The sequence below is a fragment of the Paenibacillus rubinfantis genome (genome assembly GCF_001486505.1).
GTDB classification, from domain to species: domain Bacteria; phylum Bacillota; class Bacilli; order Paenibacillales; family Paenibacillaceae; genus Fontibacillus; species Fontibacillus rubinfantis.
In genome coordinates this window covers 171,890-229,560 of record NZ_LN909062.1, presented here as the reverse complement: position 1 = coordinate 229,560, position 57,671 = coordinate 171,890, and the positions used below count along the sequence as shown (strand labels likewise).

General features: G+C 49.1%; 55 protein-coding genes, 1 pseudogene and 2 riboswitches (2 of these 58 running past the window's edge). Of the genes and pseudogenes, 41 read left to right on the top strand and 15 right to left on the bottom strand.

The features are described from left to right. Positions 1 to 563 carry the 5' portion of a signal peptidase I SipW gene (gene sipW / locus BN3277_RS04425; RefSeq protein ID WP_059041081.1) on the bottom strand. It extends 52 nt beyond the left edge of the window, so 563 of the gene's 615 nt are visible here — the first part of the coding sequence; its start codon is at positions 561 to 563; its stop codon lies off the left edge, out of view. A 2-nt stretch (positions 564 to 565) separates the two neighbouring features. Next, complete coding sequence (locus BN3277_RS04420; RefSeq protein ID WP_059041080.1) at positions 566 to 2,092, bottom strand: hypothetical protein; 1,527 nt, start codon at positions 2,090 to 2,092, stop codon at positions 566 to 568. Between the two features lie 480 nt (positions 2,093 to 2,572). Beyond that, positions 2,573 to 2,657: riboswitch (cyclic di-GMP riboswitch) on the top strand. 39 nt (positions 2,658 to 2,696) lie between these two features. Between BN3277_RS04420 and BN3277_RS25445 the strand changes: the two genes are divergently transcribed. The 3 genes from BN3277_RS25445 to dnaI all read left to right on the top strand — a co-directional run bounded on the left by BN3277_RS25445 (position 2,697) and on the right by dnaI (position 5,623). Then, positions 2,697 to 2,870, top strand: a complete 174-nt coding sequence (locus tag BN3277_RS25445) for an anti-repressor SinI family protein (protein WP_148500975.1) — start codon at positions 2,697 to 2,699, stop codon at positions 2,868 to 2,870. 207 nt (positions 2,871 to 3,077) lie between these two features. Beyond that, positions 3,078 to 4,631, top strand: a complete 1,554-nt coding sequence (locus BN3277_RS04415; protein WP_059041079.1) for a DnaD domain protein — start codon at positions 3,078 to 3,080, stop codon at positions 4,629 to 4,631. Between the two features lie 38 nt (positions 4,632 to 4,669). Continuing rightward, a complete protein-coding gene (gene dnaI / locus BN3277_RS04410) occupies positions 4,670 to 5,623 on the top strand; it encodes a primosomal protein DnaI (RefSeq protein ID WP_059041078.1) in 954 nt (317 codons plus the stop codon). A 525-nt stretch (positions 5,624 to 6,148) separates the two neighbouring features. Here the strand turns inward: dnaI and BN3277_RS25290 are convergent. Then, on the bottom strand, positions 6,149 to 6,304 hold the full coding sequence (locus BN3277_RS25290) for a YqzM family protein (protein ID WP_089153308.1): 156 nt from the start codon (positions 6,302 to 6,304) through the stop codon (positions 6,149 to 6,151). Positions 6,305 to 6,574: 270 nt separating this feature from the next. Between BN3277_RS25290 and trxA the strand changes: the two genes are divergently transcribed. Both trxA and uvrC read left to right on the top strand, forming a co-directional pair. Next, the gene (trxA, locus tag BN3277_RS04405; protein WP_059041077.1) at positions 6,575 to 6,892 is read left to right on the top strand and encodes a thioredoxin; all 318 of its coding nucleotides are present in this window, start codon (positions 6,575 to 6,577) and stop codon (positions 6,890 to 6,892) included. Positions 6,893 to 7,036: 144 nt separating this feature from the next. Further along, entirely contained in the window at positions 7,037 to 8,854 is a 1,818-nt protein-coding gene (gene uvrC / locus BN3277_RS04400) for an excinuclease ABC subunit UvrC (protein WP_059041197.1), read from the top strand. Here the strand turns inward: uvrC and BN3277_RS04395 are convergent. Then, positions 8,811 to 10,562, bottom strand: a complete 1,752-nt coding sequence (locus BN3277_RS04395) for a CPBP family intramembrane glutamic endopeptidase (protein WP_059041076.1) — start codon at positions 10,560 to 10,562, stop codon at positions 8,811 to 8,813. The two genes, uvrC and BN3277_RS04395, sit on opposite strands and share 44 nt — an antisense overlap. A gap of 314 nt (positions 10,563 to 10,876) precedes the next feature. Further along, a riboswitch (cyclic di-AMP (ydaO/yuaA leader) is annotated at positions 10,877 to 11,048 on the top strand. 76 nt (positions 11,049 to 11,124) lie between these two features. Here BN3277_RS04395 and BN3277_RS04390 point away from each other — a divergent pair. Next, on the top strand, positions 11,125 to 12,459 hold the full coding sequence (locus tag BN3277_RS04390; RefSeq protein WP_059041075.1) for a TrkH family potassium uptake protein: 1,335 nt from the start codon (positions 11,125 to 11,127) through the stop codon (positions 12,457 to 12,459). Positions 12,460 to 12,475: 16 nt separating this feature from the next. Next, on the top strand, positions 12,476 to 13,138 hold the full coding sequence (locus BN3277_RS04385; RefSeq protein WP_059041196.1) for a potassium channel family protein: 663 nt from the start codon (positions 12,476 to 12,478) through the stop codon (positions 13,136 to 13,138). Positions 13,139 to 13,204: 66 nt separating this feature from the next. Here the strand turns inward: BN3277_RS04385 and BN3277_RS04380 are convergent, their stop codons facing one another. After that, positions 13,205 to 14,116, bottom strand: coding sequence for a LysR family transcriptional regulator (locus BN3277_RS04380; RefSeq protein WP_059041074.1), 912 nt, complete (start codon positions 14,114 to 14,116; stop codon positions 13,205 to 13,207). A 283-nt stretch (positions 14,117 to 14,399) separates the two neighbouring features. Here BN3277_RS04380 and BN3277_RS04375 point away from each other — a divergent pair, with 283 nt between their 5' ends. The 8 genes from BN3277_RS04375 (at position 14,400) to BN3277_RS04345 (ending at position 20,431) form a co-directional block, all read left to right on the top strand. Further along, complete coding sequence (locus BN3277_RS04375) at positions 14,400 to 15,071, top strand: succinate dehydrogenase cytochrome b558 subunit (protein WP_059041073.1); 672 nt, start codon at positions 14,400 to 14,402, stop codon at positions 15,069 to 15,071. 162 nt (positions 15,072 to 15,233) lie between these two features. After that, positions 15,234 to 16,979, top strand: coding sequence for a succinate dehydrogenase flavoprotein subunit (sdhA, locus tag BN3277_RS04370; protein WP_059041072.1), 1,746 nt, complete (start codon positions 15,234 to 15,236; stop codon positions 16,977 to 16,979). 12 nt (positions 16,980 to 16,991) lie between these two features. Next, on the top strand, positions 16,992 to 17,777 hold the full coding sequence (gene sdhB, locus BN3277_RS04365; RefSeq protein ID WP_187380031.1) for a succinate dehydrogenase iron-sulfur subunit: 786 nt from the start codon (positions 16,992 to 16,994) through the stop codon (positions 17,775 to 17,777). Positions 17,778 to 18,007: 230 nt separating this feature from the next. Then, a complete protein-coding gene (locus tag BN3277_RS26385; protein WP_392396618.1) occupies positions 18,008 to 18,127 on the top strand; it encodes a DUF6678 family protein in 120 nt (39 codons plus the stop codon). An 84-nt stretch (positions 18,128 to 18,211) separates the two neighbouring features. Then, positions 18,212 to 18,586, top strand: a complete 375-nt coding sequence (locus BN3277_RS04360; protein ID WP_059041071.1) for a hypothetical protein — start codon at positions 18,212 to 18,214, stop codon at positions 18,584 to 18,586. A 126-nt stretch (positions 18,587 to 18,712) separates the two neighbouring features. After that, entirely contained in the window at positions 18,713 to 19,195 is a 483-nt protein-coding gene (locus BN3277_RS04355) for a hypothetical protein (protein ID WP_059041070.1), read from the top strand. A 228-nt stretch (positions 19,196 to 19,423) separates the two neighbouring features. Continuing rightward, positions 19,424 to 19,762, top strand: a complete 339-nt coding sequence (locus BN3277_RS04350) for a hypothetical protein (RefSeq protein WP_059041069.1) — start codon at positions 19,424 to 19,426, stop codon at positions 19,760 to 19,762. 216 nt (positions 19,763 to 19,978) lie between these two features. Further along, positions 19,979 to 20,431 (top strand): VOC family protein, encoded by a 453-nt coding sequence (locus tag BN3277_RS04345; RefSeq protein WP_059041068.1) that lies wholly within the window; start codon positions 19,979 to 19,981, stop codon positions 20,429 to 20,431. Between the two features lie 233 nt (positions 20,432 to 20,664). Here BN3277_RS04345 and BN3277_RS04340 read toward each other — a convergent pair whose 3' ends face one another. Continuing rightward, on the bottom strand, positions 20,665 to 21,051 hold the full coding sequence (locus BN3277_RS04340) for a pepsin/retropepsin-like aspartic protease family protein (protein WP_059041067.1): 387 nt from the start codon (positions 21,049 to 21,051) through the stop codon (positions 20,665 to 20,667). Next, positions 21,048 to 21,308, bottom strand: a complete 261-nt coding sequence (locus tag BN3277_RS04335; RefSeq protein WP_059041066.1) for a hypothetical protein — start codon at positions 21,306 to 21,308, stop codon at positions 21,048 to 21,050. The genes BN3277_RS04340 and BN3277_RS04335 overlap by 4 nt, the downstream gene beginning before the upstream one ends. 231 nt (positions 21,309 to 21,539) lie before the next feature. Between BN3277_RS04335 and BN3277_RS04330 the strand changes: the two genes are divergently transcribed. Then, positions 21,540 to 22,166 carry a LapA family protein gene (locus BN3277_RS04330; protein WP_148500973.1) on the top strand — a complete coding sequence of 209 codons (627 nt, stop codon included), beginning with the start codon at positions 21,540 to 21,542 and terminating at the stop codon, positions 22,164 to 22,166. A 264-nt stretch (positions 22,167 to 22,430) separates the two neighbouring features. Here the strand turns inward: BN3277_RS04330 and BN3277_RS25945 are convergent. The 4 genes and pseudogenes from BN3277_RS25945 to BN3277_RS04320 form a co-directional block, all read right to left on the bottom strand. Beyond that, positions 22,431 to 22,526: pseudogene (locus tag BN3277_RS25945) on the bottom strand (type II toxin-antitoxin system RelE family toxin); the annotation flags it as partial. A gap of 150 nt (positions 22,527 to 22,676) precedes the next feature. After that, the gene (locus BN3277_RS04325) at positions 22,677 to 22,913 is read right to left on the bottom strand and encodes a hypothetical protein (protein ID WP_059041064.1); all 237 of its coding nucleotides are present in this window, start codon (positions 22,911 to 22,913) and stop codon (positions 22,677 to 22,679) included. A 294-nt stretch (positions 22,914 to 23,207) separates the two neighbouring features. Further along, entirely contained in the window at positions 23,208 to 23,468 is a 261-nt protein-coding gene (locus BN3277_RS26380) for a type II toxin-antitoxin system RelE family toxin (protein ID WP_082691308.1), read from the bottom strand. After that, a complete protein-coding gene (locus BN3277_RS04320) occupies positions 23,464 to 23,700 on the bottom strand; it encodes a hypothetical protein (RefSeq protein ID WP_059041063.1) in 237 nt (78 codons plus the stop codon). The genes BN3277_RS26380 and BN3277_RS04320 overlap by 5 nt, the downstream gene beginning before the upstream one ends. Positions 23,701 to 24,099: 399 nt before the next feature. On the opposite strand from BN3277_RS04320, the gene comI reads away from it, so the two are divergent. The 6 genes from comI (at position 24,100) to BN3277_RS25700 (ending at position 35,071) form a co-directional block, all read left to right on the top strand. Beyond that, positions 24,100 to 24,195: a competence inhibitor ComI gene (gene comI / locus BN3277_RS25940; RefSeq protein WP_222860911.1), complete on the top strand. Its 96-nt coding sequence runs from the start codon at positions 24,100 to 24,102 to the stop codon at positions 24,193 to 24,195. 437 nt (positions 24,196 to 24,632) lie between these two features. Continuing rightward, positions 24,633 to 25,136, top strand: coding sequence for an RDD family protein (locus tag BN3277_RS04315; RefSeq protein ID WP_059041062.1), 504 nt, complete (start codon positions 24,633 to 24,635; stop codon positions 25,134 to 25,136). Positions 25,137 to 25,375: 239 nt separating this feature from the next. Then, a complete protein-coding gene (locus BN3277_RS04310) occupies positions 25,376 to 25,795 on the top strand; it encodes an HD domain-containing protein (protein WP_198342946.1) in 420 nt (139 codons plus the stop codon). A gap of 143 nt (positions 25,796 to 25,938) precedes the next feature. Continuing rightward, positions 25,939 to 26,436 (top strand): DinB family protein, encoded by a 498-nt coding sequence (locus BN3277_RS26285; protein WP_392396617.1) that lies wholly within the window; start codon positions 25,939 to 25,941, stop codon positions 26,434 to 26,436. A gap of 171 nt (positions 26,437 to 26,607) precedes the next feature. Continuing rightward, the gene (locus tag BN3277_RS04305) at positions 26,608 to 29,112 is read left to right on the top strand and encodes a winged helix-turn-helix domain-containing protein (protein ID WP_157688683.1); all 2,505 of its coding nucleotides are present in this window, start codon (positions 26,608 to 26,610) and stop codon (positions 29,110 to 29,112) included. Positions 29,113 to 29,275: 163 nt separating this feature from the next. Further along, entirely contained in the window at positions 29,276 to 35,071 is a 5,796-nt protein-coding gene (locus tag BN3277_RS25700) for an InlB B-repeat-containing protein (protein WP_187380030.1), read from the top strand. Between the two features lie 267 nt (positions 35,072 to 35,338). Here the strand turns inward: BN3277_RS25700 and BN3277_RS26205 are convergent, their stop codons facing one another. Continuing rightward, the gene (locus tag BN3277_RS26205) at positions 35,339 to 35,422 is read right to left on the bottom strand and encodes a putative holin-like toxin (RefSeq protein WP_222860912.1); all 84 of its coding nucleotides are present in this window, start codon (positions 35,420 to 35,422) and stop codon (positions 35,339 to 35,341) included. Between the two features lie 99 nt (positions 35,423 to 35,521). On the opposite strand from BN3277_RS26205, the gene BN3277_RS04295 reads away from it, so the two are divergent. The 7 genes from BN3277_RS04295 (at position 35,522) to BN3277_RS04265 (ending at position 42,705) form a co-directional block, all read left to right on the top strand. After that, positions 35,522 to 36,205 carry a hypothetical protein gene (locus BN3277_RS04295; RefSeq protein ID WP_059041058.1) on the top strand — a complete coding sequence of 228 codons (684 nt, stop codon included), beginning with the start codon at positions 35,522 to 35,524 and terminating at the stop codon, positions 36,203 to 36,205. Positions 36,206 to 36,265: 60 nt separating this feature from the next. Then, complete coding sequence (locus BN3277_RS04290; protein WP_059041057.1) at positions 36,266 to 36,739, top strand: hypothetical protein; 474 nt, start codon at positions 36,266 to 36,268, stop codon at positions 36,737 to 36,739. 429 nt (positions 36,740 to 37,168) lie between these two features. Further along, the gene (locus tag BN3277_RS04285) at positions 37,169 to 38,281 is read left to right on the top strand and encodes a Gfo/Idh/MocA family protein (RefSeq protein WP_059041056.1); all 1,113 of its coding nucleotides are present in this window, start codon (positions 37,169 to 37,171) and stop codon (positions 38,279 to 38,281) included. Then, complete coding sequence (locus BN3277_RS04280; protein ID WP_059041055.1) at positions 38,281 to 39,171, top strand: carbohydrate ABC transporter permease; 891 nt, start codon at positions 38,281 to 38,283, stop codon at positions 39,169 to 39,171. The genes BN3277_RS04285 and BN3277_RS04280 overlap by 1 nt, the downstream gene beginning before the upstream one ends. Positions 39,172 to 39,182: 11 nt before the next feature. Continuing rightward, positions 39,183 to 40,028 (top strand): carbohydrate ABC transporter permease, encoded by an 846-nt coding sequence (locus BN3277_RS04275; protein WP_059041054.1) that lies wholly within the window; start codon positions 39,183 to 39,185, stop codon positions 40,026 to 40,028. Between the two features lie 57 nt (positions 40,029 to 40,085). Further along, positions 40,086 to 41,447 (top strand): ABC transporter substrate-binding protein, encoded by a 1,362-nt coding sequence (locus BN3277_RS04270; protein ID WP_059041053.1) that lies wholly within the window; start codon positions 40,086 to 40,088, stop codon positions 41,445 to 41,447. A gap of 229 nt (positions 41,448 to 41,676) precedes the next feature. Then, a complete protein-coding gene (locus BN3277_RS04265) occupies positions 41,677 to 42,705 on the top strand; it encodes a LacI family DNA-binding transcriptional regulator (RefSeq protein WP_059041052.1) in 1,029 nt (342 codons plus the stop codon). A gap of 14 nt (positions 42,706 to 42,719) precedes the next feature. On the opposite strand, the gene BN3277_RS04260 is transcribed toward BN3277_RS04265, so the two are convergent. After that, entirely contained in the window at positions 42,720 to 43,631 is a 912-nt protein-coding gene (locus BN3277_RS04260) for an AraC family transcriptional regulator (protein WP_059041051.1), read from the bottom strand. A 258-nt stretch (positions 43,632 to 43,889) separates the two neighbouring features. On the opposite strand from BN3277_RS04260, the gene BN3277_RS04255 reads away from it, so the two are divergent. The 3 genes from BN3277_RS04255 to BN3277_RS04245 are packed head-to-tail and all read left to right on the top strand — an operon-like array spanning position 43,890 to position 46,358. Then, on the top strand, positions 43,890 to 44,450 hold the full coding sequence (locus BN3277_RS04255; protein ID WP_232436326.1) for a carbohydrate-binding family 9-like protein: 561 nt from the start codon (positions 43,890 to 43,892) through the stop codon (positions 44,448 to 44,450). A gap of 40 nt (positions 44,451 to 44,490) precedes the next feature. After that, positions 44,491 to 45,348, top strand: a complete 858-nt coding sequence (locus tag BN3277_RS04250; protein WP_059041050.1) for a sugar phosphate isomerase/epimerase family protein — start codon at positions 44,491 to 44,493, stop codon at positions 45,346 to 45,348. Further along, positions 45,342 to 46,358, top strand: a complete 1,017-nt coding sequence (locus tag BN3277_RS04245; protein WP_059041049.1) for a Gfo/Idh/MocA family protein — start codon at positions 45,342 to 45,344, stop codon at positions 46,356 to 46,358. Before BN3277_RS04250 ends, BN3277_RS04245 begins: the two co-directional genes overlap by 7 nt. 130 nt (positions 46,359 to 46,488) lie before the next feature. Here the strand turns inward: BN3277_RS04245 and BN3277_RS04240 are convergent, their stop codons facing one another. Beyond that, entirely contained in the window at positions 46,489 to 47,532 is a 1,044-nt protein-coding gene (locus tag BN3277_RS04240; RefSeq protein ID WP_059041048.1) for an SIS domain-containing protein, read from the bottom strand. A gap of 448 nt (positions 47,533 to 47,980) precedes the next feature. Here BN3277_RS04240 and fba point away from each other — a divergent pair, with 448 nt between their 5' ends. The 8 genes from fba (at position 47,981) to BN3277_RS04200 (ending at position 56,253) form a co-directional block, all read left to right on the top strand. After that, entirely contained in the window at positions 47,981 to 48,847 is an 867-nt protein-coding gene (gene fba, locus BN3277_RS04235) for a class II fructose-1,6-bisphosphate aldolase (protein ID WP_059041047.1), read from the top strand. Then, positions 48,844 to 49,773, top strand: coding sequence for a 1-phosphofructokinase family hexose kinase (locus tag BN3277_RS04230; protein ID WP_082691306.1), 930 nt, complete (start codon positions 48,844 to 48,846; stop codon positions 49,771 to 49,773). The genes fba and BN3277_RS04230 overlap by 4 nt, the downstream gene beginning before the upstream one ends. Before the next feature lie 247 nt (positions 49,774 to 50,020). Next, a complete protein-coding gene (locus BN3277_RS04225; RefSeq protein ID WP_059041046.1) occupies positions 50,021 to 50,821 on the top strand; it encodes a DeoR/GlpR family DNA-binding transcription regulator in 801 nt (266 codons plus the stop codon). 70 nt (positions 50,822 to 50,891) lie between these two features. Then, a complete protein-coding gene (locus tag BN3277_RS04220; RefSeq protein WP_059041045.1) occupies positions 50,892 to 52,187 on the top strand; it encodes an ABC transporter substrate-binding protein in 1,296 nt (431 codons plus the stop codon). Positions 52,188 to 52,199: 12 nt separating this feature from the next. Further along, positions 52,200 to 53,135 carry a carbohydrate ABC transporter permease gene (locus tag BN3277_RS04215; RefSeq protein WP_059041044.1) on the top strand — a complete coding sequence of 312 codons (936 nt, stop codon included), beginning with the start codon at positions 52,200 to 52,202 and terminating at the stop codon, positions 53,133 to 53,135. Between the two features lie 15 nt (positions 53,136 to 53,150). Then, a complete protein-coding gene (locus tag BN3277_RS04210) occupies positions 53,151 to 53,975 on the top strand; it encodes a carbohydrate ABC transporter permease (protein WP_187380029.1) in 825 nt (274 codons plus the stop codon). 14 nt (positions 53,976 to 53,989) lie between these two features. After that, on the top strand, positions 53,990 to 55,291 hold the full coding sequence (gene melA / locus BN3277_RS04205; RefSeq protein WP_059041043.1) for an alpha-galactosidase: 1,302 nt from the start codon (positions 53,990 to 53,992) through the stop codon (positions 55,289 to 55,291). Beyond that, the gene (locus BN3277_RS04200) at positions 55,291 to 56,253 is read left to right on the top strand and encodes a carbohydrate kinase family protein (protein ID WP_059041042.1); all 963 of its coding nucleotides are present in this window, start codon (positions 55,291 to 55,293) and stop codon (positions 56,251 to 56,253) included. The genes melA and BN3277_RS04200 overlap by 1 nt, the downstream gene beginning before the upstream one ends. Before the next feature lie 470 nt (positions 56,254 to 56,723). Here the strand turns inward: BN3277_RS04200 and BN3277_RS04195 are convergent, their stop codons facing one another. After that, the gene (locus tag BN3277_RS04195) at positions 56,724 to 57,419 is read right to left on the bottom strand and encodes an SDR family NAD(P)-dependent oxidoreductase (RefSeq protein WP_059041041.1); all 696 of its coding nucleotides are present in this window, start codon (positions 57,417 to 57,419) and stop codon (positions 56,724 to 56,726) included. A gap of 122 nt (positions 57,420 to 57,541) precedes the next feature. Between BN3277_RS04195 and BN3277_RS04190 the strand changes: the two genes are divergently transcribed. Then, positions 57,542 to 57,671 carry the beginning of a TetR/AcrR family transcriptional regulator gene (locus BN3277_RS04190; protein WP_059041040.1) on the top strand. Its footprint extends 497 nt past the window's final position, so 130 of the gene's 627 nt are visible here — the first part of the coding sequence; the start codon lies at positions 57,542 to 57,544; its stop codon lies beyond the right edge, outside the window.

Sequence of the window (57,671 nt, the reverse complement as noted above, 5' to 3'; positions counted from 1 at the left end):
TGCGGCTGATTGGGATCCGGCTTTTTTTCCTCCAGCCCGGCGATCGCTTTCCATAACGAGACGAGCGCGTATAGGAATAAGAGGAGACCCGGGATAATCAACAATGCGACATTCCCTGTCTTCGTCCCGGCGAAGCTTAATACATACCCCACGTAAGGAACGTTAAAGCCGGTATAAACGCCGGTGACATTCGCCGGATTCACAGGATCCGAGTCGGCGGCACCGTTGTTGTCCCCTTTGGTCCGGTACAACACCTGGCCGTTTTCCTCGTTGCGCGTGACTTCCACAATGCGGTGGGTGATCAGCTTGTTATCGTTAGATCGGAAGGTGATCACGTCGCCAACCTCGAACCGTGTCATATCTCCGCCGGGCTTAATGGCCGCAACGGAACCGGTAGGGATGGAAGGCTCCATCGAACCGGATAACACGGTTTTCAGCTGATAGCCGTAGAAGTTGGGTTCACCGCCGGATACTTTCGAAAGGACGACCGAGCCGGCCACGGTAAAAAAGGCGACCGCCATCAGAAACGTCAGGGCATTTCCTATCCATTTGCGAATCCGCATGCTTATTCACCTACCTCTGAAGGTTTTGCGGGAGAAGGGACCGCAGACCGGGTGGCGTCTTCGACAAGCGTCTCATCCTCGTCTTCGTCCTCATCCTCGTCGTCCGCCACATCGTCGTCTTGAAGGGGCAGTTCATCCTCCGGTTTCGTCAAGATGAGATCGTCCAACGGATTGGGCGGCTGAGGCGGGAGCGTGGGCTCCAGTACCGGCGGTTCTTCGCTTGTTGGCGCGTCCGGCGGAAGGACAATAGCGTCCTCGGTAGCCGGTGGATTCGGATGCTCTGGTGAAGGCTCCTGTCCGGCTGCATCGCCAGGGACTGGATGCTCTTCGGAGGAATTCTCCTCGTCCGCATCGTTGTCGTCCGCGGCCTCATCCTCTGCAGCGTCCTCATCTTCCGCTGGCGGCTGAATTGCTCCGCCATCGGAATCGCCCACCGTTGGAGGGACTTCGCCGTCAGCCGGCTCTTCTGCGCCAGGCGGCTGCGGATCGCCAACGCTTGGATCGGCGTTCTCGTCCGGAGTTGCCGGTTCCTCGGCTTGCTCTGCTTCCTCTTTGGCTTTCTCTTCCTCCAGCTGCTTCAATCGTTCGATCTCAGCCAGGCGCTGCGCTTCCGCATCCGCCAACAATTGGGCGCGTTGCGCTTCGAGACTGGAGATCTCAGCGGTTAAACCGGAGATCGCGGATTCCAGAGAAGCTTGCACGCTGTGGAAATAAGCCAGATCCTCTCCGCTAACCGGATCGTTGGAGGCCAAATCGCCATAAGTGGATAGGCTGGTAAACGGACTGGCAAAAGCGACGGCAGCAAATCCTTCGGTGGAGCGAGCTAAACCAGACTGATGGATCGAACGCAAGAAGCTTAGAATCTCCTGCAGCGTTCCGCGAATTGGACCGGATAACAAGCCGCTGCCTTTCAGGAGATCCGCAATACGATCTAACAGCGTGGTTTGCGTAAGCTCTGCGCAATTGGGTTCCAATTCGTTCAGCGAGGTCAACAGTCCATGAATCACAGCAGTGGCTGCGGCCAGTTCATGGACGAGCTCTTGCCAAATGGATTGATTTAGCGCTTGCTGCTGCTGCAGCTGTTGAATCGTTGCATTCAGCTCGCTGATTCGGCTGGACAAGCCATCGGCGGCCGATTCCAATTGCAGGCTTGCCGAGAAATCCGGGGTTGCTTCCGAGCTGCCGGATTCGCTGGCGCCGGTGTATACCGCGTCGGTCGCGGACGGAGCCGCAGGGGCGGTGACGCTTGCATCCGGGAGGCTCGGAGTCGAGATCGGCAAAGTTGTATCTATCGCAGCGCGAGTTAGGGTCGCGCCGATGAGTCTTCCTTTTAAGGAAGCAGCCCGATCCAGATGCTCGGCCAAAAGCGCAAGCTGGCTTTCGATCTGGCTCGGAAATACGCGGCAAGCCTTGATTTCCGAATTATCCTCGCGTACGCTGGTGAATTCGCCGAAGGTCGTGCCGACCTGTTGGGAGGTCCACAAGAGCAGCGTCGAGAGTATTAATCCGGATTGCAGCGATTTGACCATGTTTTGCTTCTTCCGCTTCTTCCGTAATTTGCGGATGACTTCGGCTCGGGATCTTCGCAGAATAGTCGCTCCTTTCCGGGTATGTTTTCACCTGTTCGTTAATATGTTCGTTATTAAGAACGAATTCCGTGATTCGAATATACCCGAAAGGATAAAGAAAAGGAAAATCGCAAATTCGGCGATTTGTTCTCAATAAAGAACAATTATCTTATTTTACCTTTAAATATCTGCCTAATTCACGGAATATCGCAAGAAACTGTTCATTATAAGGAACAAAGCCCTATTCTGATGTGCAATGCCGCTTTTTTACCGTAAATGACAAGATCGTTAGGGATCAAACAAAAAAAGCTAACCTTTTCGACGAAAACGGTTTGGCGGGACTACGCAGACTGACATACTTTTCAAAACCGGGCCGTTATAATAAGTACCAAAGATAGCTTGCTGACTCATGAGTCCGTGACTCGACAGCAAAACGTAAGCACCAGATAAGGGTAAACCTGTTGAAAAGCAGGGGCACAAAGTCTCAGATCTAAGGTAGTGATACTAGGATGGCTGGACTGCCTGGGGGCAAAACCAAAATAATGATCTTAGGAGGAGATTATTGTTGAAGAAGTCCGCCCAGGTTATTGTTTATGATCGGTACCCCGGTAACGTTGATCCGGAGTGGGTGGTTTTGCTTGCCATGGCCAAGGAAGCGGGAATCCCCATTGATGAGGTGCGGCGTTTCTTGGCCGGTGACCGATCGAATTTTACAGAATGGTACGTACATAATGAATAAATCTAGCAGGAAGAGGGAGTAAGGGATCGTCCCCTGAAAAGGAGGGGCGGTTCTTTTTTTTGTCTATTCCGGCGTAAAACGTTGTCCCGGCGCGGAGCAGGTGGAAAAAGGGCGATTTTTGTAAGTAGGGGCCGATTCAGAACGAGGTCTTTTATGCTAAAATAGAGGAAGTCTATTTGTGCGTGATAGGGAAGGAGCGATGAAGCCGTGCGCATGAACAACATGCTGCATTTTACCGAAAATCACCGTTATTGCGTATATCGTGACTTCGGCCTCAGTCCCGTCGATGGCAAGATGCTAGGTTTGCTCTATCAGCCGATGGTCGGGGCGTTTGCGATTTCGCTCTACCGGCTGCTGGCGGACCAGGTTCCCCAGGAGCAGGTGGGCTATTCGGACGTGGAGCAGCAGCGGAAGCTGTTCCTGACCCTTGGTCTGGATCCGAGCGAGAAAGGGCGGAAGTTCCTGATTGAGCAGGCCTCCCGCCTGGAGGCGGTGGGTCTGCTTCAGACGAACCGGCTCTATGTTCCAGACAGCGATGATTATATGTACGAATATGAGCTTCAGGCTCCGCTGGCGCCGGCTGAATTTTTCCGGACCCAGCATTTAACTCTGCTGCTGCGGGATAAGATCGGGAAATTCGCGGTGTTGTCCCTGCGGGAGCAGCTCTTCCGCAAGGAGCCGGAGGATTGGTCAGGGCTTAGCCTGAATAAGGAAAATATCACGATCCCGTTTTACGAGATCTTTGAGCTAAATGCGCATTCGATCGATTATGAGCTGGAGCAGGCGATTGCCGAGACGTCGATCGCAAGGCAGCCGGGGCTCAAGCTGGCCTTGGAAGAGGAGGAAGCGATCAATTACGCAGATATCATCCTGCGCTTCCCGCGGGAATCGCGGAATCGGTCGTTTGTTGAGGCGCTTCGGTTTGACCCGGAAGGGATGGGCGTGGTGAACTTCGTGGCCCGCAAATACGATTTAAGCGTGCAGGACCTATGCCGGCTGCTGGATGAAGACGGCGTCTTCGATCCGGACGGCGCTATTCTGCTGGATGCGCTCCAGCACAAGGCGAACCTGCAGTTCCGGCAAGGCAAGAAGCGCCAAGAGGAACGAGAAGTGACCTATGGCAAAATCGTCGCGTTACGCGGCGAGGAGTCCCAAGGGGGCACCGCTGCTTCAGCAGCGGGGAACGTGGCGGAAGAGGTTGCCGTGCAAATGGAGTATTACGTCGACGTTCCGCCGCAATTTCAAAGCAAATGTGATATTCACCAATATAATATGATGCTTCGCAATGAGCCGTATACCCGGTTGCTTAAGACGTTTTTCCCGGGGACGATTCCGGATAATCTGCTGGACATTTTTGAGAAAATCGACCTGAACTATAAGCTGCCTGGAGAAGTCATCAACGTGCTGATTCATTATTTGATGTCGCTGCTTACTTCTGGCGGGGAGCAACGGATCAATCGCAATTTCATCGATGCGATCGCTGCCAACATGCTGCTGAAGCAGATTAGTACCTACGAGCAGGCGGTGCAATATATCCGCGATCAATCGAAGGTGAAGGAGAAGGTCAAGGAGAAATCGGCCGGCGCAGCCTCCAGCGGAGGACGAGCACGAACTTACGGCAGCCGCGGGGCGAAGCCAAAGCCGGAGATCCCGATCGTCGAACGGGCTGGTGCGGAAACCGCCGTATCCGAAGAGGAATTTGCTGAATTGATGAAGATGGCGGAACGGATGCAATCCGGAAAACATAAAAAAGAAGTCTGAATTCGTTTGGGCTTGGGGAAGGAAGGTGACACACCGCGATGGAATCACTTGGGGAACTGCTGACGCAGATGAAGAACACACAATTAAAACAACGCTCGGTGGAACTGACCAAACGGCTGATGAACGACCCCTTGGTTTGGGAACTCCGGGACCAACATCCGGAGCTGGAGCAGGAGCAGTTGACGCGCGGAATGGCGAAGCTGTATCAGTACGTCAACGATAGCAAGCATTGTGCCAATTGCCCGGGGCTGGCGAACTGCCCTAACGATTTCCCCGGCCATTTTACGAAATTGACGGTCGAACAGGTGGGTGATAGCCCGCAGCTGGTGGATCGGCAGGTTCCTTGCTCCAAGCAGCTGCAATATGAGCGGGAAGTGTCCGTCAAGAAACGAATTCATAGCTTTTATGTGGATGAGCGGGCGCTGGAGGAAGGGTACAATGCGGTTGAAATTATGGCTAAGGACAGCTCGCGAGCGCCTGCCGTTGGCCAAATTTTTCGTTATATTGAAGAAGCTAAGGGGTCTGGCCTGCCATCCAAAGGCTTGTATTTGGAAGGACCGTTTGGCACCGGCAAGACGTTCTTGATGTGTTATTTACTGCATGAGCTGGCGAAGGAAGGGTATTCCGGGGCGATCGTATACATGCCGGAATTCGTGGAAGAGCTGAAGAGTATGCTGCAGGACAGCGACAAGCTGCGGGATACGGTGGAAATGATGAAGCAGGTGGATCTGCTGATCTTTGATGATATCGGTGCGGAGAACCTGAATCCGTGGGCGCGCGACCATGTGATGGGCGCGATCCTGAATTATCGGATGAACCGCAAGCCGACGTTCTACACGTCGAATTATTCCCTGAACGCGCTGGAGAAGCATTTGAGCTTTACGAGCAAGGACGGGGAGGAGCGGCACAAAGGCCAGCGGTTGATGGACCGGATTGCTCCGTTTGTTGAGGTAGTGCAGGTAAACGGGACAAATAAACGCGGACGAGCGTAGAGGTCGTTCAAAAAGTCATCTTCCGATCACGAGGTCATTCAGAGAAGAGGAACCGACGTCGAATCTTGAACTCGGCCGGGTCCTCCGTTGCTCACGTACCCAAAACGTACGCTCCGCTACTCAGACCCTAGCCTCGTCCAACCTTCTCGGTGCTCGAAACCTAACTTTTTGAACCTTCATTAAAACGAGGTCGTTCAAAAAGTCATCTTCCGATCACGAGGTCATTCAGAGAAGAGGAATCGACGTCGAATCTTGAACTCGGCCGGGTCCTCCGTTGCTCACGTACCCAGAACGTACGCTCCGCTACTCAGACCCTAGCCTCGTCCAACCTTCTCGGTGCTCGAAACCTAACTTTTTGAACCTTCATTAAAACGAGGTCGTTCAAAAGTCATCTTCCGATCACGAGGTCATTCAGAGAAGAGGAATCGACGTCGAATCTTGATAGAAAAAGAGCCGGGCTTCCCTTATCGGGGGAAGGCCCGGCTCTTTCGTTTGATGTCGCGGTTCGATTACCGCCAGATTCGCTTAGCTGGCGATAAATTTAATGATGACCATGCCGAAGAAAATCACGGCCATAAACGTCAACATGCCAAAAAAGCCGTTCATCAAATCAAACAAGTCGTTGCGGGGTTCTTCGTTGATATGCTGCCGCGGATCGTTCGCATGCGTGTTAGCATCCATGGCGACGGGCCTCCTCAGGAAATAATCGTCTCGTCAATGAAGTATGTCATAGACAATCCGTTTTCAGGTTATTCTTAGTATAACCAAACCCTTTTCACTTTGTAAAGAAGGCGTTATCATGCACTTTCTTTTTTTCAGTGGAGTGTGGTATAATTGGTTCGGCAGCTGTTTTCCAGGCTGTCTGCATCATTTTTGTCTAACTATCCAGTTGTTCGTGAGCTCGCGTCATTAGGTGCGGGTCCGGGCAACCCCAATAAGGAGGAAATAATCATGGCTATCGTGAACGTATCCGATCAGTCCTTCAACGCCGAAATCGAAGGGCAAGGTCCGGTTCTTGTTGATTTTTGGGCTCCATGGTGCGGTCCCTGCAAAATGATCGCTCCAATTCTGGAGGAGCTGTCCACAGAAGTAGGAGACTCGGTGAAGATCGCCAAGCTGAACGTGGATGACAACCCGGAAACGGCTTCCCGTTTCGGCGTAATGAGCATTCCTACATTGATTCTGTTCAAAGACGGTCAACCGGTCGACAAAATCGTCGGGTTGAACTCGAAGGACACGCTGAAGAACCTGATCGCTAAACACCAATAATCCAGACGATCAGGCGCGTCGCTTGACGCCTTGGATGACGCCTCCGGTTTGGGCCGGAGGCGTTTTCTGCGTTAAAATGGAGAGGAGAAAGGAGGAGGAAGCTTGGACGCACCTACCAATGAAACGTTAAGTTATGAGAAGGCGATGGAGAGAATTCAGCATAAGCTGGCCTTGTTGCCCGATTCGCCGGGTTGTTACCTGATGAAGAACAAGGAAGGCACGATCATTTACGTCGGGAAAGCCAAGGTGCTGAAGAACCGGGTTCGTTCCTATTTTACGGGCAGCCATAACGGGAAAACCCAGCTGCTGGTGTCCGAGATCCGCGACTTTGAGTACATTGTCACCGCAAGCAATATGGAAGCGCTCATCCTGGAGTGCAACTTGATCAAGGAATACCATCCGCGTTTTAATATCCTGCTTAAGGATGACAAAACTTTTCCTTACATTAAAATTACGAACGAACCGCATCCCCGGCTGGAGGTTACCCGGCGGGTGCTTAAAGATAAAGCGAAATATTTTGGCCCGTATCCAAACGCCTACGCAGCCCAGCAGACGAAGAAGCTCCTTGACCGCATGTACCCGCTGCGCAAATGCAATGTGATGCCCAAAGAGGTGTGCCTGTATTACCACATCGGCCAATGCCTGGCGCCCTGCGTGCAGGAGGTGGCAAAGGAAACGTACGAGTCGATGACCCAGGAAATCACTTCGTTCCTTAGCGGCGGGCATGAGGAAATCAAGAAAGAGCTGCAGCGCAAAATGCACGAGGCGGCCGAGGAATTGCAATTCGAGCGGGCCAAGGAGCTGCGCGATCAAATCATCAACATCGATGCGCTGATGGAGAAGCAGAAGATTACGGTGACCGACGCGAAGGACCGCGACGTGTTTGGATACGCCGTGGACAAGGGCTGGATGTGCGTGCAGATTCTGTACATGCGTCAGGGGAAAATGATCGAACGGCACGCCTCGGTTTTTCCGTTTTACGGGGATGCCTACGGCGATTTTATGTCCTACGTCACGCAGTATTACAGCGATAACCCAGCTTTGCCACAGGAGATCCTGTTGCCGGAGAAGCCGGAGGATCAAGAGGAAGCGGGGGCGCTGGATGCCCCAACCGCCTTGCAGGAATGGCTGGGAGTTAAGACGCTGGTGCCGCAACGCGGCTTAAAGCGGCAAATGACCAAGATGGCCGAGGAGAACGCACGCGTCTCGCTGGACGAGAAGTTCCGTCTGATTGAACGGGATGAGGAACGCACCTCGAAGGCCGCCGAGAACCTTGGCAAGGCGATTGGCCTGGAGTCGGTGTCGCGAATCGAAGCGTTTGACAACTCCAACATCCAGGGGACGAATCCGGTCTCAGCGATGGTGGTGTTTATCGACGGCAAGCCGGCCAAGAAGGAATACCGCAAATATAAAGTGAAAACCGTGCAAGGCCCGGACGATTATGAGACGATGCGCGAGGTCATCCGCCGCCGCTACGAGCGGGTGTTGAAGGAGAACCTGCCCCGCCCTGACCTGATCGTTGTCGACGGGGGCAAAGGGCAGATCTCCGCAGCCACCGACGTGCTGGAGAATGAGCTGGGCTTATTCATCCCGGTGTGCGGCCTTGTGAAGGACGCCAAGCATAAAACGGCGCAGCTGATGGCGTTTGATCCGCCAGAGCCGGTGTATCTGCCGCGCGACAGCCAGGAGTTCTACCTGCTGCAGCGGATTCAAGATGAGGTGCACCGCTTCGCCATCTCCTTCCACCGCGAACAACGGGCCAAGTCGATGGTCACCTCGCGGCTGGACGCGATCCCCGGCATTGGGGAGAAACGCCGGAAGGCGCTGCTGAAGCATTTTGGTTCGTTGAAAAAAATAAAAGAGGCCTCCGTCGATGACTTTCGGCCTCTTTCGATCGGGGACAAATTAGCCCGCGAAATTATAAATGCCCTTCGGGACGAGGATCCACCAGAGGAGTCGTAAAATACGGCTCCTCTTTTTGCGGTTGCAGTGGCGGATTCTTTCGTTCCTTGCTTGGCGGATTAAACAGGTAAATCACATAAGCGACGATCGCCGGTAAGGCGATATAGAACAGCCCGGCGCCAATATTCAGCGCTCCGCCCATAAACATCAAGCTCAGCGACATCAGGATGCTGTCGAAGATGACATGCGAGAAGACGACGGTAGCGAAGCCGTATCGCAGGAACACGAGGCTGAACAACAGTCCGATAAAGGTCAATTCGATTGGACGTGAAATGACCGGATAAATCGGATACAACGTGTGGCCAAACGCCCAGATTAAAGTCGACAGCAGGCTGGCGATGAAGGTGCTGCGGAACATTTTCTTCAACATCGGAATTCCAAACAAGCGATACACCGCTTCTTCCCCGATTCCCGCCACCCATGCCAGCAACGGGAGCAGCAGCGGATATAACATGTTGTACGGCGATTGTGTCGCATCGGTGGTGGACCAGGTATGAATCGTGTGCTCCAGGATAAAGAAGATGACGGATTGGGCCCCCAGCAGAATTAACGCCCAGGCGTAGCCGTCAGCCACCGAGTGCAGCATCGAGCGGCCGTATCCTTCCTCCCGCGAACGTGACCATAAGTTGACGCCGTTCTTCCGCCACAAGCCGTCCCCGCCCACCAGCGAGAAGTATACGGAAGCGGCGAGGAATAACGTCACCAGGCCCTGGAAAAAGAAACCGAAAATCAGCACACCGGATTCGAGGCCTTCTTTTTGGAAAGCAGGCATCATGTTAAGGGTTCCGATCGTGGATAACACGAAGTACACCGAGGCCAGGAAAATCCCACGCTTAAACGATGTATGGGCCCGCGTCAACGCGCTGTATACGATCGCGAGAATCGCGAGCACGAAGGTCAACAGGGCATATCCGGCATAGGTAAGCCAATTGGCGATTTTCGTCTGACCGGATACGTAATCTAGATGAGCCTGCGGTACCGTAAAGTAGCTCTCCAAGGAAGACACGACACCGTATTCGTAGCTGAGCTTCACTTGCGCTTGCGATTCGCCTAGCGTGTAGCCATTGATCCGGTATTGGAGACCAACGTCCCCTTCATCGGAAGCCAGCTCCAACTCGCTTGGTTGAAAACCAAAGGCGTTCAGGTAGGGTTGTGCCAGCTTTACTTTCTCTTCTAACGTTAAGTCCCCTTCCCAAGCCTTCATGGAATCGGTCGTTTCCGATCCTAAATCGAGCATCATTTGCTTGTTGGCATTGCTGGAGGAAGCAATTTCCTCGAAGCCAACAACTTGGCCGGTCGTCATGTGGACATCGACGGTTACGGCGCTTAACGTCTCGGTGGGGTCAGTATAACGGACGCGGAATACGTCGTAAGGGAACTGTTTTTCATACGTTTTTAAGTACGGGGCGAGCAGATCAGCTTTGGTCAAATATCCAAACAGGTCGGCACGCGTTTCGTATGTAGTTAAGGCTTTCTCTTTGACTGGGGTGGATAGATCCAGACTCAAGACGGTTTGGACGAATTCGGCTGCACTGTCCGCGGCCTTCGATTTGCTGATGACCTCATCCGCTTGCTGCAATTGCAACGACTCCGAGTCGGTGGTAGGGAACAATTGAACGGCGATGAACACGATGAATCCGAGAGCGGCTAGCAGCCACAAGTTTTTGGTCTTTAACCTGCGGCCGGTTGGTTTCTTAGGGGAACTCACTCGCAAAACTCCTTTTTTTGAGGTGAAATTGACGATTTGAGCAGGCGCTCTTTTATAAATGAGGTATGAAAATCCCTCAAGTACGTCAAAGTAAAGATAACATAGCTGACCCCCCTATGCCAGACACGAAGCAAAAATGACGAGAAACGGCAATAACTCCGGCAAGCCTTCGCATCGCTCAGATTCGGGGCGAAGTTGATCCCTCCATCCTCTGATTTCGTCCTATTTTAGGCTATTTCCCGAAAATAGAGCTTTGTGGCGGAAGGAAATAAGGGATATAATCCATTTGACGAAAAATGAAAGAAAACAATTGAAAAGAATATCGGCCGAATTTCGTAAGGAAAACGGGGGAACCGTATTTTTGGGGTGAATTTCACAGGCAGGCTTCGTGCAGTTGGTTTGGAAGTGGCGAAAGCGTCTGTGAATAGGGCAACTGTGCATGTCCGAATCCGTCAGCTAACCTCGTAGGCCTTTGCATCAGGAGCCCAAACACCGAAAGGCATTGGATTTCCAGTGCTTTTTTCTTTTGTTCTTTTTCCATGACATAAGAGGTGATCGTTCGTTGCGAGACAAAAAATTTAGCCTCTCCCCGCCGCAAATCCTAGTGTTAGGTTTTGCCCTTATTATTATGTTGGGAGCGCTGCTGCTTATGCTGCCGATCTCCAGTACGAGCGGAGAACCAATGCCGTTTATCGATGCGCTGTTCACAGCAACTTCGGCCACCTGTGTGACGGGACTGTTTGTGGTGGATACCGGAACTTATTTTACCACCTTCGGGCATATCGTGATTATTCTGCTCATCCAAATTGGGGGGCTGGGTTTCATGACCATGGCGACCTTGTTTTCACTGGTCTTGAAAAGAAAAATCTCGTTGAAGGACCGTCTCCTTCTTCAGGAGGCCATGAACCAGAGCTCCATGGAAGGGATCGTTCGTTTGATTCAAAAGGTGCTGAAGTACTCCCTCGTCATCGAGTCCAGCGCGGCGGTGCTGCTAACCCTTCGTTGGGCCTTTGATATGCCGTTTGGCCGGGCATTGTATTATGGGATCTGGCATGCGGTGTCGCTGTTTAATAATGCGGGGTTTGACCTGTTTGGGGAGTACCGCAGTTTAACCATGCACGTCAACGATCCGGTGATCAACCTTGTGGCGATCTTTTTGATCGTATCCGGCGGATTGGGCTTTATCGTATTGTCCGATCTCGTGGAGTTTCGCAAGCACCGGAGGCTCTCCCTGCATTCTAAAGTGGTGCTGTCGATGACGGCGGCGTTGATTGGGATTGGGGCGCTGGTGATTTTTATTTTCGAATTTACCAATTCCCGGACTTTAGAACCGCTTAGTTGGAGCGGAAAATTGTGGGCTTCAGTGTTTCAATCGATCACACCGCGTTCCGGTGGAGCGGTCACGCTGGATACCGGGGCACTAAGGCAGGCCACTCAATTCTTTATGATCCTCCTGATGTTTGTTGGGGCTTCGCCCGGCTCAACGGGCGGCGGGATCAAAACGACAACATTTACGATTCTTGTTGGTGCGGTGGTTTCGATGGTCCGCGGACGTACGGATTTGGTGTTGTTCCGCTATCGGATCGCCCAGGAACGGATCTTCAAAGCGCTCACGATTACGATGATGGCCCTGTTCCTTATTGTAGCCGTGGCGATGGTGTTATCCACCACGGAGGATGCGAGTTTTCTCGCGATCCTCTTTGAAACGACCTCCGCTTTTGGCACAGTGGGATTGTCGATGGGACTGACGGGGGATTTGACGACATTTGGGAAAATTGTAATCAGCCTTACGATGTTTGCCGGCCGGCTGGGGCCGTTAACGCTCGCTTATGCGATCGGTCCGAAGAAAGGCAAAGAGCTGTACCGCCATCCGGAAGGTAAAATGATCATAGGATAAGGGGAAATCATCGGTGATAAAGAAACAGCAATTTGTAGTGATCGGCCTGGGGCGTTTTGGCTCCAGCTTGGCCCTGGAGCTCATGGATTTGGGGTATGAGGTGCTGGGCATCGACCGGAATGAGGAGCTTGTCGAGGAATTAAGCGACCGGCTGACCCATACCGTTGTAGCCGATGCAACGGAAGAGGAGGTCCTGAAGTCGCTGGGGGTGCGCAATTTCGATTGCGGGATTGTGGCGATCGGCAACGATATCCAGATGAGCATTCTGGCGGCGATTTTGCTTAAGGACCTGGGCCTCAAAACGGTGGTCGCTAAGGCGATTTCGCTCCTGCACGGCCGGGCTTTGGAGAAGCTGGGCGTGGATCGGGTCATCTATCCGGAACGGGATATGGCGATTCGCGTTGCCCATCAGCTGGTCACTCCCAATTTGCTGGATTATATCGAGTTGTCGAAGGAATACAGCATCGTAGAGATGAACGTCCCAGCTTGTCTGAATCAGAAGAGCCTGGGGGACATTAACCCGCGAACGCGCTTCGGCTGCAGCATCGTGGCGATCCACCGCAATAACGGCGTCCTTGTGGCTCCAACTGCGATGGATCAGCTCAACGAAGGCGACATCATGGTTATTATCGGAGCGAAAAAGAACATCGAGCAATTTGAGACGATCCTGACGCAATAAAGATACTTAACAAAACGCTGCACTTCCCGGAGCTTTGAAGCGGGGAGTGCAGCGTTTTTTCTATTATTATAGAGGCATTTCCTTCACCAGGGTTTCGCGGATTTGCGCGATCCATTCCTTCGTCTCGCTGGACAACTCCGATTTGTCGCCATAGACGAGGCAGGTTTCGCGGCGCGTCTGCGCCAGCTCGGGGATCGGCACGGTGAGCAGGCCGTTATCCCGCAGCAGCGGGATCCGCAGGTAGGATTTAGGGAGCAGGGCGGCCGCTTTACATATCGGAAGCAGGCGCACAATCGCTTCAAACGAGTCGATTTCCATGCGGATATCGGGCAGAATGCTGTAGCGGCCAAACAGGTCGTCGATCAGACGCCGGTACCAGGTTCCCTTGGAAAAGACGATCATCGGTCGCCCGTTCAGATCGTCCATGACGAGGCGGCGTTTCTGGCCGGCTGCGGCCAGTTCATGCCCTTTGGGTACGACCAGCTCAAGGTGGTCCTTAAACAGCGGCAGGCATTTCAAGCCGGTTTCGTTCACCATGGAGGCGACGACGCCGATATCCACTCTTTTGTCCCGGACGTAAGACACGATTTCATGGGTTTTGCCGGTGACGAGCTTCAGCTCAATATCCGGAAATTTCTCCATCAGCGCGGTGACGAGCGGCGGGAGCGTGGTTTGGATCGTCGTCAGACTGGCGCCCAACGTCACGATCCGGCGCTCCGCGGCCTTAAAGCGGGACACGGCCTGCAGGAAGTTCTGATGGCGTTGCCGCTGCTCCAGGGCATATTGGTAAGCCTCCTGCCCGACGCGGGTCAACTCTAGTCTTTTCCCTTTGCGATGAAACAGGGAGACGCCCCACTCTTCCTCCAACTTGGCGATTTTTCGCGAAAGGGCGGGCTGGGACAGGTTCAACAGCTTGGATGCCTTGTTCAAACTCGATTGCTCCACGACGGTGGTGAACACCAGCAGTTCTTCCAGCATGGGGAGACCTCCTTTTTCTGGGCGGATGACAGGATTCGACAGGTTTGCTTATGTGAATTCGTTATAATGATTAATAAATATATTGCAATTCCATTATAAGATAAAAAGGAGTAACATGAAAAGTGACACAAGTTGTTCACATGTTACTTTAGGCACAAAGGGGAACAGCCGACTGTGGTGTGGTATTTATCATATACAATGACCGCGCCCCGTATAGTCGATTTTTGAATGATTTTGCGCAAGTTGAAACGGACGATGGATGGAGAAAGGGGTACACGCACTTATGAAAGGGTTTTATTCCAGAAAACTGCACTCATTGCTGGGCGTCATTCCGCTGGGGTTTTTCCTGCTCGAGCACATGATCACCAACTTTTCGGCGGTTGAAGGCGGGAGCGAAGGGTTTAAAGAGGCCGTGGCATTCTTAAACAGCTTGCCGCTCGTCTTGGTTTTGGAGATTTTCGGGATTTGGCTGCCGTTGTTGTATCACGGGGTTTATGGAATGTATATCGCGTTTCAGGCCAAGCCGAACAACGGGCGGTTCCCAACCGAACGTAACCTGCGTTATTTGCTGCAGCGGATTACCGGTGTAATCGCGTTTGTGTTCGTGATTTGGCATGTGGTGGAGACCCGCGTACAGGTGGCGCTGGGGAATGTCACGCATGAGGAATTAGGCGGCGTGATGCATGACATTGTCAGCAACCCAATCTTCTTCGTGTTGTATTTGATCGGGGTTGTGTCGGCCGCGTTCCACTTCACGAACGGGTTGTGGTCGTTCCTGGTCAGCTGGGGCGTCACGGTGGGTCCACGGGCGCAGCGCGTGTCCTCGTATATTTGCATGAGCTTGTTCGCCATCGTTGCCATCATGTTTGTCTGGTCGCTGATCGCTTTCCGCGGCGCGGAATTCCAGGCGGAAGGTACGGCTTTGCTGGTAACGGCCAAGGCTTGGCTGGCTTAGGTTTGGATTAGAGGCTAAGCGAATGCTTACGAGGCAAGTTTTGTTCGTAGAATACTCGTTGATGTAACGCTCACAAAACTAAGCGAATGCTTACGAGGCAAGTTTTGTTCGTAGAATACTCGTTGATGTAACGCTCACAAAACTTTTAGGAGTTGAAATAGAATGGCTAAACAAAGCTTAATCGTCGTTGGCGGCGGCCTGGCCGGCCTGATGGCTACGATCAAATCGGCTGAAGCGGGCGTGCCGGTGCAGCTCTTCTCGCTCGTGCCGGTGAAACGTTCCCACTCGGTATGCGCGCAAGGCGGCATTAACGGGGCCGTAAATACAAAAGGGGAAGGCGACTCCCCTTGGGAACATTTCGACGACACGGTATACGGCGGGGACTTCCTGGCTAATCAGCCGCCGGTGAAGGCGATGTGCGAGGCGGCGCCCGGCATCATTCACCTGATGGACCGGATGGGCGTTATGTTCAACCGCACGCCGGAAGGTTTGCTGGATTTCCGCCGGTTCGGCGGGACGAAGCATCACCGCACGGCATTTGCCGGCGCGACGACCGGACAACAGCTGCTGTACGCGTTGGATGAGCAGGTACGCCGCCACGAAGCGGCCGGGCTGGTCACGAAGTATGAGAACTGGGAGTTCCTCTCCGTTGTGCTGGATGATGAAGGCGTTTGCCGCGGCATTACGGCGCAGAACCTGCGCTCGATGGAAATTACAACGTTCCCTTCGGATGCCGTGATTTTGGCGTCGGGGGGCCCTGGGATTATTTTTGGTAAAACAACGAACTCGGTTATCAACACGGGGACGGCGGCCAGCGCCGTGTATCAGCAAGGCGTAACGTACGCCAACGGCGAGTTTATTCAAATTCACCCAACGGCGATTCCGGGCGACGATAAGCTGCGGTTGATGTCGGAATCGGCGCGCGGCGAAGGCGGGCGGATCTGGACGTACAAGGACGGGAAACCGTGGTACTTCCTGGAGGAGAAATATCCGGCTTACGGCAACCTTGTGCCGCGGGATATCGCGACGCGGGAGATTTTCCACGTATGTGTGGACCAGAAGCTCGGTATTAACGGCGAGAACATGGTGTATCTCGACTTGTCCCACAAGGATCCGAAAGAGCTTGACGTCAAGCTCGGCGGCATCATCGAGATATATGAGAAATTCATGGGTGATGATCCGCGCAAAATTCCGATGAAGATTTTCCCTGCGGTCCATTATTCGATGGGCGGCATGTGGGTCGATTTCAATCAAATGACCAATATCCCCGGCCTGTTTGCCGCGGGCGAATGCGAATACCAGTATCACGGGGCCAACCGGCTGGGTGCCAACTCCCTGGTTTCGGCCATTTACGGCGGGATGGTGGCCGGGCCCAAAGCGGTGGAATATCTCCGCGGCCTGAAGAAATCGACGGAGGACCTCGGTCCGGGCGTGTTTGAGAGCTCCCGCAAGGCACAGGAGGAGAAATACGAAGGCATTCTGGCCATGAACGGCACGGAAAACGCCTATGTCATTCATAAAGAGCTAGGCGAATGGATGACTGCGAACATGACGGTTGTTCGTCACAACGATAGATTGGAAGCAACCATCGGCAAAATCAAGGAATTGAAGCAACGTTATAAGAACATCAACATCAACGATACGTCTCGCTGGAACAATACGGGAGCGGCGTTTACCCGTCAGTTGTGGAACATGCTGGAGCTGGCCGAGGCCATGACGCTGGGTGCACTGCTGCGTAACGAGAGCCGGGGCGCGCATTACAAACCGGAATTCCCGGATCGGAACGACGAGGAATTCCTCAAGACAACTAAAGCATCGTGGACGCCGGACGGCCCGCAAATTTCGTATGAACCGGTCGACGTATCCTTGATCCCGCCGCGGATTCGCGACTACTCGAAGGACAAATAGGAGGGGATACCCATGGCAATGGCGGAAACGGATGTAACGGCCAAGAAATTTACGGCCAAAAAAGTCAAATTCATCATCACGCGCCAGGATGATCCAAACTCGAAATCGTATACGGAAGAATTCGAACTGGACTATCGTCCCGGCATGAACGTGATCAGCGCTTTGATGGAAATCCAGCGCAATCCGGTGAACCAGAGCGGCGAGAACACCTCGCCGGTTTGCTGGGAGTCCAACTGCCTGGAGGAAGTATGCGGTGCGTGCTCGATGGTCATCAACGGCAAACCGCGCCAAGCATGCGCGGCCTTGATCGATAACCTGGAGCAGCCGATTCGTGTGGAGCCGATGAAGACGTTCCCGGTTGTACGCGACCTGGTCATCGACCGCAGTCGGATGTTTAACGCGCTGAAGAAGGTGAAGGCATGGATTCCGATCGACGGTACGTACGATCTCGGACCAGGTCCACGGATGCCGGAGAAGAAACGCCAATGGGCGTATGAGCTGTCCAAGTGCATGACCTGCGGCGTCTGCCTGGAGGCTTGCCCGAACGTCAATGAGAAGACGGACTTTATGGGTCCGGCAGCCATCTCCCAAGTGCGCCTGTTCAACGCGCATCCGACCGGTGAAATGAACGCCGATGAGCGTCTGGAAGCGCTGATGGAAGAAGGCGGCATCGAAGGCTGCGGCAACTCGCAGAACTGCGTCCGCGCCTGCCCGAAAGGCATCCCGCTGACCACCTCCATCGCCGAAATGAACAAAGCAACTACCAAGCATATGTTTAAAACTTGGTTTACGCAGTAACCGAGTTGGATAGATTTACGCGATTGTTTGTCCGTAAGAATGGAAGACAGCCCTGGGAGGGGCTGTCTTTTTTTCTAGGCGAGTGCTCTATGTTATCTTACTCCTGTATTAAATTACAGAATCAAGTAATTGAGGTATAATTAAGGAAGTGAAATCGGGTAGATTTTAACTTCGAATGATACGGGTGAAAGCAGTTGTCCCTTGGTAAGAATAAGATCCGAGTATTAAATGTGATTTCAGACAGAAATCTAACTTCTATTATGAACGATACCATGTGGAAAGAACTGCAATATTCCGTTCATCATGAGTTATTGTTCCCCCCCATTTCAAGCGAAGTACTTTATGGATGAAACGCTGTATCCCGAAGATTTTGAAAGTGATATAGGGTACATGGGAGACCCTATCAATTAGATCAGTGTGAGAGGGGAGTTTAAATGAAAAAAATGATGATATTCATTTCCATGATCCTAACTCTATGTAGTTGTTCAAACAATTCCTCTATAGTTTTTAAAGGTGAGAGTAAAAACTGGTCATCAACCTATACAATAGAAAATCCAAATGGTGAGTATCATAATACGATATTAAAAATTAAGTACAAAGGAAAAAATCTAAAAGATATAGCTGGAATTAAATATACATATAAAGGTGTCAGTGTTGGTGGTAGTGGAGAACAACCGAAATTATCAGTAGATGGTGTGATCACTTCAAAATCTGGGGGGAATGGTGCCCTTCCACCTAAAGATTCTATCGTCCATGTAACAGTTGAATGGAATGAGAATAAAGAGGAATTGCAACTCACATCAAAATAAATCACGGAACAAGCTCAGAGCACAAACGACGCGGCCTAAGAAAGGAGCTATCTAGGGCTGGGGCGATTCGTGAATAATAGGACGTTAGATGAAAGATAGACAGATTTAATGAAAGTGGGAAGTTCTATGGAGAATCATTTGAAGGAAACTGCTGAGAAGACATTAAAATACCTTTGTATGGGTGCAGTCATTGAGGGGCTAAATTTTTACGGCTTAAAGTTGATTTTATCAGGGGCAGAATCAAACTTTAAAAGAATTGATGGGCAGATTTATATAAATCTAGAGAGTAAGTTCGAAATATTTAAGTCTTTCCCCTTGCAAATACCATTAGAACATGAATTACCGAATCTCGATTGGAAAGAGAGTACTAAAAAGGTTTGTGAATTGAGATTAAAGAAAATTACTGACATCAGATTAACTGATACAGTCCCTCATTTATTTATTACTTTTGAAACCGGTGAAGTGTTATTTATCAGTGGTCACAATGATAAGTATGAGAGTTGGCAGGTTGGAGTTTGGGGCAATTCGAATAAAGAAGAAATCTGGGAAGTCGTTTGTTGTCCAGGAGATGGGATTGCTATCTGGGCTCCAGATGATATTGCGGGTTGATTAAATGAAGATCTATCCTTCATATAGTAATGCGTTCACGTATCGCAGACAAGCTGTCTTGGTCCCGGAAGATAATCGAAGAGGTAGACGCCGGAGCGCATCTGCACCACCCAACCGCATTGTGGCCGTTCCCTTACAGTACTTAAGGTGATGGGGCGTCGTGAACACAATCACGTTATGTGAAATTATTGATAAGAATATAAATGAATTAGGAGAACATAGAGAGACATGAAAACAATATTTCTAGTTTTCGGTATTCTTGGTTCATTAATTTTGCCCATAATTATAGTATTATTGTTCTTTGTTATATTTTCTGGTTTTTATAATAAGGGATTTTTAACAGGATTAGGGCATCTAATGGTTTGCGGGTTTATGATGCTACTTAACTCAACAATCATTCTTAATATACTTCTAATTTACTGTGAAGGGCTGATAGAAAGTAAAGAATATAAAACTCTAAAAAAAGCTATTATTTTTACTATATTAATAAGTGTAGTAATTCAAACTATTTTAAGTATTCTAATAGAAAATCCATTTAGGGATCCTTCTTCTGGGATGTTCTTATAAGTCGTACTATGGTTTAAACATAGAAGTCAACAACTTCACATAACACCGTTCACGCTTCGAGCCTGATTCTGCAAGGCTTATTTGCGAAGCCACCCGGCACCTACGTAGCCTTAAGCCTTTCAGGTTCGTGAACACTGAGAACGTTATATGAAAGGAATGCAAGGCATAGTTAAAACCAATAAACCAACCAACCAACCAATAAAGGAGTGTTTGTAAGTGAGCAAAGAGTTCGCGTTTACACGTATTGGTTATGTTTATGTACCAACTTCAAACGTTGACGAATCTATAGATTGGTATACCCGTAACTTGAATTTCAAACTGATGAATAAGTTTCAGGATCGAGGCTCATTTTTGGCTGTGTTACATCATCCACATATGAATTCAATTGCATTACTACTCATAGAAACTGAGGATAACGAGAGATTGGAAATATCTCGGAATGGGAAACCTTTTCCAATCATGGCTATCAATTGCCCAGATATTGAATTTGCTCATAGCTACTTAAAAGGGAATGGGATCGCAGTTGAAGACATAGAGACTCTCGGAGCTGGAGAGGCAAAGTACTTTTATTTCAGAGATAACCAAGGGAATTACTTAGAAGCAGCTTGGTCTATTTGGGATCCAGTAGATCAAATAAAAGAAGAATTTAAGAAAAATACAAAACAATAAGAAATATTTGAAAGTACATTCAGAGAAGGCATCCCCATCATATAACAATGTGTTCACGCATCGGGGGACAAGCCCCCCTCGGTCCCGGGAGATAAGTCGAAGAAGCGATTGCTGGGACACATCCGCACCACCTAACCGCATCGCGGCCGCTCACTAACGTTCGCTTAAGATGTTGGGACGTGGTGAACACGGAAACGTTAGACGAAAGTTCGGGAACCTCAAATTAATAGAAGTTAGGTTGCCCTAACTTCCATCATGTTGAAATCGATATTAAGATTTGCCGCAATAAAGAAGTCTACACCAAGTATTCCGCTGAAACCATATGGTTCACTTGTCATTCCTAACTGTAAGGTAAAATTCTCTACAAGGAATCTATCAATCTCAATTCTATTAATCGGCTGTTGAAAGCATAATTCACTTTGCCCACCGATTCCAAACATTCTGACTGATTTACCTCTTAGTGGATCTATTACAAGTCCAATATTCTCAACCAGATCGGTATCAAAAATTGTCGTTGCACATCCAGTGTCCAACAAGACATTTTCTAATAACATAGAATGAGAATTATAAATGAGTTCAATATCAGTAACAGGCAACCCGTTTATCAAGTTGATTTTCATTGCAGACCTCTGATACCAATGAATGGTTGTTCGATAACCTCAAGGAATTCATTTCCAGTAAAAAAGATGTATAATTCTCTTGAAGGCTCAGAAAGATGATGTTTCTTATAAGACTGCCAAGCTTGTTTAGTTTCTTCGAAATCAGCAAGCACAGACATTTCTTCAATATCTCTTTTGCTTTCCCTGGAAGTAGCTGAAATCGCTTCAACGAGAACCCAACGAGTAGGATATTGCTCCCTTATCTCTGACCACTTCATTGTCTAACCTCCCAGACATTCATCATAATTCAATTTTAACATAAGGACATAAACAAGCAATCTTTTGGGGTGATTCAATGATGTCCGAACCTTCGTCTAACAATGTGTTCACGCATCGGCGGACAAGCCGCCTCGGTCCCGGAAGATAAGTCGGGGAAGTGATTGCCGGGACACATCCGCACCACCTAACCGCATCGCGGCCGCCCTTCGGGCTTAAGGTGGTGGGACGTCGTGAATACAACAACGTTATGTGAAAGAACCAAAAATAATAACAAACACAAGGGGCATAATCAAATGATGATTTCGATAGATTTTTTCGGATATAAATTTAGTAATGATGCTATCCTTCAATCTATTACTGGACTTTTTGGGGCTTTTTTAGGTGCACTTCTCGCTGGATTAATTGCTATATATATAATGAAGGCCCAGATAAATAACGAAAGAAAGAAGCAAGAACTAAAGGATTTAGAGAACTTTGTTAAGAGTGGACGGGTTTTGTATGGATTAGGTATTGGTTCTTTTAATCCTATGGCGAAATCACATATTTGGGAAGCGCTATCTACAGATAGGGAGTGGTTGAAATCGATAATTGGTGAGTTGATTAAAAATTACAACCAAATGAGTTTACTTAAAGACGAATATATCCCTGAAGAAATTTATGAGAATTTCCTCTTAATAAAAGAAATTCAGCATCTGTTAATTAAAAAATTGGAACAATACATATCCAGTGGTGAACAAGTCAGTACAACAGAATTCAAGGACTTTTCAAGTTATATAGATGAGTTTTCTAACAATCTTGAAGTGTTTAAAAAATACTTAGATATATCAATTACAAAACTCGCAAAGATGAAAAAATAGTTTGTAAGTATATTCGATGAAGTCGGTTCCTTCACATAACACAGCATTCACGCATCGGGGGACAAGCCCCCTTGGTCCGCGAGGAGTCTTTTCAAGGAAGCTGATTCAGCGGACAACCCTGCACCGGCTAACTGCGCAAGCGCAGCCGCTCCTTCGGAGCTTAAGCCGGTGAGGGTTCGTGAATACAAGAACATTATGTGAAATTGCTGCAAGAAATAGGGTATATAAAAACCCACCGAGCATGGGTGGGTAAGAACTAAATGATTATTTATATACATCTCCGCGAGAACCTATTTTCAAGACATGTATGATTAATTGTTTATCCTCGATCGTGTAAATAATCCTAAACGAACCAACGCGTAACCTATATTCTCAGATGTACCTCTCATTCTCTTGATATCAAGTTCAGGATGAAATGGGTTTTCTGAGAGGATCTCTAGGTGTTGTACAATTCGAATTCGAGAAGGCTTATCTAGTCTTTGTAAGTATTTAAGGGCTTCTTTATAGAACTCAATTGAGTAGTTCATCAATTACATCCTTGAGTTTAATTCCTTCACTACGAGCGATCGATTGTTTTGCTTTAGCAATCTCCTCTAGGTCTTCTTTTGTAGTCGGCTCATCGTCCCAGGGAATATTTCTGTAGTGAGGATTAGTTGCTAATTTCTCCAAGAAGTCAGCGGCAATAGGAAGGGCTTCATCGGGTAATTGTTGAATTAATTTATTCAAATCATCTTTTGAAACAGCCATTAAATTCAACCCCTATATGAAAAATTTATTATTCATTATAACATAGTTATTAGTAGCGAATAAAACAGGTGCATTGTAAGTATATTCGAGGATGGCAGCAACATCCCATAACACCGTATTCACGCTTCGGGGCTATCGCCCCTCGGTTGTCAGATGTATAATCATGGAAGAAGCTCAGCCAACAAACGCCCCAGCCTAAGATAAGAGCTATCTAAGGCTGGGGCGTTTCGTGAATACAAGGACGTTATATGCAATTACTCGAAAGAAAAAACAACCCATTAGTAGATCAGAGATCTAAGTAAGGGTTATTTGTACACATCGCCTCTTGGTCCTATCGTAACTACAAATATAACCAAGATATTGTTTAATTGTGTATAAGATTCGATAAGATCCTATCCTCAAGCGGTAAAGGTTAGATCTACCTTGCATCTTTTTAATATCAAGCTCAGGATGTCTGGGGTTTTCTGTGAGTATTTTTAAGTGGTTCAGAATTCTAACTCTGGTTGGTTTGTCTAGTTTACGAAGATACTTCTCTGAATCAGTACTTAACTCAATTTAGTAATTCATGCTCAATATCCTTTAGGCTGATTGTTTGCCCCGACTTAAATTCTAATTCTGCCTTATCAATAGCCTTTAAGTCGTCTTCAGTAAGTTCTTCATCATCATAAGGAATATGGGCATCTAGTGGGTTACTTAGGAGACGTTTTAAGAAATCAGCAACTAGCGGAATGTCTTTGTCGGATAACTGTTGTACTAAATCTGCAAGTTCTTTCTTAGAAACAGCCATGTTGACAGCTCCTTTCAATACGAAGGTACCCAAAGGAAATCCGGGATATGCATTATCATAACACAATTGGGTGCGGGGGTTAATTCGAAGATGCGAGTAACTGCATATAACACCGCATTCACGCATCGGGGCAGTTGCCCCTCGGTCCGCAAGGAGTGTTTTCGGAGAAGCGGAATCAGCAGACAACCCTGCACTGGCTAAGTCCATCGGACCCGGGGCTGGCGCCCCTTAAGCCAGTGAGGGTTCGTGAATACAAAACGTTATAGGAAATTCCGGTAAACTGTATACAAACATAAACACGAACAAACATTCTGTTAATGAATGGGTATATGTGGTAGAATAAGGAAGTACAATTGAATCTTGGGTGGGCATGGACTCCCTTCGAAAGGAGGTGAAGCCATGGAGGTTAAAGATGTATTGACAATCATGTTCCTATTCGGAACGTTTATCCTTGCCCTCTTAACATACATTAATTCCAACAACAAGAGAAAGTAAAACCCACCCCAAGGTTGACGGCCGGAGGTGGGTTTTGAACCTAAATGACTCAGAGGGGAATAAACCATCCAAGCCAATTGTATAGCCGAGTGTTGACGCACTCGGTTTTCTTATAACGATCATAACATATACTGAATTGACTGAAAACCAAGAAAATGAAATGTATAAAAACATGTATTAAACCCTGTATGAAGTAAATTGAATGAGATATCAAAGAGGCCGTAACATCCTATAGCACAGCATTCACGCATCGGCTGGCTATCGCCAACCTTGGTCCGTGGGAAGCATTTGAGGAGGCTGATTCAGCAGACAACCCTGCGAGGCTAAGTGGTGGAGCCACCCAGTCCTGGCGGACCTTAAGCCTCTCGGGTTCGTGAATGCCATAACGTTAGCAGAAATTACAACATAATAAAACCAAGAAACATTAAGGAGATAAGATGAAGTTATCCCTAAAGAGGCTCATAGCGTACTGGCTTGATTTTGTTTTGCTAGCATTGATTCTTGTTGGTTTACAATGGTTGTTATACAAAACAACTTCAGGATTTCCTTTTGATCTGCTGGATAAAGGACATGAAGTTGAGTTGTGGGTCCTGTTATCTATGTCATTGCCGGTATGGATGTACTTTATATGTTGTGAGTTGTATATACAGCAAACTATTGGAAAACGATTGCTAAAGTTAGTAGTGATGAATAAAGAGGGGGCAAGAATCAATATTTATCAAGCACTAATAAGAACATTTATAAGGCTATTGCCTTGGGAATTAACGCATGTAATTATATTGGTTCCAACACCATGGTGGAGTATCGAAGAGCCAAGGAATCAATATTTAATATACATCCCTAATATATTGATGATCTTATATATTTTAGTATTATTTGCAAACAAGGGTGATAAGGGAGTTCATGATTACATAACTAAAACGAGAGTAATGGAATTCTGAAGAGAATTATTTAGGGTTGATTATTCGAGATGTTAGAAACTTATGCTAACCATGTGTGCACACATCGGCGGATAAGCCGCCTCGATCCAGGGGGTAAAGTCGAAGAAGTGTTTGCCGGGACACCTCCATTCACCCAACCGCATTGCGGCGGTCCCCTTTGGTCACTTAAGGTGGTGGGGCGTCGTGAACACGGAACCGTTATACGAAATACCCAAGAACCTAAAAGGAGATAAATAACATTGAATATTGAAATAGCAATATCAATTGCTTTAAATGCACATAAAGGCCAAGTAGATAAGGGTGGGGCCCCGTACATTCTTCATCCACTTGCAGTAATGAACAGAGTAGCACGTATGGATGAAAAAATTGTTGCAGTATTGCATGACGTTGTGGAAGACACAGAAGTAACAATTGATCAATTAAGGGAGTATGGATTTTCTGAGGATATTATTGAGGCAATTCAATTGCTAACAAGATCAGAAAAAGATAGTTACGAGGAATTTATAATAAAGACTAGAGGGAATAGTATTTCGAAAGTGGTCAAGATAGCAGATATAGAAGAGAACATGAACTTATCAAGAATAGAAAACCCTACAGATGAAGATTATAAAAGGCTAAATAAATATAAAAAGGCATTAGAAGTCTTAAAGCATAAATGAAATTAGAATGTCAGTTCGAATAAGTGGTACTACGCATAACACCGTTCACGCATCGGGGCTATCGCCCCTTGGTTGTCAGATGTATAATCATGGAAGAGGCTCATCCAACAAACGCCCCAGCCTAAGATAGGAGCTATCTATGGCTGGGGCGTTTCGAGAATACAAGAACCGTTCATACTTTAAACTTGATTCAACTTCGAACGCCGTATCGAATGAATGGCTGGTCAATACAACAAATCATTCACCATATGGCTGATAATGATATGAATGCATATCTGAGATTTAAGAGAGCATTAACCGAAGATACACCAACCGCAACGTCATATAGAGAAGACCTTTGGGGAGATCTTCATGATTATTTTGAGACTGACATTGAAACTTCTATTGTGCTCCTAGAAACTCTTCATAAACGTTTTTATAAACTTCTAATCAAATTAAACTCGGATCAATTCAATAGGACGCTTCGAACGCAAGCTTACGCTGCGGGTCGCTATCGCGCCCCTTGGTCCGCCCGACAACCCTACACTGCACAACCGCATCGCGGTCGCACTTCGTGGCTAAAAGTGGTGGGACGTCGTGAATACGGCAACGTTATCGGAAATCTCCGAGTGGGAATTGCAGGGATCATAGGAAATCAATAATCAGGACGAAGAAGAATAGAATCAATTTAAAGATCCTTAGTTGATGTAAATCAGAAGTTAGGGGAAATGAATTCAAAATAACGGTAGAATAAAATGGAATTCGACTATGAGTAGGAAAGGTTATTGGGCATGAACGTGAAGCTGCATGTTCCTCATATACGAAGAACCTTAGTGACGAGACCGAATCTGATGCGCAAGCTGAACGAGGGGTTGGAAGTGAAGCTTACGCTTGTTTCCGCGCAGGCAGGCTACGGCAAAACGACGGCTTTAAGCGAATGGGCGAAGCAAAGCAGCGCAAGGGTGGCATGGGTCTCCCTAGGGAAGTTGGATAACGATTGGATCCAGTTCTGGAGCTATGTCATGACTTCTATTCAACAGGGAATCCCAAGCTTCGGCGAATCGTTGAAGTATCTCCATGAACAAGAATCGCCTGCCGCTTATGAGTCTGCCATTCCGGTGTTGTTGAATGAACTGGGTTCGGTAACCGGTGAACTTGTCATTGTTTTAGATGATTTCCATTACATAGAGCTTGCCGCTATCCATCATTCACTCGAGCATCTGCTGGAGCATTTACCTTCCAACATTCATTTCTATATCGCAAGTCGTACGGATTTAGCTATACCGACGGCCAGACTTCTGGCTAAAGGTGAATTTCTGCATTTGGATATGCGCGATTTGCGATTTGAATTGGATGAGGGCATCGTTTTTCTTAGGGATTCGTGCGGGTTATCCCTTACCAGAGATCAAGCGGCGGAGCTGCTCCGTCATACCGAGGGTTGGGTGAGCGGACTGCAGTTGGCGGCAATCAACCTGAAGCGCAGCGGCAACATTGCCGAATCCATCCGTCAATTCTCAGGCAAACAAAATCATATATCAGATTATTTACTGGAAGAGGTATTCGGGCATCAACCCGCGTCAGTGAAAGAGTTCTTGTTGGATACCTCCATTCTGAGCCAGATGAACGCAGCTTTGTGTACCGCCGTAACAGGTCAGAAGAATAGCCAAGAACAATTGGAACGTCTCGAACGCCTGAATTTATTTATTGTTCCATTAGATGACGGCCGGAACTGGTATCGATACCACCACCTTTTATCCGATTTTCTGCATCAGATCGGCTCCAAACAGGGCCCGGACCGCTGGGTGCAGGCTCATATCCGGGCTGCGAAATGGTTCGAAAGCGAGGGGCTCTATGAAGATGCGGTAGAGCATTATATTTCTGGCGGACTGGCAGCGGATGCGGTCAGGATGATAGAGAGCAACCTGCTTGTGCTCAGAAAGCAAAAGAAGAGCTCCGTATTGGTGAGATGGTTGTCGTCTTTGCCGGAGGAATCTTATGCGGAGAAGCCGTCGATCGAGATCTTTTATATCACCGTTCTGGTTATTGAAGGCGATTGGAGTAAAGCTTACCAGCGAGCGGAGAGAGCCGGAATCCGTTATGCGGCGATGCGGGATCAATGGAGTGAGGCCGATTGGAAAAGGGTGATGGGCGATCTGTCCTATTTCTGCGGAATTACCGCTTATCTCCAGCAGGATTTGCCGAGAACCTCGTATTATTTTGAACAATTAAATGAATACCTGCCGGAAGGCAGCGGCTACCAGACATGGGGAGGCAACCGGTATCAAGGTCACGATCTGTTCCAAGATCTTCTCTCGTTAAATAACGATCTAAATGTGGTAGAGCAATTTTTAGTGAAATGGATTAAGGCATGGGGGCATAAGGAAAATTACCCTTTCGTTGGGTACCAGTATGAGAGCTATTGTCTACTGCTGTACGAGTGGAACCGTCTGGATGAGGCGGAGGTTTACCTCAACCAGGCGATGAAGCGGAAGGATCTGAAGTCCATCATGCGGATATGGGTTCAATTGAACTTCACTTACTCGTGGTTGCTGCAGGCCATGGGCCGTCCGGAGCAAGCAGCCGAAGTACTGGTTCTGTTGAAGCTAAGCGTTGATTCTCCCGATTACGATGTGATTGTCCGCAAAATCGAAGCGGAGCAAGCGCAGCTTTGCCTGCGCCAAGGCTTGCTTCAAGAGGCTTTAGATTGGATGGCCAGATGCGGACTCTCCCCTGAGGATGAGGTATCGCTACCGCTTCTAGCGGAGCAACTGACTCTGGCAAGAGTGCTTGGCGTTAGCGGAAATGTAGAGGCGGCTCTTGAGCTTTTAAATAGAATCTATTATTTATTAGGCGTGCATAACCGGTTGCGGGATCGGATCAAGGTGTTGATTGTGCAAAGCGTAGTGTACCAGCTTGCGGGCCGGAAGACGGAGGCGCTAGATAAGTTGGGAGTCGCCTTGCAGTTAGCGGAGCCTGGCGGCTACGTCCGCAGCTTTATTGACGAAGGCCCTGTTATGGCCGAGTTGTTATCCTCCTACATGAGATTACATGAATACGGCGGCAGAATTCCACCGGCATCCTTGGCTTATGTCCGTCGTTTGCTGCAGATTCAGAACAACTCTCCGGAAGAAGAACCGAAGGTCTATGAAGCTCTTACCGAGCAGGAAACTAAGATTTTACGGCTGATGTCGGACGGATTGAAGAATAAGGAAGTGGCGGATCAGCTCAATATCACGATCGAAACGGTTAAGTTCCATATCAAGAATATTTACAGAAAGCTCGATGCCCATAATCGCGTACAAGTGCTGCAACGTGCCAAGCAATTAATGATACTTTGATATTCGCTTCTCCTGTTTTAACCAAATCCTCCCCGTTCGGGGAGGGTTTTTTTGTACGGTATGGATTTATAGTAGAGGCGTATGTTTTTATTGAAATTCCTGATTTGAATCTTTGGAAAGGCGTGTGAAAGAAACAATGATCAAGCGTTATGTGGCTTTATTAATGGTACTACTCATGATAGCGGAAATGATTCCTGCTGTTGCCTCAGCCAGCAGCGGAGCGAGCTGGACGCCCCGTACGTCGGGCACAACAAGCGATCTTAAGGGCATCACTTATGGGAACGGCCAATTCGTTGCAGCGGGGGTTGGAGGGACGATCCTGACCTCCTCAGACGGGTCAGCTTGGACAGACAAGACGGGGGATCTGAGCTATCAATTCAATGGCATTACCTACGGCGGCGGCAATTATGTGGCGGTGGGCTTCGGAGGAGCCATTATAACTTCCACAGATGCGGATAGCTGGACATTCCGTACGGTTGGAAATTCAGAGGTTCTGAATGGCGTTGCCTACGGCAATGGCATGTATGTCGCAGTGGGGTATAGCGGTAAGATCTTCACTTCGAGCGACGGAAACAGCTGGGCGGGCCAAACGTCGGGCACTCCGAATACTCTCTATGGTGTTACTTATGGCGGCGGCATGTTCGTGGCGGTAGGACAATCCGGCATCATCTTAACATCCACGGACGGAGTGAATTGGATCAGCCGCACGTCGAGCACCGGAGTGTATTTGATGGGCGTTACCTTCGGTAACGGCACGTATATAGCGGTAGGCGAATTCGGGACGATCTTGACCTCCGATGACAGTGTAAATTGGAAGAATCTAACGTTGGACGAAGACAATGACTTCTTTGGTGTCAGCTACGGCAACGGTTCCTATGCGACAGTAACTAGACAAGGATCTCTGCTGGCGTCTAATGACGGATCAAGCTGGTCGAGTCAGCCATCAGGTACGTCGAATGAGCTCACTAGCGTCGCCTACGGCAATAACGCCATTGTGGCGGTAGGCGGGGGCGGAACGGTTGTACAAATAGATAACCCGACCTATGCGCTAACGTATAACAGCAACGGCAGCACGGAGGGAACCGCGCCGTCTTCCGTAGAGACTTACTCGGAGGGAGCGCTGGTCACGTTACCCGGGAATGCGGGGAATCTGGCGAAAGCAGGTTATACGTTCGTTGGTTGGAACACGGAGGCTGATGGAAGCGGGGCGAATTATACAGCCGGCATGAGGTTAACCATGGGAGCGGAACCTATGACGTTGTATGCCAAATGGACGTCCGGACCTGCTTACACGGTCACTTACGACGGGAATGGCAGCACGGGAGGGACCCCTCCGCAGATCGATCATGCGTTTGAGCCTACTGCATGGGTAGAGGTATTGGAAAATAGGGGGAATTTGGTGAAAGCGGGCCACCTGTTCACGGGCTGGAACACGATGGCCGACGGAAGCGGAACGAGCTACGCGGCGGGCGCAACCTTCAGCTTGGACGGAGCGAACGTAACGCTGTACGCACAGTGGTTCTTGATTTCTACCTACACCGTCTCGTATAACGATAACGGCAGCATTGGCGGGACAGTACCAACGGATAGTCAAGTTTACGAGAAGAACGCTGTCGTGACGGTAGCGGGGAACTCCGGAAGCCTGGTAAAGCCGGGCTACCTGTTCACGGGCTGGAACACGAAGGCTGACGGCAGCGGGATAAGCTATGCATCGGGCGCTACGTTTAATATGGGAGATGCGGATGTACAATTGTATGCACAGTGGGCGCCCATTCCGGATTGGACGACCCGAACGTCTGGCACGTCGAATGATCTGAAAAACGTCACTTACGGGAACGGCAAGTATGTTGCCGTGGGGGATAGCGGAGTGATCTTGACATCGGCGGACGGATTGGTTTGGACGAATCAGGCATCGAGCACCTCGGTTCAATTGAACGATGTCACGTACGGCGGCGACAAGTATGTAGCGTTGGGAAATGGCGGGACGATCTTAACTTCCGGCGATGCAGCGAGTTGGACGGATCATTCGGTTGGCGGTTCTCAGGCTCTACGAGGCATCGCTTATGGCAAAGGCATGTATGTGGCGGTGGGAGACGGAGGAAAAATCATGACCTCGGGCGACGGGGACAACTGGATGATCCGTACGTCGGGTACTGATCAAGATCTTTATGGCGTTACTTACAATGGCAACGGCATGTTTGTGGCGGTGGGACTTCAAGGTTCGGTATTGACCTCCGGGAATGGGGCGGATTGGTCGAGTCAGATGTCGGAGACGGATAACCTTTTGGCGGGAGCTACGTTAGGCAATGGTCTGTATGCAGCGGTGGGAGGACTCGGGACGATCGTAACCTCTTCGAATGGAGCGGATTGGGCTGGCCAGCCGTCGACGACTTCCGTTCAACTGAACGGCATCAGTTATGGGAACGGCTCGTATGTAGCGGCAGGAAGAGATGGTGCGATACTCGCCTCTAATGATGGATCAAGCTGGAAGGGCCAAATATCAGGCACGACCCAATCGCTTAATGGCGTCGCTTACGGCGACGATTCCATCGTGGTGGTAGGGGATGGCGGTACGATATTGCAAATTTCCAACCCAACGTATACCGTCACGTATAACGGTAACGGCAGTACGGGAGGAGCCGTTCCTGTGGAAGGTGCTTCTTACTCGGTCGGTGCCGCGGTGACGATACTTGGAAATACGGGAAGCTTGGTGAAAGCGGGTCACACGTTCGTTGGCTGGAATACGGAAGCGGATGGAAGCGGAACAAGCTATGCGGCAGGTTTGCCGTTTATCATGGGAGCCGCTGATGTCACTTTGTACGCGCGGTGGACTACCGACTTTACTTACACAGTAACGTATAACGGCAACGGCAGTACGGGTGGAACCGTACCGGCGGCAAATGCATTTGAGCAAGGCGCAACGGTAACGGTAGCAGGGAATACGGGGGATTTGGCGAGAGAGGGCCAGGAATTCACTGGGTGGAATACAAAAGCCGACGGAAGCGGAATGAGCTACGCGGCAGGCGCGACCTTCACAGTAGAAGGAGCCGACGTGACGCTGTATGCACAGTGGTCAACGATCCCGACATTTATCGTCACTTATGACGGCAACGGAAGCGAGGCAGGGGCCGTACCTGCGGACGATCAAAAGTACTTGAAGAACGCCGTTGTTACGGTTATGGGGAACACAGGAGCCTTGGCAAAGGCGGGCTACAGGTTCACGGGCTGGAACACTGTCGCTAACGGAACCGGAACGAGCTATGCAGCAGGCGCTACGTTTCGAATGAGATCGTCGGATATGACGCTCTATGCACAGTGGGCGCTTGCTACGGATTGGTCGCCCCGCAATTCTGGCTGGAGCTATGATCTAAAAAGCGTCATGGAAGATAACTTCAAATTTGTGGCCGTGGGTGCTTTTGGAATCCTAACCTCCTCAGACGGGGTAGCTTGGACAGTCGCGACTTGGAGTCCGTTCTATCCTCAATTCAATGGCTTCACCACCGGCAACAGAGGCATGTTCGTGGCGGTGGGTTCCGGCGGAGCCGTTCTAACTTCCTTAAACCAAGGGGCTAACTGGACAGCCCAGACGGTTGGAGATTCAGAGGATCTGAACAGCGTTACCTGGGGCAATGGCATGTTCGTCGCGGTGGGAAATTCCGGTAGGATCTTCACTTCGACCGACGGAAGTAGCTGGGTGGGCCGAACTTCGGGGACGAGCGTTGATCTCAACGGAGTGATTTATGATGGAGACGTCATGTTTGTTGCCGTGGGAGACGATGGCATGATTCTGATCTCCCCGGATGGGGTAACTTGGTCGAGGCGTTCAACGGACACAGAGGCTTACTTGGCGAGCGTTACCTACGGTCGTGGTTTGTATGTAGCTGTAGGTGGAACTGGGACGATATTAACCTCGACGGATGGGGATTACTGGACGGTCCGCCGCAAGAACGGTCTTGATAATTTTAATAGTGTTAGTTACGGAAACGGCTCGTATGTGGCGGTAGGAAGCAAAGGACTGGTGGTTGAATCTAAGGATGGAATAATCTGGAATAGTATGGAATCAGGTACAGTGACTGCACTTTATGGTGTCGCTCACGGCAGTGGTACCGTTATAGCGGTGGGGGACGCTGGAACCATTCTGCAAGCTAATCCTTGGTTTACCGTTACCTACAATGGTAATGGAAGCACGGGGGGAGTCGTACCGGCCGAGGCTTCTTACCCGGAAGGAATAGTGGTAACCGTGCCTGAGAACGAAGGAAACCTGGTAAAAGCAGGCCATACGTTCACGGGCTGGAACACGGCGGCCAATGGAAGCGGAACGAGCTATGCACCGGGTGCAACGTTCAAGATGGGAGCAGCGAACGTGACACTGTATGCGCAGTGGGCATCCGACTCGACTTACACCGTCACCTATAACGGCAACGGAAGCACGGGAGGAACAGTGCCGACAGAAAGTGGTGCGTATGAGCAGAATGCCACAGTGACGGTGCTTGGAAACACGGGAAGCCTAGTGAAATCCGGCCACACGTTCACGGGCTGGAACACGGCGGCCAATGGAAGCGGAACGAGCTATGCACCGGGTGCAACGTTCAAGATGGGAGCAGCGAACGTGACACTGTACGCGCAGTGGACGACGAATCCGACCTACACCGTCACCTATAATGGCAACGGAAGCACGGGAGGAACTGTGCCGACGGAAAGTGGTGCGTATGAGCAGAATGCCACAGTGACGGTGCTTGGAAACACGGGAAGCCTAGTGAAAGCGGGCCACACCTTTACCGGTTGGAACACGGCGGCCAATGGAAGTGGAACGAGTTATGCGGCGGGCGCAACGTTCAAGATGGGAGCAGCAAACATGACGCTGTACGCGCAGTGGACCGTAAGCTCTGGAAGCGACAGTGGTGGTGGCAGTGGTGGCACTGGTGGTAGTGGTGGCAGTGGTGGTAGTGGCGATCCCGCGCCAGTACCAGCAGGGGAGGGTAAAGTGATCTCCGAGAATGGTGAAATCTCCCTTCCTGCCGGTAAACCGGGTGAAGTCAGCTTGGGAGCGACGATTCTTATCGAGATCCCGGCGAATGCCGCTGATAAGGACTTGAAGGTAACGATTAAGAAGTTGCTGGACACCCAAGAGCTTTTGAATGATAAAGATGTTCTGGTGAGCCCGATTTACGAGATTTTGAAAAACTCCTCCGGAAACTTCGAGAAGCCGGTCAAGCTAACCTTTGCATTTGATTCAAAACGCTTAACGAACAATCAAAAGCCGTCTGTCTTTTATTTTGACGAGCAGGATCAGGTATGGGTCGAAGTCGGGGGCAGCATAAGCGGTAATAAAATCACTGTAGAAGTAAATCATTTTACGAAGTTTGCCGTCTTCGCTATTGAGAAAGAAGTTGTCTCTCCGGAAGATGAGCCGGTCTTGGAAACTAAATTCAGCGATATCTCCGGACACTGGGCGGAGGCGTCCATTAAGCAAGCGGTGAGGGCAAACCTTGTTCGCGGATACGACGACGGGACCTTTAAACCGGGAAAAGCCGTGAGCCGTGCGGAATTTGCCGTCATGCTGATGAAGGCCTTGAAACCGCAGGGTGAAGCAGCAGCGCTGAACTTTACCGATAAGGCCACGATCGGCGATTGGGCGCAGGAGTCGGTAGCTCAAGCCGTACATGCAGGCGTTATTACAGGCTATGAGGACGGTACTTTCCGTCCCGACGCTTTTGTCACGCGCGCCGAGATGGCAGTGATGGTCGCTAAAGCACTTAAGCTGCCGATCGAAACGGCATCTGCAACAAGCTTCGCAGATGATGCGGATATTCCAACATGGGCTAGTGGAGCTATAGCGGCGATTAATAAGATTGGCATTATTAACGGTTCCGCTGACAACCGATTCCTGTCTAGCAATCAAGCGACAAGGGCTGAGGCTATCACCGTTTTGCTGAAGATGCTGGAACAGTCGAACTGATTTTGAATGTAAGTAATAATAAGGGGTTATCCTTAGGTGGTTTGCATCACCGAAGGATAACCCTTGTTTGGACAACATTACAAGCCTTTTATATATAGAAAAACACAAAAATCTATAAAAGCGTTATAAGATGAGTTATACTGAGGTAAAAATAAGTAAGGATAGCCGTTTGCGCTAAACACGACTCCAAAGTACAATAACTGCATAAAGAGCAGTCGGCCACACTAGTCAGGTCGCAGAATAGACCGTTTCCTTAGGCAGGGCGGTCTATTTCTTTTTTATGTAGGTTAGCAATGCCAGAATGAACATGCCGAACATGAACTTTAAGGAAAATGCATCTTTGACCTCCATGGGCATCTCCTCCCTTTTGGAGATTAGCCGACCGCCCTTATAGCGTTTATTGAAACAATAACCTCATATGAGAATGTAAATAAAACAAGGGGATTCATAATGGTAAAATTGAACGATTTGGTTAAGAAGGAACTTGTTGAACCATCAATAGATCTTGCGATCGATTATAGTAACATCGGAATTGACAGTATTACAGAAGATGGGGTCCTTTCCGAAATACCTTTTGTTAAAACTATTGTTGCAGGTACAAAGATTACATTAGCAGTAAAGGAAAGATTTTTCGTTAAAAAATTTTTGAATTTTTTATCGGAATTTCACAATGGAGACATCGACCCTGAGAAGTATATAAAATTTAAAAATAGATTAGATAACGATAAAAAGTATAGAGATAACGTAATTGAAATACTCACAATCATGATTGAAAGGTATATCGATATTAATCAGTCGAAAATTATGGCCAATCTCTTTAAGGAATATATAAATGGTTCAATGGATTGGGATAAATTTTATTCACTTTGTATTGTTTTAGAGAGAGTACATCCTCAATCCTATCGTACTCTTTATGAAATGAGCTTAAAAAGTAATCAAGAGTTATCCCATAGTTATTGGGGATCGAAAGCTGGTAAACCACCTGAGGAAAGAGATATTTACAAATTAAACAGTGAAGAGGAAGCTTTGCTCTTATCCGCAGGAATAGTTTCTCCACATGGAACTCATTATTCAATAACCCCACTTGGGAGAGACTTATTTAGGTTCGGAATACTTCGGTTATTTAATAAATAATGAATCCAAAAGTTATCTCAAAGAAGGCGGTTACTTCTAATAAGGAAACGAGGTGATCTTGTGAAACGGAAAGGCATAATCGCAACATGTTTTATTGCCCTTGCTGCAATAATATATCTCATTGTTGACTATAGTAATCCGAAACATATCGAATTCACTCTTCCTAGCACTACTTACTCTGTTGAATCTGATTATGAGAAAACAACTACGATTGCGATTAGGGGAGATCAACATAAAAATCTATTGGGTAAGGACACCTTCATTGGAACTATGATCGTAGATAATGATTTGATCTACGATATAAAACTAAAAAAAGAAGATCATAAGTATTTTGAAATACTAACAAAGCTAGAAAATGGTACGCTTAATACGATCGGATCTGTGATGACCTCAACTGATTTTCATCGAATATGGTTGCAGTTGGATGAGATCAACGTGAAGTATAATCTCGTCGACGGTTATATCTCAGGCCCGGCAGAGAACATGGAAGAAGCGGAGGCTGTTGCAAGAAGTATAGTAGAAGGAGACGAATGAGAGCGAACGATTAGTATCTCAAAGAGTCTGCTGAGAACTGAATAGATCCTGGATATCTGATGAAGCCTCGGCTGAAGCTCTATGGTATAGAGCCTCGGCCTTTTTTTGTGCAAAAAACATAAGCCAAAAAGCAAAAAAAACATTGACAAACCCAAAGGAAGTGCAATAATCTAAGTTAACAAAGCATATATTTGCCGCAAATATTAAGAATATTATCGTTAAATTTGCGCAGGTTCTGGCACTGCCTTTTCCTGCGATAAAAGAACGAGTCTGCGCAAAGAGCCAGTGAACTACGTTGCAGTTGATATGGAGCGAGAAAACCGCCTGTCTGGTAATTTTGAAAAGTACAGATGAAGGAGCGAAAACAAAGCGAAAATACGGAAAACATGAATATTTATTTGCGGCAAAAAAACCGAAGGAGGCGTTGCTATGGAAAAGATCAAAATGGGGTTTATCGGTGTTGGTGATATGGGGTCGCATCACTGTATGGGGTTTGATCAACTGGCTGATTGCGAGGTGCGATACATATGCGATATGAACGAAGGGAACGTAGCCCGGACACTCAAGGAACTGCAACACAGCAAGCCGGTCATCTGTAGCGATTATCGGGAGCTTCTGGGGAAGGAAGATTTGGATGCCGTCGTCATTAGCGTACCCAACTATATGCACCGAGAAATCGCGGTGGCCTTCCTTGAAGATGGTAAGCATGTTTTTCTTGAAAAGCCGATTGCCCACACGTTAGAAGATTGCGATGCGATTATCGATGCGGCGAAGAAACACCAAAGGATCTTGCAGATTGGTTTGGTCTATCGTTACTCGAATCTTTACCGCAGAATGGCGCATGAAATCGGGGAGGGACGGCTTGGCGAGGTGAAAATGATGTGGTGTAAGGAATTCCGTGATTCTTTTCCACCCGCGGAGTGGTTTTATGATAAATCGAAGTCAGGCGGCTCGATCGTCGAGAAGGATTGCCATCACTTTGATATTTTTAACTGGATGATTGGGGCAGCCCCGGTTCGGGTTTTTGCTACCGGCGGTCAGCACGTGATCATGAGAGGGCAGCCTAACCTCATTACCAATTCCTACAGTCATTATCCCGCTAAAACGATTGAGAATCCAAGCGTCGTGGACCACGCCTTTATTACAGTCGAATACGCAAACGGAAGCAAGGCTAATCTTGGCTTGTGCCTCTATCTGAAGCCGAGAAATTTGACGGGAGACGGGCTTGAAATCGGTCTGATTGGTAGCAATGGCGCGCAGCTGGTGGCGCGAAACGACAAAACCATCGATATCGCCGGTGGGGAAAATTACACCCGAGACCATCTGGACATCGATGTTACGTCGGACTCTATTATGGGGGGGCATACCGGTGGACAGACACAACGCATTGATTTCATTGATTGCATCCGCAGCAACAGACAGCCTTTTGCCAGCGCTGAGGTTGGAAGAAATGCTTTGCTGATCGCTTTGGCCGCAGAGAAGTCTATCACAGAGGAGCGATATGTTTACCTAAGTGAATTCACAAATGTAGAGGTGTCGTGATGGGCAAATTGCGAAAATATGACAACTTGGCCTTTTTCCTTTTTATCTTGCCATGGATCATTGGATTTTCCGTCTTTTTTCTGGTTCCGTTCGGCACCTCGATCTTTTATGCCTTTACGGATGCGAAACTGCCCGGTTCTGTCGATTATAACTTCATCGGCCTCGGCAACTTTGCTGAGATGCTAAAGAGTCCTATCTTCGGTAAAAGCCTGTTCAACACGATGTATTTCGTCATTATCGGGGTTCCGGTTGTAACAGCAGGAATGCTGGTGCTGGCGATGCTGTTAAACCTTAAAGTGAAAGGAATCGCCTTGTATCGGACTTTTTATTACTTACCCACTCTGGTGCCGATTGTGGCGACCGTGATTATCTGGCGGCTTGTGTTCAATTCGGAATTCGGGATTTTGAACGCGGTGCTCGGCATCTTTGGAGCTGAGAAAACCGATTGGCTTGGCGGAAAGTACACCATTAAGCCAATCATTATCTTACTCCAGGTATGGATTTCCGGCAGTGGTGTGCTGATCTTCTTGGCCGCCTTGAAAAATGTTCCTCGGCATCTACATGAAGCGGCTGAAATTGATGGAGCAAGTGCGGTTCGACGATTTTTCTCGATCACGCTTCCCATGATCAGTTCGTCCATTCTGTTCGTAGTCATTATCCAAACCATGTACAACTTCCAGATGTTCACAGAAGCCTTACTGCTCTCCAAAGGAGGGCCAAACTACGCCTCTTACACCTTCGTCTACAATATTTATAAATCCGCATTTACCGATCTGAAGTTCAGTATGGCCATGGCGCAATCCCTCTTCTTGTTTATGCTGATCTCTCTGGTTACCGCCACGCTGATGAAATTATCCAAACGGTTCGTTTACAATGAAGCCGGGAATTAGGGGGGACACCAATGAATGATGGACGAAAAAGAAGCAGATTGGCTGTTGTCTTATCCAAGTATTTGCTGCTTTCCATAACGCTGTTGTTGTTTGCGGGCCCTCTGGTATGGCTGCTCTCCACCATGATGAAGACCAAGGCTGAGACCTATAAGGCACCGCCCGCAATTTTCCCCGAACAGTTTACTTTTGAGTCTTTTGAACGGTTGTTCGCCGTGCAGCCACTGATGTGGCGCTGGATAGAGAACTCCTTGATCATCTCTGTTTTTGTCGTAGTTGGGGTTGTCCTCTCTAGTTCCATTGTGGCTTACGGATTTGCTCGTTTTGCAACGAAATACAAAGACAAGTTGTTCTCGATTGTGCTTGTTACTTTGATGATCCCTCCTTCCATCATGATGATTCCATCTTATGTGCTATATACAAAACTGGGGTGGGTGGATACCTGGTTACCGCTTATTGTTCCAGCATGGCTTGGAAGCGCATATTACATTTTTTTGTTCCGTCAGTTTTTCCTGAGTATTCCTCTGGAACTGGATGAAGCGACTTATTTGGATGGCGGGAGCCGGTGGACGGTCTATACACGGGTAATCATGCCGTTATCTAAACCTATTGTGATCACCACGATTATTTTAGCCTTCGTCAACTCCTGGCTTGATTTCCTCGGGCCCTTCCTTTACATCAAGGACAATATCAAGTTTACGCTAAGCGTAGGACTGCAGTTGCTGATTGGTCAGACCAGCCAGGACTTTCCGGCGCTTGCGGCCGGAGCCTTCATCAGTATCGTTCCGATCGGGCTGCTCTATTTCTTCGGTCAACGCTACATCGTAGAGGGGGTGGTTTTAACCGGAACCAAAGGGTAATTCGGCTGTAGTTCAGGTGTTTGATTGTTTTCATATTATCCGTTAGGGGGAATTTGAGTGAAAACGAAGCAAAAATGGTTGAGTGGCAGCTGGTTGCTCATCTTGACAATGGTTTTGGCTTTGACTGCCTGCTCGCAAGAGGCGAATAAGCCAGCGGCAACAACAGCAAATACCGATGCCTCGAAGTCCGCGGGCAAAGAAGCGGGAGAGCCCGTCACGATCACGTATTCCCAATGGGGGACGGCTGAGGAACTGCAGCGCGTGCAAGAGCTGCTTGATCAATTTATGGAGGCGAACCCGAACATTACCGTTAAGCTGGAAGGCAAGGATTGGGGAAGCTACTGGGATGGAATTACCGCTAATGCGGCTGGGGGCACGTTGCCCGATGTCTTTAAAACGAGCTATGCTTACATTGAAAAGTATGCTGAGCTCGGTGTCTATAAGGAGCTGGATGGTCTGCTGTCTGCGGGTTCATTTGACCTGAGCAATATCGATGATAGCTTGCTGGGACTACATAAATATAAAGAGAATCAGGTATCACTGCCGATCGACGGCAACGTCATAGTCTGGTATTACAACAAAACCTTGTTTGACGATCCCAAAACAAACCCTAAAGGTGCGCCCGTTCCCTCTCTTGAACCAACTTGGGACGAGATCATCGACATTGCGACGAAAATGACGCTCGACAAGAACGGCAAAAGTGCCGACGAGGATGGTTTTGATGCCAAGAATATCGTCCAATGGGGCATGTCCATCTCACCGGGTTCTTCCATGGACTGGTTCCTTGAGCCGGAGCTGTGGTCGAATGGAGCCAAACTCGTTAATGAGGATGGCTCGCTAGCGCTGGATACTCCGGAGGCGCAAGAGGTGCTTGCGTTGTTTATCGATTTAACGAAGAATAAGAAGATTAACACAACCCCTGCCCAAATCGAGGGGCTTGGCGGCCAAGTGAATCTGACCCTTACTACAGGCAAAGTTGCTATGAATCCGGGAGGCAACTGGAATACGACGAACTATAAAGAGGCGGGTACGGATTACGGGATCACTTATCTGCCGAAATTTAAAACGACACAGACGGTAGTGCAGCCTGCTGGTGTTGCGATCAGTTCGAATACGAAGCATGAAGAGGCGGCTTATCAATTACTGTCTTGGTTAGCGGGACCGGAGGGGCAAATTGCGCTGGCGAAGCAGGGTTATGCGCTTCCTGCCAACAAAGCAGCGGCCGATACGTATGTGCAAACCACGGGCGACGGGAATCAAATCTTCCTTGACGCGCAGAAGTTTGGCATCATTTCACCGTTTACGGTGAAGAAAACCGATCTTATATGGACTTACGGCGAGCAAGCGCTAAAGCTTCCGCTGGCAGGCGAAGGCGATCTTCAAGCGGCGATTGAGGATCTCACTAATCAAATGAAGTAGCGACAAAAGTGATATGTTCATGAATAGATAAGCGTAACGGGGATATCTCGGAGGTTAAGTCCACCTTTGGGATACCCCGTTTTTCAACTCTTTAAATATTATGACGTTGACATAGCATGATAAGAAAATATAAAATAAATTTGCCGCAATTTTATTATTTTTTTGAGTTAATCTATTGAAAAATATCCTTATTGAGTGGAATGAGATTGTAGAGAGGAACAGAAGAAAAATGGCGAGATTAAAAGATATTGCTGATCAGGTAGGAGTGTCAATCTCAACGGTTTCAAGGGTAATGAAGAATGATGCGAATCGCTCGGTGAGTGACGAAACCCGACGCAAAATTTGGGAAACGGCTGAAAAAATCGGCTATAATTCACAGCGAGCGGCAAAGGCAAAAAAGAATCCATCCAAACACGGGTATCGCGTCGGTTGCGTTGTAGCGATGCCTCAGAACAAATATAACAATCCGTACTTTTCGATCATTTTGGAGGGGATTGAGAAAGAGCTAGCTGCTTCCGGCATGCGTCTGGAGTTCGTGTACAGCCTTGAAAAGCAGGGCGATCTTCAGCAACTGCAAGCTTTGGTGAAGGAACACCGTCTGGACGGCTTGTTGATCGTCGAACGGATTGAGCAAGAAGCGTATCAATGGCTTAAAGAGAACGTTGGTATTATCGTAGGCATTGATCTGGCGGACAAGACGATCCCTGTAGTCAGCTATGATCGGGCGGCCGCGGCGAAGGAGGCAGTGCAATATCTAATCGCCCAAGGTTATCGGCGAATCGCTTATATCGGCGGTGCGGAGCTGGATGGCCATTTCCGGAGCGAAAAGCGTTTTCTCGGTTACCTAAGCGCGATGCAGGAAGCTGGATTGCCGATCGATGAAGATTGGGTGATCGATGTAAAATGGGATGTTTCCTTGAGCTATGAGTTGACGAAGCAAGCCTTCGAGCGGAATAGTCATACGCCGACCGCTATTTTTGCAGCCAGCGATATGATGGCCATTGCCGCTATGAGGGCAGCCACCGAGTGGGGATTGAGAATTCCCGAGGATATTGCGATCTTTGGCGTGGACAATATTGAAATATCCGAATTTACCTCGCCTCCTTTATCAACGATCCATGTTCCTAAACTGGAAATGGGGATGTTTGCAGTGAAGCTGCTGCTTGATTACCTGGATAACCGGTATGACATTCCGGTGAATCTAACCATTCCGTACAAAATGCTGCTTCGCCGCTCCTCGGGCGGAAGTAGCGAATGAAGGGAGCCGCGCGTTTAGAGAATACGGGAAAGTTTCCGGTAAGCGCGTGGCGATATCCCCTCATTAGCGTGAAATAATCGGCTGAAGTAATGAATATCGGAATACCCTATATGAGCTCCCACCTCTTCAATCGTCCAGTCCGTATCGCGAAGCAACCGGCATGCTTCACGATGCCGGACGGTACGCAGGAACTCCCCTGGAGGCACACCAATGATCCGCCGGAACAGCTTAGCGGCATGATCTACACTCATCCGCAGCTCGGCAGCAACCCGTCGGTTGGACCAGTCCTCCGCGGGGGCGGCGTCCATTTGCTCGGCCAAACGTTTGATGCGTTCTCCGTGTTCCGAGACACCGGTGATCCGACGAGCCATTTGGGAACGCAGTAATTGCGCCAGGATCTCCAACATCAATCCCTTGCAAACCAGCTCATATCCAAGAGAACGTCTGGCGAATTCATGGATGAGCTGTTCCATCGTCTGTACGCATTCCACAGACGGAGAATAGACGGGATTGCTGGAAAAAGTTAACCCTCGATCGGTTTCGATCAACGGCTCCGCGGCGAGTTTATCCCAAACAATTTCTTTTTCGGGAGCCAACAGATCTTCCTCCTTTTGAATCGTAACCTCACCAAAAAAATCAAAGTGAATTCCCATTAGCTTGGCATCGGGCTCAGAGACAATCTCGTTTTGATGGTAGACCCCGGATGGCAGAAAAATGAGTTGGCCAGCCGATAGCAAATAGCGCTGCCCGTTCATCGTCGTGGCCATTTCCCCATGAATGACATAGATCAGTTCGAAGTCGTATAACCTCCTTACGGGAAACCGGCATGGCGGGAGCGTTTGGAATTGGGCGTAATGGATGTTTGGCGACCATGTCGTGAAGGGGGCGCTTCTCGTTTTTGGTGATAAACAACGATCCTCGCTCATCAGAAGAAACTCCTTGTTTTCAGAATGCGATAAAACGAAAGAAGAACACGGAATAAGATAAAAAATAACTTTATCCGCTAAATAAAAAGGTCATCAAAGTTAATATAATAAGGTTGTAATAGAAGATAACACTAATAAATTCATAGTATCACTTCAACGGAAAAATGCAAATTGGAGGTGGTTGCCGCGCATATCCAAACGGGTGAGGATACGAGGGTTTACCGCTGTGAGAGACTCACTGCAACTGAGGAAGCGGGAGTGAAGCTTCCATGGGATCGGATTTCTCCCATACAGCTTGTGGACACGGTAACGGGGCAATCAGTTCGTGAACCAACCGAGGTTCGCGCTTGTTGGTCGAGTTCGGCTTGGTACGTACAGTTCCGATGTACGGATCATTATGTCGTCTCCGTTTTTGAAAAAAGAGACGATCCGCTTTATGAACAGGACGTGGTGGAAGTGTTCATCGATGAAGAGGGCGACGGCCACCGTTATCTTGAAGTGGAGCTTAGTCCGTATAATGTGGTGTTCGATGCCCGGATTAAGAGAGAGAAGGATGGAGCCGTCTGCGCGGATGTGTCCTGGGACATGGAGCTGCTGGAAACCCGCGTATTTATTGAGAGTTCTGCTATGCGCGTCTATGAATTGCGTTTTCCGTTGGAAACGTTTACCCGGAAGCCGCAGGTTGGAATGGAGTGGCGCGTGAATTTTTACCGGATTGATGAACAACCGGAGGGAACCAGAGAATATCAGGCATGGGGGCCGACTAGAGAGGTCAATTATCATTTGCCTTCGAGATTCGGTCGGCTGCTCTTTGTCTGAGCAAGGAAAACATTTTCATAAGAAATGGGGAGGAACGGCAATGAAGAAGGGGATTAACATTTGGTCCTTCCGCGAAGGGACAACCATTGCGGAAAGCGCACGACTGGCAAAAGCGGCGGGGTTTGAAGGGATTGAACTGTCCCTGAATGAAGACGGTGAGCTTGGTTTGCAGACGACGGACAAAGAGGCCGGCCAAATCCGCCGGGTTGTGGAAGATGCAGGTCTGGAAATAGCCGGTCTGGCCACTGGCTTGTATTGGACCTATTCTATGACCAGCAATGAGGAGTCAAATCGGACCAAAGCGGCCGATATCTGCAAAAAGCAATTGGAACTGGCGGCAGCTCTCGGAGTCGATGCGATTCTGGTGATCCCGGGGGCGGTCGGGGTGGATTTTATTCCTGGATCCGAGGTAGTGCCGTACGACAAGGCGTATGATCGGGCTTTGGAGGCGATCAGCAAACTGTCAGCGGAAGCGGAGAAGGCGGGCGTTTCCATCGGTATTGAGAATGTGTGGAACAAATTCCTGTTGTCGCCTTTGGAAATGCGCGGTTTCCTGGATGCCATTCATTCGCCTTATGTCGGTTCATATTTGGATATAGGCAATGTGCTCTATGCGGGTTACCCCGAGCATTGGGTTCGTATATTGGGTTCGCGCATTAAGAAGGTGCACTTCAAGGATTATCGCCGCGAAGCCGGCGGGCTACATGGATTCGTAGACCTCTTGGCGGGGAACGTCGATTATCCGGCCGTTGTGGCCGCGTTGCACGAGGTAGGTTATACCAATTATGTCACGGCTGAAATGATCCCGCATTATGAACATCATTCCGAACAGATTATCTTTAATACCTCGGCGGCGATGGATGCGATTTTAGGAAGAGGAGGAGCAGGGCGATGCTGAAAGTTGGACTAGTCGGTTTTGGGTTTATGGGGCGGATGCATTTTGACAATTATGTTCGTTTGATGGCTGAAGGGGAGCCGATTGAACTTGTAGCCATCTGCGATCTGATTATCGACGAATTGAAGGACAGCAAAGCAAACGGTAATATGTCAACGGGGCAGGAGATCTATGATTTGTCTGCCTACCGGCTGTATGATCATTTAGAGAAAATGCTCGCCGCGGAACAGCTAGACATGATCGACCTTGCCATTCCCACCTACCTGCATGCGGAGATGGCCTGCTCGCTTCTGGAACGCGGGTATCACGTATTCTGCGAAAAGCCGATGGCCCGCTACTCCGCCGATGCCCGCCGAATGGCCGAAACCGCGAAGAAGTATGGTAAAAAGCTGATGATTGGGCAGTGCCTGCGCTTTTGGCCGGGTTATGAATACCTCAAAGAAGTGATTGAGGAGGACCGTTTCGGTCAGCCGACGGCCGGCTATTTCTACCGCGGTTCGGGTGCGCCCCAAAATTGGTTTCTCACGGAGGAATTGAGCGGCGCAGCGCTGCTGGATATGCATATTCACGATTCCGATATGGTTCTGTGGTTGTTTGGAGCTCCGGAGAAAGTATCGACGATCGGGCGTAATGTCATCCCGGGCAGCGGATACGATATCGCATCTACGCATTACGGTTATGCGGACGGCAAGGTGATCAATTCCCAGGTAGACTGGACGCTGGAGGGTGATTTTGGTTTTTATATGGGTTACCGGGTCAACTTCGAACGGGGGAACATCGTATTCGACGGGAGCTTCGTCACCGTAAATCCTAACGACCAGCCGGGTTTTAAGGCGGAGTTGCCTGCGGATGACGGCTATTATCGGGAGCTGAAGTATTTCATCGGGGCGATTATTCAAGACAAACCGATTATGATATGCACGCCGGAAAGTGCAGCCGATTCGGTGGCGCTGATCGAGGCGGAATGGGAGTCGGCGAATGCCGGCGGCGCCTGGGTGAGCCTGAAGGCATAACCTTAATAGAATTATGAACTGCAGCCCCAATGGTTAGGTATCACCTAACTATTGGGGCTGCAGTTTTTTTGTTCCGATTTCATTTAAGCAAGGCGCATTCGCTAGACAACGTTGGGTTGGACTGTCCGAATTACAGCTTCACCCATGCCATAAGTCCGTCGGGCTGATCTGGGTTGATGCCGTGGCGCTCGGCATTGGATAGTGCGGCTATTTGCGGAATGAAAATGAATGGAATACCGCGCACTGCAGCATCCAGCGGACAGTCTGTCATGATGGTGAGATCCACGATATCCTGCGGCATCACCTCAGCCCGGTCCGCAAATGCAATCACCTTCGCCCCGCGCTCCTTAATGTCGCGCATCAGATTGCGCTGATGGGCCGTGCCGTTGTCGGACAGTGCCGCGATTACAAGCGTATCCGGGCCAACCGTGACCATCGGACCGTGACGAACATCAAGAAGATGATAGGCGTGGGCCTGCGTCTTGGCAATTTCAGTCAAAGCAATAGCTCCCTCGGACGCTAACCCCTGTAGTTCTCCATCTGCTAACACAACCGCATTGGTCCAAGCGAAATCTGTGACTTGGCGGATGCCTTCTTCGACACGGGCCATATAGGACTCCCCTTGAAGAATCGCTGTCTTCATGTCGGCGATCAGGACCTCATCACCAGCTAGAAAAGCGGCAAGCAGCAGATTGACAGCATACAAATTGGTAACTGTGCGGGTTTGGCAGACGCTTTGGTCGAAGGCCCACGGTAACTCCAAGGAGAAGTCCGCCGTCTGGGATAACGGCGATTGCTCCACACAGGAGATTGCCAGCACGGGAATGTGCTCGTTGGATTGAATTAGGCGCAGCGCTTCAACTACCTCACTTGTGCTGCCGGAACGTGAAGGGGCGATCACCAGGGTGTCCGTCAGCATTGGCCGGTAGCGATCGGTATTTAGCATCAGATCTCCGGCTGCTAGGGAGAGAGCAGGGAGGCCGGCACGTAATCGAAAAGAGAAAGCGGCAGACTCGCTCAAACAGTAGCTGGAGCCGGAGCCAACAAAGGTGACGCTCTTTATCTCTTGTTTTTGAACAAAGGCAGTAAATTCGGCACGCTTTGACATCATATAATCGTAAGTCTTCTGCAGGGCTTTGTATTGGCTTTTGATTTCACTATACGTCAAGCTCATAACAGGTACCTCCTTCAAAATGATTAATTGACGCTTTATGTCAATCTTATAACCATTTCGATCAAAAAATCAATCAAAATATTCAGAATATGAAAAAACAAAGGGGTTCTACGAGCGATTTAAGCGATTTTTTCGAAAAAAATGATTGATTTAATCAAAAATAACGACTATTATAATCATATAAGCGCAGTTGTAATATTCTTCATTCTATCTATGTAATCCCATGTTCAAACTTAACTGTGAGTGGTGGCGGGGTTCTGAAACATGGAATCTGCCTGCACCCCCGACATTGAAAGGAGGGAGGCCCACTTTAGACCACGGCCAGTCGGCTGACCCGCCAAGAGACGAAGGGATAAGTTAGTATCAAATATCCAACATTGCGTAACGCGAAGGATATTAGCCTGCATCTCCTGGCGCACGGTTAGACCTTTCAAGGAGGAACAAGACAATGGCACTTATCTCGTCAACAGAAATGCTTCAAGTCGCACGCAGAGGTAAATTTGCGGTCGCCGCCTTCAACGTACATACCCTGGAGATGCTCCAGGCGGTTGTTGAGGCCGCGGTTGAACTGGAATCCCCACTCATCATTCAATCGACGGTAGGCACCGTCAAGCATCTTGGTCCAGACTATATTGCGCATGCAGCCAAAACTGCGGCGGATCGTACTAACCTGCCGATCGCATTACACCTGGATCACTGCACTGATTTTCCAACCATCATTCAATGTATTCGCGCGGGTTATACTTCCGTGATGATCGATGCCTCCATGTTCCCATTTGAAGAAAACGTGGAGCGAACATGCAAGGTAATGGAGATTGCCCGGGCTTCCGGCGTTAACGTAGAGGCGGAATTGGGAAAGGTTGGAGGTGTTGAGGACAATATTGTTGTGGACGAACATCATGCTTCCTTGGCTGATCCCGAGGAATGCGCAAGGTTCGTTGAACTCACAGGCGTACCAACGCTTGCACCGGCCATCGGAACCGCCCACGGGATTTATAAAGGCCGTCCGAACATTGACTTTGATCGGATCAAACGTATTGCGGACGCCGTGTCTGTTCCTCTGGTGCTGCATGGTGGATCGGGCGTTCCGGCAGAACAGATTCATCAGGCGGTTGCACTCGGCATGGCCAAGGTAAACATCGCGACCGAGCTACGTATCGCCTTCTCTGATGCGATCAAGGATGTATTTACCGGTCATCCCGAAGAGAATGATCCCCGTAAATACATGGTTCCTGCGAAGGAAGCGGTCAAGCAACTGGCGATGGAGAAAATGCGGCTTTGCGGGTGCCCAGGTAAAGCTAGCATCCTGCGATGATCACCACAGTTACGCTGCATGCGGCCATCGATCGCACCTGCTATGTGGACCGGTTGCATGTAGGACAGGTGCACCGGATTGCTAGGCAATTCGACGAGCCAGGCGGCAAAGGCAATAACGTGGCCAAGGTGATCCGGCAGCTCGGGGGCGAGGTTACGGCTACCGGGATGATTGCCGGAAGCAACGGCGCTTTTATTGAACATTGCCTGAACGAACGGGGGATTCATACTGCCTTTGTGAAAATGCCTGGGGAATCACGGGTTTGTCTCAATATTGTGGATGAAGCCCGCGGGAGCTCGACCGAGTTGTTGGGCCAAGGACCGGCTATAACAAAGGTAGAGGCCGAAGCCATCCGGGAACAGGTAGGTGAGTTGTCAGGCAAGTCCAGTGTAGTTGTACTGTCCGGCAGCTTGCCAGCAGGAGCAGAAGTGAATCTGTATGCCGATCTGATCGGTATGATCCGCTCATCGGGGGCGAAGGTATTTCTGGATACTAGCAGTGCTGCCCTTCGCGAAGGAATAACTGCCCTGCCCCATTTCGTTAAGCCTAATGAGCAGGAATTGGCCCAATGGCTAGGACATGAGCCGAAGGAACGGAACGAATGGATACAGGGGGCTCGGCAGCTAGCGGATCAGGGAATCTCCGCTGTATGCGTTACGCTGGGCAGCCGGGGGGCTATTGCCGTGTTGGAGGGGGCTGCTTATTTCGTGAGACCGCCAAGGATTCAGCCCGTTAATACCGTGGGATGTGGAGACGCCTTTGTTGCCGGCATGGCTTACGCAGAGGAGTGTGGAAAATCGCCGGCCGACAAACTGCGAATCGCCGCAGCCGCGGCGGCAGCCAATGCGATGTCTATCAAAGCAGGAGATATCGACATCGGGCTCTACCAGGAATATGAGCGACAAGTAGAGGTTATCGCTTTATAGAAGGATTATGGCAGCTCCAGCGCAAGCGGGTGGCACGTTTTTCATGCAACTTCAGGTTCATTTCGGCGTATTGCAATCTATCCTTTCATCCTCCACAATAGAGTTAGCATGATTGGGCTTACAGGCCCGGTTAATCAAAGAGATTGTTCGAAAAGTCATCTTTCTGCAAACGAATTTAAACTTGGAGCGTCATCTTCACAGAGCTAAAAACCTGACTTTTTGAACTGGCATTCAAAAGGAGAGAACTATGCAATATTCAAAGGGTGAACTGCGCAGAGCGAAAACATTGGAATTGATTAAAGCGCACGGGAAAATATCGCTGCAGGAAATTATAGAGGTGATTGGCTGCTCGGAGGCAACGGCACGGCGAGACCTTGATATGCTGGAGAAGGCGGGCGGAATTATCCGCACGACAGGAGGAGCCATTTACGAAGGTGCTCTGATCCCATCAGCGGCGGAATTACCTTTTGCTGCAAAACGTGACTTCAAACGGCTGGATAAGGAACGGATTGCCGAGGCTGCGCAGGCTCTAGTACAAGAGGGTGACGTAATCTGCCTGACCGGGGGAACCACGACGTATTTTATTGCTAAGGCATTAAAAAGCCGACGCAACATTACGATTGTCACTAATGCCGTCAATATCGCCTTTGAGTTGGCGGATGCGGAAGATATCCAGGTTGTTGTCATTGGCGGCGTCATGCGCGCCAAAAGTTATGAGCTTATCGGTCCGCTGGCAGAGAACGTCATTGAGAAGATCAATATCACCAAGATGTTCCTCGGCGTGGACGGAGTATCGATGAATCATGGCTTTACCATGCATTCCGAGTTGGAGGCACGCATCGCCCAATTAATGATGGAACGCTCCAGCGAAGTGTATGCGGTAATCGATCAAAGTAAGCTGGAGAAGAGCGCTTTATTTACCATTACTCCCTTAAATCAGGTAACGGGGGTAATTATGAATAAACAGCCGGAAGGTTGGTTTGAGCAAGCGTGCCAGGAGAACCAGATCGCAATATATACACCTTCAGACCACACCACTTCTGTGTAAATCGCACCATTCTCAGGCAACCTCCTCTTCAAAAGCTGACTAATATGCAGGAGACTAGGGGGATATACGAATGAGGATTCCTAAATTTATGCTGATGCTTGCGGTAGTTTGCATGGTATTCGTCGCAACGGGCTGTACGGGCTCATCCAAGTCAGGCGACGATACCAACGCAAATGCGCAAGGTAAGGTCAAGCTGGTCTTGTGGAGTCATCAGGAAGACCAAATTGTAAACGCATACAAAGAAATAATCTCCAAATATGAGGCCCTCCACCCCGAGACCACGATCGAGTATCAGACCTTTCCATACGATGTTTACAATCAAAAGTTGAAGGCTTCATTCTCTGCCGCGACTCCACCGGATGTGGCCGAGATGTTTGGGACCTGGGTTCCAAACTATTCCCGAAACGATCTGCTGGTTGAAATTCCAGATAGCGAAACGGTGAAGCAAGCGTATTATGAGGCGCCGCTTGGCGGTTATTTGCGGGACGGCAAGCTTTATGGACTCCCGCTGGAATACAACATTGAAAATGGCGGCATGCTGATCCATCCGCAAATGCTGAAGGAGCAGGGGTACGATCAGCCGCCGTCAACCTGGACAGAGCTGGTAGAGTACGCCAAGAAGCTGACGGTGAAAAACGGAAATGCATTGCAAGTGAAGGGCTTCGACTTCGTATCATCGGATAATATCACCTTCACCTTTCTGTCGCTGATTCTTCAGCAGAACGCGAGCTTCTGGGGTGAGAACGAGCATGTGAATTTCAGCACTTCGGAGGCAGAGAAGGCGATGTCGGCCCTCGTGTCTTTAATTGCAGACGATCAAGTTGCCGATCTGACCACCTTTGGAGGGGAGCTGGATACATCGGATTACTTCTTCCGCGGGAATTCGGCCATGACCTACCGTGGTCCGTGGACGATAGCAGCGGGATTGAACAATTACAAGGTTAACGATTTCGAGTATGTACCGGTGCCATCCTTTACCGATAACCCCCCTTCTTTCGCGGCTGAGTCCGGCTGGGGCCTGACTGTGGCAAAGCAAAGCAAGCAACAGGAGGCGGCTCTCGATTTTATCCGGTTCTTTTCGGAGAAGGAAAATCTGGAATCGTGGAATACCGAGACGTTTACGGTGCCAGCCAAGAAGGAAATTGCCGAGGACCCGGAATATCTGAAGAATAATCCCTACATGAAAACCCCTCTGGAGGTGCTATCGCTTGGTCAATGGATCGGTCCTGTGGCAGACAGGGATTATTTCTTCAAGCAGGTTAACGATCACTTCCAATTGATGGTTACGGGACGACTAAGTGTTAAGGAAGGACTGGCAAAAATTGAGCAGGCCATTAACGATAACCAGGATCAACATAAGCGATAGGGGGCCCCGCGTATGAGTGTTGCTGTACCTTCCAACAAAACGGATAAGGTTAAACTGGCCGGAAAGGCGGCGGGGCTACGAGCTAAGCGGAGGTTTATCACCATTTCACTGGTGCCGATTCTGCTCCTGTTCGGGGTATTTGCCTTCCTCCCCATTATCTGGAGTCTGGGTTTGTCCGTATACCAATATGACCCGCTTGGCTCTAAGGCGCTATTTGTAGGTGCCGAGAATTATCTCCGTATGATGAATGATGCCGTTTTCTTGAAGTCGCTGTGGGTTACGTTCCGATTCGTAGCGATCACCGTGCTGGTGAACATCATCCTCACGCTGTTCATCGCCTCAGCCATTCAACGGGTTAGGATTCCCTGGCTCAAAAACCTGTTTCGGACATTATTTTTTCTGCCGACGATTGCGCCGCTCGCGGGAACAGCCATCGTATGGAGTACGATGTTCAATTACAACAACGGCCTGTTCAATATCATCTTGACCAAGCTGCATATGACACCGATCCAATGGCTAGCCGACCCGCAGTATGCGCTATATTCCGTCATTCTGATGACGTTGTGGGCTGATATTGGATACAACATTGTGCTGTTTATTGCCGGCTTGGACTCGATTCCGGATATGTACTATGAAGCGGCGCGGCTGGAGGGGGCGGGCCGATGGCGTATCTTTTTCCAGATTACGTTGCCTTTGCTGCGCAGAACCTTGCTGTTTGTCTCTGTGACCACTGTCGTTTCTTATTTCCAGGCCTTCCCTCAATTCCAGATTATGACGAAAGGCGAGCCGTTCAACGAAACGCGGGTGCTGGCGCTGCACATTTACGATCAGGCATTTTCAAGCTCCAATATGGGCTACGCTTCGGCGATGGCAACTGTGTTCCTAATGATCATCTTGCTGATCACGGTGCTGCAATTGAGATGGGGACGTACCCAGTGGGAACATTGAGAGGGGGAGAAGCCTATGCTGCATAGACGTAGCCCGTGGGACGGTGTGGTTATATTCGTGCTGGCTGTAGCAGCCGGTATTATGTTGCTGCCTTACGCCTGGATGGTTCTGTCTTCGTTAAAGAGCAACATGGAAATTATATCGGGAACGGGTGGCCTGATACCTAGCGAACCGAGTCTGGAGGGGTACCAAACGGTCTTCCGTGACGCTCCCTTTGTAACGTGGTTATTTAACAGCTTGATCACCTCGGTCATTATTACTGTAGCAACCTTGTTTACGAGCTCACTGACCGGTTATATCTTTGCCAAGCATCAATTCAAGGGAAAAAAGCTAGTGTTCATTTTAATACTGGCGACGATGATGATTCCGTTCCAAGTCATTATGATTCCAACCTATCTGATTACGGCGGAGTTGGGACTTGTCAACCATTTGATGGCGATTGTTTTGCCGAACTTGGTCAGCTCCTACGGTGTATTCCTTGCGAAGCAATATATTGAAGAAATTCCGCAGGAGTTGTTGGAAGCGGCCCGAATGGATGGAGCTAGCGAATTCGGACTCATGCTGCGTATTGTTACTCCGCTCATTCTGCCGATGCTGTCGGCCTTGGGGATATTTACGTTCATGAATTCCTGGAACAATTATCTATGGCCGCTGATCGTGTTAAATGATGAAAGCAAGATGACCGTTCCGCTCGCTTTGGTTTATTTTAATGGGACTCATATGGTTAATTACAACGTTGTTATGTCTGCGGCGGTTCTGATTACCGTACCGGTTATTATTGTGTTCCTGATCTTCCAAAAGCAATTTATCAAAGGCCTGACAATGACAGGCATGAAATAGGGGTGTGTAGAGATATGACGAAAATTTCTATTATCGGAGCTGGTAGTGGCTTTACTAGAGACATTGCAATGGATATTCTGATGATCGACGGCCTGGATGGAGGGACGATTGCTCTAGTCGATATCGATGAACGGCGGCTTGAGTTAGCGCGTAAGCTCGTGCTCAAGGTCGTGGAAATGACAGGCAAGAGCTGGAAAGTTATTGCCTCTACAGATCGCCGGAAGGTCATTGGCGGCTCCAGATTCATCATCAACCAGATTGAGGTTGGCGGGCTGGAGACCGTTCGTTATGAGTATGAAATTCCATTGAAGTATGGAGTTAATCAATGTATTGGGGATACGCTAGGCCCTGGCGGGCTGTTCAAGACATTGCGTACACTTCCAAGTTGGATCGAAATCGTGCGGGATGTTGAAGAATTGTGCCCGGATGGCATAATCCTCAACTACACCAATCCGATGTCAGCCGTGACGCTTCTGACCTCCCGTATCACTCAACTTCCGGTGGTCGGACTTTGCCACTCGATTCAAAATTCGTCAGCCCAATTGGCGGAATATGCCGGTATTCCTTATGAAGAGATGCACTGGAGAGCCGGAGGGATCAACCATATGTCCTGGTTTGTGGAGCTGAGCCACAACGGACAGGATTTGTATCCGGTTCTGTTAGAGAAGATCAAAGACCCCGAACTGCTGCGGCAGGATCCGGTACGCTTCGATGCCATGAAATATCTGGGCGCCTTCGTCTCAGAATCGAGCGGGCATTTCTCCGAGTACATTCCTTATTACCGCAAGCGTCAGTCGTTGATCGATGCACATTGCAACACGGGCTATAATGGGGCTACAGGCTTCTATGCAGACAATTGGCCGATTTGGCGTAAAGAGAATGATGAGGAGATCGTCGGCCAGCTAGAGGGGACTCTGCCGCTTCAGCTGCAGTCCAGCAATGAATATGCGGCGGTTATCATCGAAGCGGTATTAAAGAACGAACCGAAGGTCATCTACGGCAACGTTCCAAACCGTGGACTGATTGAGAACCTGTCGCCGGAGGGGGTAGTTGAGGTTGCTTGTCTGGTGGATCGCAAGGGGATCCAGCCAACCCGCTTTGGCAAACTTCCTGAGCATTTGGCGGCCCTGTGCCGCTCCAACATGGCCTTCTTTGACCTGGCTGTGGAGGCGGTGCTGCACGGTGACAAGGAAATGGCCCGCCATGCATTGATGGTTGATCCGTTGACGGCTGCGGTATGCTCACTGGAAGAAATCAGCCGGATGTTTGAAGAGTTATATGAGGCGGAACAGGGCTTTGTTCCGGTGCTGAAATAATGCGGCCCCCAGCGTTTTCGTTGGAGTCTCGGCCTCTTATCGTTGTCGCGGGCGAGCTTAATGTAGATATCATTGTGTCCGGCAGTGATGTGATGCCGGAATGGAACCGGGAGAAGCTGGTAGAAGGCTTTGAGGTGGTGCTCGGCTCCTCCTCCGCGATTACGGCCTGTGCGTTGGCTAGTCTAGGAGCGGACGTGCGGTTTGTCAGCGTTGTAGGCAATGACGACTTTGGACGGTTCTGTACGGATGAGCTGGAGCGTATGGGCGTGAACACCGAGCATGTGACCCGGCTTCCAGGGGTCAAGACCGGGGTGACGATGTCTTTCTCTACCCCTGCTGACCGCGGATTGCTGACCTACGCTGGGAGTATCCCGCGGCTTATACCCGAATATATTCCAACCGAGTTGTTGCGGGAGGCCCGCCATCTGCACTTTGGCTCCTACTATTTGCAGGATGGCATGAGGCCGCATTGGCTGGAGCTGTTTAAACGGCTCCGCGCGGATGGGGTCAGCACCTCCTTTGATACGGGTTGGGATGTCGCCAATCAGTGGGATCGTGATGGAATTAGCGCTTTGCTGGCGGCGACGGATTTATTTATTCCTAGCGAGGAGGAGTTGCTGCAAATTTTTCCCGCTGATCAGGTGGGGCACGTGCTTGTATCTGGTCTGCCCCCCGTAGCGGGAAGGGTAGCGGTCAAACAAGGCTCCCGAGGCGCGTCGCTGCGTGAATTAGACGGCACTGTGAACTGGGCTGCTTCCTACAAAGTGACTCCGATAGATACAACGGGGGCAGGGGATTGCTTCAATGCCGGAATAATCTATGGTTATCTGCTTGGGTTGAGCGGCGAGGCGCTGCTGCGCTTTGCCAATGCCTGCGGGGCGGTATCCACATTAGGAATCGGCGGTACAGGGAGCTTGCCTACCATTGAAACAGTAACTAAAATACAAACGAGACAAGTTTGATATATTGATGTTCGGTGGCCTTGGGAGCGTGATGAACCATTACTCCCAAGGCTATTTATTTTTCCTATTATCGGATAACCCGTGCACCAAGTGAAAGTGAATCATTAAGCCATACGCTACATACCCAAAAAGTGGAGCAAACAAGATTATATATAATGGTTTCTCGAGTAAATACCCTCTCCCTGCTAGTATCAATATACTAAGAAGAACAACCCAAATCGTCCTGCGGGAGGGGGTGAAATTTCTAAAGCCCGGGTAACGGATCGAACTGACCATGAGCAGGGATAACAGAAGAGAGGCGGCCAATAATCTAATGACGGGAATCGGTAATCCAACATAGGATCGCTTTACTTCGCTCTCAACATGAAATCTTGCCAGGCGCAAAGCACCGCAAACTGGGAACAGGATCGTGATCCCCTGGGTTAAAGAGCATCAGGAGTATTGCCGCAAATAAAGCTACTCATGATTATTTACCAAGGAACTATTCCATTCCGGTCCATAAAAGTACCTGTAGGTCCATTACCGTCAAGAGTTGCAAGCTTCACAATCACATCGGTACCCTCACTAACGGTTTGGTAGCCGCGATGTCCATTGAGGTCGGTTGCTGTCGGGCCGGGATCTGCGGCATTAATACGGATCTCGGGTAAAGCCTTGGCATATTGCACAGTCAGCATCGTAACTGCGGCTTTGGATGAGGAGTAAATCAAATCGTTTACCCGGGATTCAATCTTTTCAGGATTCGTTACCTGAGCAAAGGAACCTAATCCACTGCTGACATTAACGATAACAGGCGATGTTGATTTGTGTAGCAAGGGAAGAAAGGCTTGTGTCACACGAACAATCCCGAAGACATTGGTGTCATAAACGGTGCGGAAATCATCTGCAACTACATCAAGCGTGCCCTGGAGCCCCCTTGTTATTCCCGCATTATTGATAAGCACATCCAAATGTCCCTCATTTTGCTTCATTTCGGCGACTGCTTCATGTATAGATGCCTGATCGGTCACATCAAGCCGTACAAATTTTGCGCCAAGCTTGTCAGCGGATTCTTTGCCGCGTTCTACACTGCGAGCACCAATATACACAACGTGACCATATGCGATCAATCGTCGTGCGGTTTCGAAGCCCAGACCTTTGTTTCCGCCTGTAATTAAAGTAACTGTCAATTCAACCAACTCCTTATTTTGATGTGATGTGATAGCTCTATCACATAATAGCACAACGAATGTGATACGTCTATCACATGTTATGTTGTTGTGATATAATGTTGAAAAAGGGGATGTAAAACATGCAGAATGGCAAGCGAAATTATCATCATGGAAACTTAAAAGAAACGCTGATTCGAACCTCGCTTGAAATGATCTCAGAACATGGCATTCAAGGCTTTTCCGTGGCCAAAGTCGCCAAAAAAGCTGGAG

Coding starts and splice junctions, on each gene's coding strand:
- BN3277_RS04420 (WP_059041080.1), bottom strand. CDS start 2,092: ATGGTCAAATCGCTGCAATCCGGATTAATACTCTCGACGCTGCTCTTG.
- dnaI (WP_059041078.1), top strand. CDS start 4,670: ATGGAATCACTTGGGGAACTGCTGACGCAGATGAAGAACACACAATTA.
- BN3277_RS25290 (WP_089153308.1), bottom strand. CDS start 6,304: ATGGATGCTAACACGCATGCGAACGATCCGCGGCAGCATATCAACGAA.
- trxA (WP_059041077.1), top strand. CDS start 6,575: ATGGCTATCGTGAACGTATCCGATCAGTCCTTCAACGCCGAAATCGAA.
- uvrC (WP_059041197.1), top strand. CDS start 7,037: ATGGAGAGAATTCAGCATAAGCTGGCCTTGTTGCCCGATTCGCCGGGT.
- BN3277_RS04380 (WP_059041074.1), bottom strand. CDS start 14,116: ATGCTGGAAGAACTGCTGGTGTTCACCACCGTCGTGGAGCAATCGAGT.
- BN3277_RS04375 (WP_059041073.1), top strand. CDS start 14,400: ATGAAAGGGTTTTATTCCAGAAAACTGCACTCATTGCTGGGCGTCATT.
- sdhA (WP_059041072.1), top strand. CDS start 15,234: ATGGCTAAACAAAGCTTAATCGTCGTTGGCGGCGGCCTGGCCGGCCTG.
- sdhB (WP_187380031.1), top strand. CDS start 16,992: ATGGCAATGGCGGAAACGGATGTAACGGCCAAGAAATTTACGGCCAAA.
- BN3277_RS04360 (WP_059041071.1), top strand. CDS start 18,212: ATGAAAAAAATGATGATATTCATTTCCATGATCCTAACTCTATGTAGT.
- BN3277_RS04355 (WP_059041070.1), top strand. CDS start 18,713: ATGGAGAATCATTTGAAGGAAACTGCTGAGAAGACATTAAAATACCTT.
- BN3277_RS04350 (WP_059041069.1), top strand. CDS start 19,424: ATGAAAACAATATTTCTAGTTTTCGGTATTCTTGGTTCATTAATTTTG.
- BN3277_RS04340 (WP_059041067.1), bottom strand. CDS start 21,051: ATGAAAATCAACTTGATAAACGGGTTGCCTGTTACTGATATTGAACTC.
- BN3277_RS04335 (WP_059041066.1), bottom strand. CDS start 21,308: ATGAAGTGGTCAGAGATAAGGGAGCAATATCCTACTCGTTGGGTTCTC.
- BN3277_RS04325 (WP_059041064.1), bottom strand. CDS start 22,913: ATGGCTGTTTCAAAAGATGATTTGAATAAATTAATTCAACAATTACCC.
- BN3277_RS04320 (WP_059041063.1), bottom strand. CDS start 23,700: ATGGCTGTTTCTAAGAAAGAACTTGCAGATTTAGTACAACAGTTATCC.
- comI (WP_222860911.1), top strand. CDS start 24,100: ATGGAGGTTAAAGATGTATTGACAATCATGTTCCTATTCGGAACGTTT.
- BN3277_RS04315 (WP_059041062.1), top strand. CDS start 24,633: ATGAAGTTATCCCTAAAGAGGCTCATAGCGTACTGGCTTGATTTTGTT.
- BN3277_RS25700 (WP_187380030.1), top strand. CDS start 29,276: ATGGTACTACTCATGATAGCGGAAATGATTCCTGCTGTTGCCTCAGCC.
- BN3277_RS26205 (WP_222860912.1), bottom strand. CDS start 35,422: ATGGAGGTCAAAGATGCATTTTCCTTAAAGTTCATGTTCGGCATGTTC.
- BN3277_RS04295 (WP_059041058.1), top strand. CDS start 35,522: ATGGTAAAATTGAACGATTTGGTTAAGAAGGAACTTGTTGAACCATCA.
- BN3277_RS04285 (WP_059041056.1), top strand. CDS start 37,169: ATGGAAAAGATCAAAATGGGGTTTATCGGTGTTGGTGATATGGGGTCG.
- BN3277_RS04280 (WP_059041055.1), top strand. CDS start 38,281: ATGGGCAAATTGCGAAAATATGACAACTTGGCCTTTTTCCTTTTTATC.
- BN3277_RS04275 (WP_059041054.1), top strand. CDS start 39,183: ATGAATGATGGACGAAAAAGAAGCAGATTGGCTGTTGTCTTATCCAAG.
- BN3277_RS04265 (WP_059041052.1), top strand. CDS start 41,677: ATGGCGAGATTAAAAGATATTGCTGATCAGGTAGGAGTGTCAATCTCA.
- BN3277_RS04260 (WP_059041051.1), bottom strand. CDS start 43,631: ATGAGCGAGGATCGTTGTTTATCACCAAAAACGAGAAGCGCCCCCTTC.
- BN3277_RS04250 (WP_059041050.1), top strand. CDS start 44,491: ATGAAGAAGGGGATTAACATTTGGTCCTTCCGCGAAGGGACAACCATT.
- BN3277_RS04245 (WP_059041049.1), top strand. CDS start 45,342: ATGCTGAAAGTTGGACTAGTCGGTTTTGGGTTTATGGGGCGGATGCAT.
- BN3277_RS04240 (WP_059041048.1), bottom strand. CDS start 47,532: ATGAGCTTGACGTATAGTGAAATCAAAAGCCAATACAAAGCCCTGCAG.
- fba (WP_059041047.1), top strand. CDS start 47,981: ATGGCACTTATCTCGTCAACAGAAATGCTTCAAGTCGCACGCAGAGGT.
- BN3277_RS04230 (WP_082691306.1), top strand. CDS start 48,844: ATGATCACCACAGTTACGCTGCATGCGGCCATCGATCGCACCTGCTAT.
- BN3277_RS04225 (WP_059041046.1), top strand. CDS start 50,021: ATGCAATATTCAAAGGGTGAACTGCGCAGAGCGAAAACATTGGAATTG.
- BN3277_RS04220 (WP_059041045.1), top strand. CDS start 50,892: ATGAGGATTCCTAAATTTATGCTGATGCTTGCGGTAGTTTGCATGGTA.
- BN3277_RS04215 (WP_059041044.1), top strand. CDS start 52,200: ATGAGTGTTGCTGTACCTTCCAACAAAACGGATAAGGTTAAACTGGCC.
- BN3277_RS04210 (WP_187380029.1), top strand. CDS start 53,151: ATGCTGCATAGACGTAGCCCGTGGGACGGTGTGGTTATATTCGTGCTG.
- melA (WP_059041043.1), top strand. CDS start 53,990: ATGACGAAAATTTCTATTATCGGAGCTGGTAGTGGCTTTACTAGAGAC.
- BN3277_RS04200 (WP_059041042.1), top strand. CDS start 55,291: ATGCGGCCCCCAGCGTTTTCGTTGGAGTCTCGGCCTCTTATCGTTGTC.